Genomic DNA, 55,253 nt, shown 5'->3' with positions numbered 1-55,253 from the left:
GCAACGCATCGCCGAGCGCGAGCGAGCGAACATCCGCGAGCACTACCCCAAGGTGCTGCGGCGGGTCGGCGGCTACAACCTCGACCTGTTCGACTGCCAGAACCCGCGACCCTACGATCCGGAGGGGCAGACCAACTTGGCGCACCTGCTGGTCGGTTCCGAGGGCACCCTCGGCGTGACCCGGCGGATCAAGCTCAGGCTCGCGCCGCTGCCACGGCACAAGGTGCTGGGGGTGGTGAATTTCCCCACCTTCTACCAGTCGATGGACCTGACCCAGCATATCGTCAAGCTCGACCCCACTGCGGTCGAGCTGGTCGATCGCACCATGATCGAGCTGGCGCTGGAGAACCCGGCGTTCAAGCCGGTGATCGAGAAGGCGCTGATCGGCCGGCCGGATGCGCTGCTGCTGGTCGAGTTCGCCGGCGAGGACGCGGATGCGCTGCGCCGGCAGCTGCTGCGGCTGAACGAGCTGATGGCCGACCTCGGTCTGCCGGGCAGTGTGGTCGGCATGGTCGAGGGCGGCGAACAGACGGCGCTGTGGAACGTGCGCAAGGCCGGCCTGAACATCATGATGAGCATGAAGGGCGACGGTAAGCCGGTGTCCTTCATCGAGGATTGCGCGGTACCGCTGGAGCACCTGGCCGAATACACCGCCAAACTCACCGAGGTGTTCCACAAGCACGGCACCGAGGGCACCTGGTACGCCCATGCCAGCGTCGGCACGCTGCACGTGCGGCCGATCCTCGACATGCGTCGCGACGGCGCGGACAAGATGCGCGCCATCGCCGAGGAGGCCTCGGCACTGGTGCGCGCCTACAAGGGCGCGTTTTCCGGCGAGCACGGCGACGGCCTTTGCCGCGGCGAATGGGTGGCCTGGCAGTTCGGCCCGCAGCTCAATGCCGCGTTCAAGGAGATCAAGCAGCTGTTCGACCCGGAGAACCTGCTCAATCCGGGCAAGATCGTCGACACCCCGCGGATGGACGATCATGGTTATTTCCGCTTTCCCAGGAGCTACCGGCCGATTCCGCTCAAGCCGGCGCTGGACTGGTCGGAATGGGATGTGCTGCGCGATCCGCTCACCGGCGAGCAGAGTGCGCCGGGCAGCGGCGGCGACCCCACCGGCGGGCTGATCAAGGCCGTGGAGATGTGCAACAACAACGGCCATTGCCGCAAGTTCGACGCCGGCACCATGTGCCCCAGCTATCGCGTCACGCGCAACGAGCAGCACCTGACCCGCGGCCGCGCCAACACCCTGCGCCTGGCGCTGTCCGGCCAGCTGGGCACGGAAGGGCTGGCCAGCGCCGACGTCAAGGCCGCCCTCGACCTGTGCGTCTCGTGCAAGGGCTGCAAGCGCGAATGCCCGACCGGTGTGGACATGGCGCGGATGAAAATCGAGGCGCGCGCCGCCTGGGCGAAGAACAACCCGCTGCCGCTGCGCGAACGGCTGGTGGCGGAGATGCCGCGCTATGCGCCCTATGCCCGCCATCTGGCTGGCCTGAGCGCCGCCGTCGAGCGCCTGCCGCTGCTGTCACGCTGGTTCAAGCGTGGGCTCGGCCTGGCCGAGCAGCGGGCGCTGCCGCGCTTCGACGGCGACTTCCTGGCGACCACCCGTGCGAGCTCGCCGACGTCGACCCGGGAAGTCCTGTTGTTCGTCGACACCTTCAACAACTACATGGAGCCCGAGAATGCGCGCGCAGCCTGCCGGGTGCTGGAGGCGGCCGGCTATCGCGTGCACTTCAACCAGCCGCCAGAGCAGCGGCCGCTGTGCTGCGGGCGCACCTACCTGGCTTCGGGGCAGGTCGACAAGGCCAAGGCCGAGGCGCGGCGCACCCTCGACCACCTGCTGCCGTTCGTCCTGCGCGGGGTGAGCATCGTCGGGCTGGAACCCTCGTGCCTGCTGACGATGCGCGACGAGTTCCTGCGTTATGGCTACGGCGAAGAGGCTAGGGCGCTGGCCAAGGCATCCCTGCTGTTCGAGGAGTTTCTCGTCCGGGAACACGATGCCGGCCGTCTGCAGCTCGTGCTCAAGGCGCTGGACACGTCGCGGGCGCTGTTGCATGGCCATTGCCACCAGAAGGCGTTCGATGCGCTGCGGCCGGTGGAGCGGGTACTGCGCTGGATACCGGACCTGCAGGTCCAAACCATCGAAACCTCCTGCTGCGGCATGGCCGGCAGTTTCGGCTACGAGCGCGAGCACTACGAGGCGTCGATGCAGATGGCGGAGCTGGCGCTGCTACCGGCGATTCGCCAGGCCGAGGCCGGCGATCTGGTGGTTGCCGACGGCACCAGTTGCCGACACCAGATCCACGCTGGTGCCCAGCGCACGGCGCTGCATGTGGCGCGCGTGCTGGAGCAGGCGCTGGCGTAAGGCCTGCTGGCGGGCCCGTGCGGGCTCGCCAGCAGGGGCGCTGCTCAGTCGTCGAATTCTTCCCAGCCGCCCATTTCCTTCCAGCGGTTGACGATGCCGCAGAACAGCTCGGCGGTCTTCTCGGTGTCGTAGCGGGCCGAGTGCGCCTCGCGGCCGTCGAAGTCGATGCCGGCGGCCTGGCAGGCCTTGGCCAGTACGGTCTGGCCGTAGGCGAGGCCGGCCAGGGTCGCGGTGTCGAAGCTGGAGAAGGGGTGGAAGGGGTTGCGCTTGATCTCGCAGCGGGCGATGGCGGCGTTGAGGAACCCCAGGTCGAAGCTGCTGTTGTGGCCGACCAGGATCGCGCGCTTGCAGCCACTGGACTTCACCGCCTTGCGCACGCTGCGGAAGATCTCGCCGAGCGCGTGCGATTCGGCCACCGCCATGCGCAGCGGGTGGTCGAGCTTGATGCCGGTGAACTCCAGCGCGGCGGCCTCGATGTTGGCGCCGGCGAAGGGCTCGACGCGATAGAACAGGGTGTCCTGCGGGTAGAGCAGGCCCTGTTCGTCCATGCCGATGGTCACCGCGGCGATTTCCAGCAGGGCGTCGGTGGCGCAGTTGAAGCCGCCACACTCGACATCGATCACCACCGGCAGGAAACCGCGGAAGCGCCGCGCCATGGGCGAGCGCGGCTTGCCGGGCAGATGGCCCTCGAGTTCGTCGTCGAAACTGTCGTCGCTCATACGCTTTCCTCCAGGCGCCAGTGCAGGCGTTCACCGGCGCGCAGCGGGACGACCACTTGCTCGCCGAACGGCAGGCTGGCCGGTACGTCCCAGTCCTGGCGGACCAGGGTGATCTGCTCGGTGTTGCGCGGCAGGCCGTAGAAGTCCGCGCCGAAGTGGCTGGCGAAGGCCTCCAGCTTGTCCAGCGCCTGGCGCTGCTCGAAGGCGGCGGCATACAGCTCGATGGCGGCATGCGCGGTATAGCAGCCGGCGCAGCCGCAGGCGGCTTCCTTGGCGTGCCGGGCATGCGGCGCCGAGTCGGTGCCGAGGAAGAATTTCGGGTTGCCGCTGGTGGCCGCGTCGAGCAGCGCCTCCTGGTGCAGGTTGCGCTTGAGCACCGGCAGGCAGAACAGGTGCGGGCGGATGCCGCCGACCAGCATGTGGTTGCGGTTGTACAGCAGGTGGTGCGCGGTGACGGTGGCGCCGACGTTGCTGCCGGCCGCCTCGACGAACTGCACGGCATCGCGGGTGGTGATGTGCTCGAAGACCACCTTCAGCGTCGGGAAACGCGCAGTCACCCGGCTCAACTGCTCGTCGATGAAATACTTCTCGCGATCGAAGATGTCGATCTCGCCCCGGGTCACCTCGCCATGGACCAGCAGCGGCAGGCCTTCCTCGGCCATGGTTTCCAGCACGCCGAAGATGTTGTCGATGGCGGTCACGCCGGAGGCCGAGTTGGTGGTGGCGCCGGCCGGATACAGCTTGGCCGCATGCACGAAGCCGCTGGCCTTGGCCCGCCGGATATCGTCGGGGCTGGTGCTGTCGGTGAGATAGAGCACCATCAGCGGTTCGAAACGACTGCCCGCCGGACGCGCGGCGAGGATGCGCTGGCGATAGGCCGCGGCCTCGTCGGCGTTGCGTACCGGCGGCACCAGGTTGGGCATGATGATCGCGCGCGCGAACTGGCGGGCGGCGTCGGCCACCGTATGGGGCAGGACCGCGCCATCGCGCAGGTGGATGTGCCAGTCGTCGGGGCGCAACAGTGTGAGTCGGTCGGACATGCGGGTTTCCAGGCGGGTGAAACGTGCGCGAATGCTACCGGAAAAGCCCGCTCACGGCATCTTGCCGAAGGACGGGCCGCTGCATTCGCGGCCTGCGGGCCGGATGCCGTACTCAAGTTTTGCCCATGCGCACCGATACGCAACAGGAACACGCATCCTCCCGGAGCTCATCGTGCGCCTGCGTCCTCTCGTAATGCTGTGCCTGCTGGCCTCACCGGCCAATGCCCTGACGTTCCAGACCCGCCTGGAACGGGTGCAGTGGCAGGTCGAGGGCGATCAGTTCGAGTGCCGGCTGGTGCAACCCATCGCCGGTTTCGGCAGCGGTGAGTTCGTGCGGCGCGCCGGCGAGCAGGCGATCTTCCGCCTGCAGTCGCCGCAGCGCTGGCTCGGCGCCGGCTCGGCGACCCTGCTCGCGGCCGCCGCGCCCTGGCAACCGACGCGCAGCGATATCAACCTGGGTGTGGTGTCCGTGGGCGGCGGCGAGATTCCATTCAACAGCACCCACCTGCAGGCCGGCCGGTTGCTCAGCGGCTTGCTCGAAGGCCGCAGCCCGGTGGTTCGCCATCGCACGCTGCACGGTGGCGAGGCCCTGGAGATCCGCCTGCTGCCGGCGCGCTTCGGCAAGGCCTACGAAGATTACCGGGCCTGCACCGCCAAGCTGCTGCCGGTGAATTTCGATCAGGTGCGCCAATCGCAACTCGGTTTCCCCAGCGCCGACGTGGTGCTGGACCCTCGGGCGCGGGCGCGGCTGGATATCGTCCTGCAGTACCTGCGCGCCGACCCCAGCGTCAATCGCATCCTCCTCGACGGCCACTCCGATAACAGCGGCAACCGTCTGCTCAACCGCGACCTGTCCCGCCGTCGCGCCCTGGCGGTGCAGGACTACCTGCTCGCCAACGGTGTGCCGCAGGAACAGATCACCCTGCGCTTCCATGGCGAGCGCTACCCGCTGGTGGCCAACAGCAGCGAGGCCAACCGGGCGAAGAACCGCCGCGTGACCCTGCGCCTGGAGCGCGAAGCGGTATCGGCGACCGCCTCGGCCGCCACGGCAGGCCCATCGTCCTGAGCAGGCTCTCCGCATGTCGACATGGCCGCGCGCCCCTGTAAAACCGCGGCCGCGATCGGTAGAATCACGAGTTTTCCGTACAACCCGTGGAGCTGATGGCATGGCGGACGTTAAGAAGGTGGTTCTGGCCTATTCCGGTGGCCTGGACACCTCGGTGATTCTCAAGTGGCTGCAAGACACCTATAACTGCGAAGTGGTGACCTTCACCGCCGACCTCGGCCAGGGCGAGGAAGTCGAGCCGGCCCGTGCCAAGGCCCAGGCGCTGGGCGTGAAGGAAATCTTCATCGACGACCTGCGCGAAGAGTTCGTCCGCGATTTCGTCTTCCCGATGTTCCGCGCCAACACCGTCTACGAAGGCGAGTACCTGCTGGGTACCTCCATCGCCCGTCCGCTGATCGCCAAGCGCCTGATCGAGATCGCCAACGCCACCGGCGCCGACGCCATCTCCCACGGTGCCACCGGCAAGGGCAACGACCAGGTGCGCTTCGAGCTGGGCGCCTACGCGCTCAAGCCCGGCGTCAAGGTCATCGCCCCCTGGCGCGAGTGGGACCTGCTCTCGCGCGAGAAGCTGATGGACTACGCCGAGAAGCACGGCATCCCGATCGAACGCCACGGCAAGAAGAAGTCGCCGTACTCCATGGACGCCAACCTGCTGCACATCTCCTACGAGGGCGGCGTGCTGGAAGACACCTGGACCGAGCACGAAGAGGACATGTGGCGCTGGACCAAGTCCCCGGAAGCCGCGCCGGACGCCCCGACCTACATCGAGCTGACCTATCGCAAGGGTGACATCGTCGCCATCGACGGCAAGGACATGACCCCGGCCCAGGTGCTGACCGAGCTGAACCGCATCGGTGGCGCGAACGGCATCGGCCGCCTGGACATCGTCGAGAACCGCTACGTCGGCATGAAGTCGCGCGGCTGCTACGAGACCCCCGGCGGCACCATCATGCTCAAGGCCCACCGCGCCATCGAGTCGATCACCCTCGACCGCGAAGTGGCCCACCTGAAAGACGAGCTGATGCCCAAGTACGCCAGCCTGATCTACAACGGCTACTGGTGGAGCCCGGAGCGCAGCATGCTGCAGCAGATGATCGACGCTTCCCAGGTCAACGTGAACGGCGTGGTACGCCTGAAGCTGTACAAGGGCAACGTCATCGTCGTCGGCCGCAAGTCCGACGATTCGCTGTTCGATGCCAACATCGCCACCTTCGAGGACGATGCCGGCGCCTACGACCAGGCCGACGCCGGTGGCTTCATCAAGCTCAACGCGCTGCGCATGCGCATCGCTGCCGGCAAGGGCCGTACCCAGTTCTGATAAGCTGGCGCGCCTGAGCCTGACCGACCCCGGCCATGCGCCGGGGTCTTGCTTTCTGCATGGCCACAAGCACTGCCGAACGAGGAGAACCCGAACATGAGACTGCTGCATACCATGCTGCGTGTCGGCGACATGGACAAATCCATCGCCTTCTATACCGAGGTGCTGGGCATGACCCTGCTGCGCCGCAAGGACTATCCGGAAGGCAAATTCACCCTGGCCTTCGTCGGCTACGGTGACGAGGCGCACAACAGCGTGATCGAGCTGACCCACAACTGGGGCGTGGAAAAGTACGAACTGGGCGACGGCTACGGGCATATCGCCCTGGAAGTCGAGGACGTCTACAAGGCGTGTGAGGACATCCGTGCGCGCGGCGGCAAGATCACCCGCGAGCCGGGGCCGATGAAGCATGGCTCGAGTATCCTCGCCTTCGTCGAGGACCCGGACGGCTACAAGATCGAGCTGCTGTCGCCGCAGCGGGGCGACTGAATGAAAGCCCCTTGCGGGGCTTTTTGTGTGTAGGTTGGGTTGAGGAGCGAAGCGACGAAGCCCAACGGGTTCGTGTCGATCCCTGTTGGGCTTCGCTGCGCTCAGCGCCAACCTACCGCATGCGTTCGCTCACCCGAACATCGGACTATCCGCTTTGGCCCGCCTTACGGGCCTGACCGGCAGATATGAAAAAGCCCCTTGCGGGGCTTTTTTGCTTACAGATCGAAGTCGAAGTCGTTCAATTGTTTCTGCAGGCGGCGCTCCTCGAGCAGGTTGTCGATGATCCGGCGCTTGGTCAGGTTGGTCTTGGCGACCTCGACGGGGGCTTCGCCGCTCTCGTCGTCGTCTTCGGCGATGAAATCGTCTTCGATCTGAATGTCTTCTTTCTCGGCCACTTGTTCACTCCAAGGCTATGGGGCGCTCTTGGCGCACCTTATAGCGGCAAATCCGGGGCCGGTAAAAAAGTTTTTTTCAATCGCCAGGCAAGATTTTTACGTGCGCGATCAATCGTCCGAAGTCTTGTGCTTGTACTCGCACAGGTCCTCGATCCGGCAACTGCCACACTGCGGTTTGCGCGCCTTGCAGACGTAGCGCCCGTGCAGGATCAGCCAGTGATGGGCATCCAGCAGGTATTCCTTGGGCACGAACTTGATCAGCTTGCGTTCCACCTCCAGCACGTTCTTGCCCGGGGCGATGCGGGTGCGGTTGCTGACTCGGAAGATGTGCGTGTCCACCGCCATGGTGAACTGGCGGAACGCGGTGTTGAGCACCACGTTGGCGGTCTTGCGGCCGACGCCGGGCAGGGCCTCGAGCGCCTCGCGGTTGTCGGGGACCTGGCTGCCATGCTTCTCGATCAGGATGCGGCAGGCTTCGATGACGTTCTTCGCCTTGCTGTTGTACAGGCCGATGGTCTTGATGTATTCCGACAACCCCTCGACGCCCAGTGCATGGATCGCCTCCGGTGTGTTGGCGACCGGGAACAGCCTGGCGGTGGCCTTGTTCACGCCGACGTCGGTGGCCTGCGCCGAGAGGATGACGGCGATCAGCAACTCGAAGGGCGTGCTGTAGGCCAGTTCGGTTTTCGGCTCGGGGTTGTCCTCGTGGAAGCGGCGGAAGATTTCCCGGCGTTTCTCGGCGTTCATGCAAACAACTCCAGGCTTCGGGCCACAAGCGCCAAGCCGGGGGCCGGTGTCTGAATCGCTGCCGCTTCTGCTTGCCGCTTGAAGCTTGCCGCTTGCCCCCTCATTCGATCACTCCGGTCACGCGTACCCGGCGGTTGACGGCGGGCGCGGCGGGTTGCGTGGCGCGGGCCCGCTCGGCGAGCCGCTCGTCGATACGGTTCTTCAGGGCGATCAGCAGGCCGAGCACGATGAATGCGCCAGGCGGCAGGATCGCCAGCAGGAAGCCCTTGTAGTCGCTGAACAGGGTGAGCTGCCAGTCACTGGCGACGGGGCCGAACAGCAGGTGCATGTTGGCGAACAGGGCGCCGGTGCCGAACAGCTCGCGCAGGCCGCCGAGCACCACCAGCACCAGGCAGAAACCCAGCCCCATGACCAGGCCGTCGAAGCCGGCCACCAGCGGGTTGTGCTTGGCGGCGAAGCCGTCGGCGCGGCCGAGGATCACGCAGTTGGTGGTGATCAGCGGGATGAAGATGCCGAGGATCTGGTACAGCTCGTAGGTGAAGGCCTGCATCAGCAGCTCGATGCAGGTGGTCAGCGCAGCGATGATCATCACGAAGGCCGGCAGACGCACGGCGGTGTTGACCACGCCACGTACCAGCGACACGCTGATGTTGGAGCAGGTCAGCACCAGCATGGTGGCCAGGCCCAGGCCGAGGGCGTTGACCGTCGAGTTGCTCACCCCGAGCAGTGGGCAGAGCCCGAGCAGCTGCACCAGTGCCGGGTTGTTCTTCCACAGGCCGTTGACGGTCAGTTCGCGGTAGCTGGGCGCACTCATGGCTGGTCCCCCTCCGGTTTGACTTCAGGTTCGCTCGCGCGCAGCGCGTCGCGTGTCGCGGCGTCGCCCGCGCGGGAATGGGTGGTGACTTCGGCGGGTTCGCTTTGGTCGCTCTGGTCGTCGAGCGGCTCCGACGCTTCCGCCGTGCCGGCATCGGTCGTCAGCAGTTCGGCCTTGTGCGCATCGAAGTACTGCAGCGCGCGGTGCACCGCGGCGACCACCGCGCGCGGCGTGATGGTGGCGCCGGCGAACTGGTCGAATGTGCCGCGGTCCTTCTTCACGGCCCAGCCCTCGGCTTGCGGGTTCTCCAGCGACTTGCCGTCGAAGCTGCGAATCCACGGGCTCTTGGTCAGTTCGATCCTGTCGCCTAGGCCCGGTGTCTCGCGGTGCCCGAGGACCCGCACGCCCGCTACCCGGCCATCGGCCCAGATGCCCACCAGCAGGTGGATGGCGCCGCTGTAGCCATCCGGGGCGATGGCCTGGAGGATCACCGCGCTGGGGCGACCGTCCTTGATGGCGATATAGGCCGGTAGCGGGCTCTTGTTGCCCAGCAGGCGATCCTGGAGCAGGACGCTGTGGTCCGGCAGGGCGTTGTCGTAGCTGCCGGCGGGAAGGATCTCGCCCAGTGCGCGCACCTGCGCGGCACGTTCGGCGGCCTGGATGCGCTCGGCGGTACCTTGCTGGAGCAGGGTCACGACGCCAACGGTGACGATGGCGAACAGGCCCAGTACCGCGGCGTTCTTCAGCATCGAGCGGCTGATTTCCGGAAGCATCATGTCATTCGCCCAGCTTGAAGCCGCGCTCGGCCTTGCGATGGCCGTAGGTGCGCGGGCGGGTGTAGTAGTCGATGGTCGGCGCGGCCAGGTTCATCAGCAGCACGCTGAAGGCCACCGCGTCCGGGTAGCCGCCCCAGGCGCGGATGACGTAGACCAGGATGCCGACGCCGGTGCCGAAGATCAGGCGGCCGTGCGGGCTGGTGGCGCTGCTCACCGGATCGGTGACGATGAAGAAGGCGCCGAGCATGGTGGCGCCGCTGAGCAGGTGAAACAGCGGCGAGCCGTTGCTGTCCGAGCCCGAGCCGTTCCAGAACACCAGGCTCATCAGTGCCAGGGCGCCGAGCATGCCGACCGGCGCATGCCAGCTGAACAGGCGCTTGTGCAACAGGAACAGGCCGCCGGCGAGGAACGCCAGGTTCACCACTTCCGAGCCGATGCCGCCGAAATGGCCGAAGGCGGGATTGCGCCAGAGCTCGTCGATGGTGAGGCTGTTGTTCACTTTCAGCACGTCCAGGGCGGTGGCCTGGGTCCAGCCATCCGGCAACGAGGCGATGCCGAGGATGTGCTGCAGGCCGCTGCCCAACCCGACGCTGTGCGGCACGGGCCAGGTGGTCATCTCCACCGGGAAGGAGATCAGCACCACCACGTAGCCGATCATCGCGGGGTTGAAGGGGTTCTGCCCGAGCCCGCCGTAGAGCTGCTTGCCGAAGACGATGGCGCAACCGCTGGCGATCAGCGTCAGCCACCATGGCGAATACGGCGGCAATGCCAAGGCCAGCAGCACGGCGGTGACCAGCGCGCTGCCGTCACGCAGGAAGAAGCCGACCGGGCGCTGGCGCAACCTGAGGATCGCCGCTTCGAAGGCGAGTGCGGTGGCGCAGGTCCAGGCCAGGTTGATCAGGGTGCCGGCGCCATACAGCCAGGTCAGGGCGACCACCCCGGGCAGGGTGGCCGCGAGTACCAGCAGCATGACGCGCTGGGTCCGGTTGGCGCCCTTGGCGTGGGGCGAGGTGATACGGGGCAGGGCCATTGGCTCTCCGGTCTAATGCTTTACCTGAAGCGGGCCCTGGATGGGCCCTCTCCATCAGTGATCCTGGTATTCCGCCAACTGACGCTCGGCCTGGTCCAGACGTGTCCGGGCGGTTTCCAGCGCGGCCGGCTCGGCGTTCTCCTCACGCTCCAGCTTGCGCAGGTCGGCACGGGCGAAGGCGACTTCGGTCTTGAGCTCGCGTTGGCGTTCGTCCACACCGGGTTTGGCGGTGCGCACCAGCTGCGGTGCCGGTCTGGCCGAGGTGTCTTCGGCGGCATGCAAAGCCTGCTCGGCTGCGGCCAGGGCGTCGCGCAAGCGGTCCAGTTCGGCTTCTTCGGCCCCGGCCTTCTCGGCCTTCTTCAACTCGGCGCGCTTCATTGCCAGCTCGATCTTGGCCTTCTTCAGCGCTTCGTCGCCGGCCGGCTTGGCGGGCGCGGTCGGTGCTGCATCCTGGGCGGTGGCCAGGGCCTGCTCGGCCTCGTGCAGTTGCTGGCGCAGACGGGCGAGTTCGGCCTGCTGGTCGTCGTCGGGGGCTTCGAGCTTCTCCAGCTTGCGGATCTGTGCCTTGAGCATGGCGGCCTCGATCTTGGCCTTCTTCAGCGCTTCGTCGCCGGCCGGCTTTGCGGGCGCGGTCGGCGCCGCGCTCTGGGCTGCGGCCAAGGCCTGCTCGGCCTCGTGCAGTTGCTGGCGCAGACGGGCGAGTTCGGCCTGCTGGTCGTCGTCGGGGGTTTCGAGCTTCTCCAGCTTGCGGATCTGTGCCTTGAGCATGGCTGCTTCGATCTTGAGCTTCTTCGCCGCCGCGTCGTCGGCTGCCGGTGCCGCGGCAGGTGCCGGCGTCTCGGCCATTGCGGCATCGAGTGCCCGCTGTGCGGCCTCGGCGGCGCTGCGCAGCTCGGTGACCTGGGCTTGCAGTTCCGCGGTGGCGTGCGTCGCCAGCTGCTTTTCGGCTTTCTTCAGCGCGACCTGGGCCATGCTGGCCTCGATCTTGAGTTTCTTCTGCATGTCCGACAGGCCGCCGGCCTTCGGCGCCTCTACGCTTGCGGGCGAATCGCCGGCATTCGCATCCTGCGCCTGCGCGGCCTTGGCGCGGGCTGCCCGCTCGGCACGGGCCTTGCGTTCGGCCTCCTTCTGCTCTTCGGCCCGGCGCAGGCGCTCCTGCCGCAGTTCGAAGCGTTGTTTGGAATGCTCGGCTTTCCGGTGCTTGTGTTCCTGTTCGCGAATCTCGCCCTTGGCGGCGCGGTAGTACTGCACCAGCGGGATGCTCGACGGGCAGACATAGGCGCAGGCGCCGCACTCGATGCAGTCGAACAGGTGATGGGCCTTGAGCTGCTCGTGTTCCTGGCCGAGGGCGAAGAAGTGCAGCTGCTGCGGCAGCAGGCTCACCGGGCAGGCTTCGGCGCACTCGCCGCAGCGGATGCAGGGCAGCGCCGGAGGTGGCGCGGGGAGCTCGTCGAGCGTGCTGGCCAGCAGGCAGTTGGTGGTCTTGATTACCGGCACGTCCAGTGAGGGCAGGGTAAACCCCATCATCGGCCCGCCCATGATCAGGCGGTTGAGCCTGGCCGGCTCGAGCCCGGCGAGAGCCAGCAGTTCATTCACCGGTGTGCCGATCAGCACCTCGACGTTCATCGGGCGCGCCAGGGCTTCGCCGGTCAGGGTGGTGATGCGCGAGATGAGCGGCTTGCCGAGCAGCACCGCATCATGGATGGCGACGCAGGTGCCGACGTTCTGGCAGAGCATGCCGATGTCCGCCGGCAGGCCACCGCTGGGCACTTCTTCGCCGGTGAGGATCTGGATCAGCTGCTTTTCCCCGCCGGAGGGGTACTTGGTCGGGAATGCCTTGAGCACGAACGGGCGTTCGCCGATGGCCGCGCGTACGGCGGCGATGGCTTCGGGTTTGTTGTCCTCGATGCCGATCAGCACTTCCTGCGGTTGGAGCAGGTGCGCCAGGACCTCGATGCCGGCCACCAGCTCGGCGGCCTTTTCGCGCATCAGCAGGTCGTCGGCGGTGATGTAGGGCTCACATTCGGTGCCGTTGATGATCAGGGTGCGAATCTGCTGCGTCGGCGGTGGCGTCAGCTTGGCCGCGGTGGGAAAGCCTGCGCCGCCGAGCCCACTGATACCGGCCTGGCGGATGATTTCCAGCAGCGCTGGCCGCTCCAGTTGGCGGTAATCGGCCTGTGGCTGCAGTTCGATCCATTGGTCCTGGCCGTCGCTGTCGATGACGATGGCCTCGCCGAGCATGCCCGAGGCATGCGGATAGGGCTGCGCGCCGATGAAGCTGACCACGCCCGAGGTTGGCGCGTGCAGCGGGGCACTGACGAAGCCGTTGGCCACGGCGATCCGCTGGCCCTTGAGCACCCGTTCGCCGAGCGTCACACAGGGTTCGGCCGGCGCACCCAGGTGCTGCGCCAGCGGCAGGATCAGGCGCTTGGGCAAAGGCGCAGGTTGGATCGGGGTGCGATTGGACAGCTCCTTGCGCTCCGGCGGATGAATGCCGCCGTGGATGTCCCAGACTTTCAAGGAGGTCATGCGGCCTGCTCCCGATCGGTGGCGATCAACTGGCCGGGCGCCGGCGGCCGATCCCATTTCCAGCTTTGCAAATTGCTGCCCAGCGCGATCATGTCGATGCAGTCCACCGGGCAGGGTTCGACGCAGAGGTCGCAGCCGGTGCATTCGGAAACGATGACGGTATGCATCTGCCGCGCGGCGCCGACGATGGCATCCACCGGGCAGGCCTGGATGCACTTGGTGCAGCCGATGCATTCGGCTTCGCGGATGTAGGCGACCATCTGCGGTTTTTCGCCACCTGCGGCGTCCAGCGGCTCCGCCTCGACATCGAGCAGGTCGGCCAGCGCCTGGATGGTCGCCTCGCCGCCCGGCGGGCACTTGTTGATCTTGTCGCCGCCGGCAATCGCCTCGGCGTAGGGCTTGCAGCCCGGATAGCCGCACTGGCCGCACTGGGTCTGCGGCAGCAGGGCATTGATCTGTTCGGCGATGGGATCGCCCTCGACGCGAAAGCGTACCGCGGCGAAACCGAGAATGGCGCCGCCCAGCAGGCACAGGGCGAGCAGGGCGAGCACCGCGATGATGACCGCGCTCATAGCTTGATCAGCCCGGTGAAGCCCATGAACGCCAGCGACATCAGGCCCGCCGTGACCATGCCGATCGCCGCGCCCTGGAACGATTTCGGTACGTCGGCGATGGCGATGCGCTCGCGCATGGCGGCGAACAGCACCAGTACCAGCGAGAAGCCCAGGCCGGCGGCGAAACCGTTGACCGTGGCGGTGAGGAAGGTGAATTCGGCCTTGTTGGCGTTGAGCAGGGCGACGCCGAGCACGATGCAGTTGGTGGTGATCAGCGGCAGGAAGATGCCCAGTACGCGATAGAGCAACGGGCTGGTCTTGTTCACCACCATCTCGGTGAACTGGACCGTGACGGCGATCACCAGGATGAAGCTGATGGTGCGCAGGAATTCGAGATCCAACGGCTTGAGCACATACTGCTGCACCAGATAACTGCACATGGCGGCCAGGGTCAGTACGAAGGTGGTGGCCAGGGACAGGCCGATGGCGGTCTCGATCTTTTTCGAGACGCCCATGAACGGGCACAGGCCGAGGAACTGCACCAGTACGAAATTGTTGACCAGGATGGCGCTAACCATGATCAGGGCGAGTTCGGTCATAAGGTTCCGTCGCGCGCTGCGAGAGCCGTGGAGCTAAAGGGTCGCTATTATCGGGAAGCGGCCGCGGCCATACAAGCTGCGACAGCCCGTCGCGGCGAGCGGATGGTGCGAGCGGCCGGTTGTCCGCGGTCTCAGCACATGCCTGGCCATTGTGGTCTGATGCATGGAAGCCGGTGACACCGTTCGGAGGTGCCCATGAACATGCGTTCTGCCTTGATCCTGCTCTGCCTGAGCCTGGGGGCCACCTTGCCGGTGCATGCGGATCGGCGCGACGGGGTCTGGGTTTTCCAGTCCGAGAGCCCCCGCTACTACAGCCCCGGCTATCGCTATGACAGCCGGCCATACCAGTACGATCCGCGCAGTCCCTATCCGCCATACCCGCATTATCAACGCAACCTGCCGCCGCGTTATCAGGGGCAACTGCCGCCGCAGTACTACGACCGTCACCGGGGCTTCGAGCGACGCCAGTACTGGCGCCAGGAGCATCGTTATCAGCGCCCGCCCTCGATCCGGGATGGGCGCGATCAGCGGCTGCGGCCGCATTACGACCGGGGTGGACGCTACTACCGGCGTTGATACGTAGGTTGGGTCGGGGCGCGCAGCCTGAGGCGCGTAGCGACGAAGCCCAACAGAACCGTGCCGATCCCGTTGGGCTTCGCTGTGTTCAGCGCCAACCTATCCGTTCAGCCCCAGGTCGATCAACGGGTGCGTACCCTCCCAGGTCGGCTCGAAATGTGCCGCGACCACCGCCGGGGGAACGCTCTGGACGTCGCGCCAATGCCAGTGTGGCAGGCCATCCCGGTCGAGCAGGTAGGCACGCACGCCTTCAGCGAACTCGGGGTGACGGCAACAGTTCAGGCTCATTGCGTATTCCATCCGCAGCGCTTGGGGCAGCGAGAGCCGGCGGCCGCGCTGCAGCTGCTGCCAGAGCAGATGGGCGCTCAGCGCCGAACCCCCTGCAAGGCGAGTGGCGGCCTGGGCGAACAGCGCGTCGGCGTCGCCGGCCAGTGCGGTCACCGCATGCCAGGCATGGGGCAGTTCGGCGACGTCGAGCAGGCTGTCGATGCGACTGCGGCGGGGCAGCAACTGCGCAGGCGGCAATTGCTCGACGGCCTGGTTGGCCAATGCCCGGAGCAGGCTGTTGAGCTGGCTGGCGGCTTGCTCCTGCCAGTTGATCTGCGCCAGGCCCTCGATCAGGGCGGGTTGCTGCTGCGTGGCGAGGCAGCGATCGGCGAGTCCGAGATCCAGCGCGTCGCGGGCGTTGGCCTGGATGCCGGTGAGGCCGATGAACAAGCCCAGCTTGCCCGGCAGGCGCGGCAGGAACCAGCTGGCGCCGACGTCCGGGTAGAGGCCGATGGCAACCTCTGGCATGGCCAGGCGGCTGTCCGGTGTGACGATGCGAATCGCCGCGCCTTGCAGCAGGCCCATGCCACCGCCCATGACGTAGCCGTGCCCCCAGCAGAGCAGCGGCTTGGGATAGGCATGCAGCAGATGGACGAGACGGTACTCGTCGGCGAAGAAGCGCTCGGCCAGGGACGGTACCGTGCCCGGCGTCTTGCGGCAGGCTTCGGCCAGGCGGCGAACGTCGCCGCCGGCGCAGAACGCCTTGGGGCCATGGCCGCGCAGCAGGACGCAAACGATGGCCGGATCGCTGGCCCAGCGCCGGAGTTGATCGAGCAGCGCCTCGATCATCGGCAGGCTCAGGGCGTTGAGGGTACGCGCCGCGTCCAGGCTGGCGATGGCGATGCGGCTACCCTGCAGGGCGGAGTGCTCTTCGAAGCTGACGTTCATGGACATCCTCGACGCTGGGGGCTGACGACGGGCATGGCGGCGGTCGACGCCGCGACGCACGGCAGGGCGGTCATCGGTTGCGCCAGCGCGGGTCGCGTTTTTCCAGGAAGGCGTTGACGCCCTCGAGCGTGTCCTCGGCCTCGAACAGTCCGACGAAGGCCTCGCGTTCAGCCGCGGCGAAGGTATTCGGCAGCCGGCGGCGGGCCCCGTCGATCAGCGGCTTGATGGCGCGTATCGCGACCGGGCTCTGCTGGGCGACGCGTGCGGCGAGCAGCAGGGCGTGCCCCCGCGCCTCACCCGATTCGACCACCTGTTCGACCAGGCCGATGCGTAGAGCGGTGTCCGCGGTGATGCGTTCGCCGCAGAGGATCATGCGCTTGGCCCAGCCTTCGCCGACCAGCCAGGCCAGGGCCTGGGTGCCACCGGCGCAGGGCAGCAGGCCGACCGCAGCCTCCGGCAATCCCAGCTGCGCCTGCTGCTCGGCGATCCGCAGGTCGCAGGCCAGCGCACACTCCAGGCCGCCGCCGAGGGCGAAGCCGTTTATCGCGGCAATGGAGACGCCGCGGAAATCGCGCAAGGCTTCGAAGGCTTCGCCGAAGCGCCGGGCCATTTCCTGGGCGCGGTTGCGATCGCCGTCGGCGAACAGCTTGAGATCGGCACCGGCACTGAAGAATTTCTCGCCCTGGCCGCAGATGACCAGGGCATAGATTTCATCATCGCGGTTCAGGTGTTCGATGACCTGCTTGAGGCCGATCAGGGATTCGCGATCCCAGGTATTGGCGGGGGGATGGTTGATGGTGATCAGCGCGGTGTGACCGTGCTTCTCCACGGTCAGCTTGTGGGTCAGGTCGAAGACGCCGGCTTGATAGGGCTCTACAGCAGTGCTCATGGACGCAATCCTCGTGAGTAGGGGCTCCGTTGCTGGCGGTTCTGCCGCTGCTTCTGTTCAGAGTCCTTCTGCTGCCCAGGGTTGCAGCCGTCACGAGCCGGAAAGCCCCGCCGGGATCGCCGCGTGGGCGATCCCGTGCTTGTGTCACTGTAGCCTAGTCGGCTGGCCGCCCGTGCGACGCTCTTCCTGCCACTCGGCCAAGGAGGGGGCTGCCTGGTCGCCCGCCAGGCGGTGGACGATTTCGAAGTAGTCCTGCTTGAAGCGATCCTTCAGCACCTCTTCGCGTGGCTTCACGCGTACCGCATAGACGGTCTGCACGTTCTGGTGGTCGAAGCCGCGCCATTGCTGCTGGTCCTTGAGCAGGCGGTAGTTGTGATTCTCCAGGGCGGCGATCACCTGCTCGCTGCTGATGCTCTTGGCGCGGGTGACGGCATCGGCCCACTGGTAGACGATGCTGTAGGCCGAGGCGGCGGAGCTGGAGGGATGGGTCTGGTAGCGCTCGCCGAAGTTCTTCACGAAGGCCTTGCCGGGTTCGGAGCCTTCGAGGTCGGGCACGCGCCAGGTCCAGGGCTCGGTGCCGAGCACGCCACGCATGATGTCGGGGCCCGCCAGTTCGACCATCGACAGCGTCAGGTTGGGAATGGCGATCTGCATCTTCTTGTTCAGACCGAGTTCGTCGGCGATACGCATCGCGCGCACCATGTCCTCGCCGAAGAGCACCAGGACCAGCACATCGGCCCCGCTGTCGGCGGCTTTTTCCAAGGCGGCCCGATAATCGGAGAGACGAGCACCGGGGAAGGCGGTCTTGATACCGGGGTGCCTGTTCTGGTCGACGGTTCCGGTGGCCTGGCGCAGCGAGCTCTCGCTGGTGTGCCCCCAGGTGTAGTCGGAGGTGATGTAGAAGTAGTTCTTGCCCGGCATGTTCTCGTTCAGGTACTGCCCCAGCACCCGCGCGCTCATCCAGGCGTTGTTGCACTCGCGGAACATGTAGCGGTGGCCGTCCTTGCCGGTGGTGTCGTTGGAGTAGGTGAGCGTGCCGAAGTACAGCAGACCGCGCTCCTTGGCGCGCTTGCTGGCCGCGATGGCGACGGCACTGGACACGCCACCGAAGAGCATGGCCGCGCCTTCGTCGGCCATCTTGTCGACGTTGGCGATGGACTTGTCGGGGCGCGAGGCGCTGTTGCGGCTGATCAGCTGCAATGGACGGCCCAGGACGCCCCCCGCCGCATTGATCTCGTCGATGGCCATGAGGGCGCCGCGCATCTGCGCCAGGCCTTCTTCCTTGTAGCTGCCGGTACGGGGGTAGTTGAGTCCGAGCGTGATGGGGTCGGCAGCCTGAGCCGTAAGGCAGAACCCCAGCCCTAGCGCCAAAAGGGTAATCCGCTTCATTGCATGTTCCTTGTTTTATCGCTTTTGTTATTGGTTTATTGGCAGTGGGCCTTTTTACCCCCGAGAGGCAGGGCCGTCACTCTTTATGTGAGGTTCGCGGAGTGCGGTTGCATCAGTACGTGAGCCAAGTGCGATTATGACTAAAGGAGGGGGCCAGCATTTGCGCTGAAGCAATGCCTGCGCGGCTGCGAGCGTTGACAACCATGGGCGACTTTCTTAGGGTTCGGCGGCTTGGCCAACCGGAAAATCCCATGACTCAAGATGATCGCATCAAGCTCGAGGCGGGCTGGAAGGCCGCGCTGCGGGACGAGTTCGACAAGCCCTACATGCAGCAGCTCGGGGCATTCCTGCGCAGCGAGAAGGCGGCCGGCAAGGCGATCTATCCGCCGGGGCCGATGATCTTCAATGCGCTCAATTCGACGCCGCTCGACCAGGTCAAGGTGGTCATTCTCGGCCAGGACCCCTATCACGGTCCCGGCCAGGCCCATGGCCTCTGCTTTTCCGTGCAGCCGGGCGTGGCGCCGCCACCGTCGCTGCAGAACATCTTCAAGGAGCTCAAGCGCGACCTGAACCTGGACATCCCGCGGCATGGCTATCTGCAGCACTGGGCGGAGCAGGGGGTATTGATGCTCAACACCTCGCTGACCGTGGAGCGGGGGATCGCCGGTTCGCATGCCAATGCCGGATGGCAGCGCTTCACCGACCGGATCATCGAGGTGGTCAGCGAGCGGTGCCCGCACCTGGTGTTCATGCTCTGGGGCGCGCATGCGCAATCGAAGGCGAAACTGATCGACGCCACCCGGCACCTGATGCTGAAGTCGGTGCACCCGTCGCCGCTGTCGGCGCATCGTGGCTTTTTCGGCAATGGCCATTTCAGCCGTGCCAATCAATTCCTCATGCAGCAGGGGCTCGCACCGATCGACTGGCAGTTGCCGGCAGAGGTGTGAGCCGGCGTCGGCGGGCGCGCCAGCGCGCCCGGGCGGTGCTTACTGGAGCATGCTCATGGCGGCATCCATGGCTGCCGAAAGGTCTTCGTCTTCCTGCATCAGCGAGCTCGGGTCCAGGCCCAGTTTGGCGAATGCCGGAATCTGGCGCCAGTCCATCTGGGTGTAGGGATGGTTGCTGCCGAGGTGGCTCTGCAGTGTGGCGACCTGGACGATGTCGACGTAGTCGGCCGCGGCGGAGTTGCGCTGGAAATCGGTGTATTGCCCCGCCACCGCGGCGATCGCGTCGGGGAAATCCCAGGTGCGCAGGATTTTCTCGCCGACCAGTGGATGGATCTTGTCGATGACATGGTTGAGGCTGATGGAGTCGGCGAGCAGCGCGCCGTGCTCTTCGGCATAGGTCAGCACCGGCAGGATGCCGATCTGGTGGACCAGGCCGGCAAGCGTCGCCTGGTCCGGCATCAGCCGGGTGTAATGGCGGCAGAGCACATGGCTGATGGCCGCGACCTCGGTGCTCTTGTTCCAGACCTCGCGCATCTTGCGGTCGACGACGTCGGTGGTGGCCTGGAACATCTGCTCCATGGCCAGGCCGGTGGCGAGGTTGCAGGTGTAGTTGATGCCCAGGCGACTGATCGCCGTTTGCAGGTCGTCGATCTCGCGGCTGGTGCGCAGCAGTGGGCTGTTGACCACCTTGATGATGCGCGCGGTGAGGGCGGCGTCGTTGCCGATCACCTTGCTCAGCGCGGGGATGCTGATGTCCGGGTCTTCGGCGGCTTCGCGGACCCGCAGGGCTACCTCGGGCAGGGTGGGCAGGACCAGTTCATCGTTCTCGATGGCCAGGGTCAGTTCGCGCTGGACTTTTTCGGCAAGGGTGCTCATGTCATTCCTTTCATGTGTCGGTCGGCATCGCCCGGGCGTTCGGCAGGCTCGCCTATCGCTGGATTTCCCGGTCCGGATCGAGGGTGTAGGGCAGTTCGAGCAGGCTCAGCGGCAGCCCGTCGGGGGAGCCGAGGAAAATCCGGCCGTCGGCAACGGCATCTTCCTGCAGCACGGCCAGCAGCTCCATGCCGTCGGCGCTGGGGGCCGCCAGCACCACCTCGCCGACGCTCGAGCCGTGCACCGGCGAGAAGAGTTCCACGCCGGGCGCGGGCAGGGCATCCTGGCCATTGTCGCCGGCCAGGTGATACAGGCGCCGTTTGAGCTTGCCCAGATACTGCATGCGCGCGACGATTTCCTGCCCGGTGTAGCAACCCTTCTTGAAGCTCACGCCGCCGAGCGCCTGCAGGTTGATCATCTGCGGGATGAACAGCTCGTGGGTGCTGCCGAACACCTGGCCGATGCCGGCGCGAACCTGGTCGAGCAGCCAGCGTTGCAAGGGGGCTTCTTGCAGTTGCGCGCCCAGGCGCAGGCGGGCTTCTTCGGCCTCGGCGGCGGGAACCCAGAGTTCGGCGCGGCCATCGGGCAGGCGAATCGCAAGCAGGCCGTTTGCGCGTACCACCCGGTCTGCGGCCTGTGGCAGATCCAGCCCCAGGCTGACCAGCGCGCCATCGCCACCGGCGAGGCCGAAGCGGCACCAGGTGGCGCTTTCATCGGTCAGGCGCGATTTGGAAAACACCGCATACTTGCCGAGATCGGCCTGTTGCGGCTGCAGCAGTTCGCTGGCCATGGCCAGCAGGTAGCCGTCGTTGTCGGAGAGGATGCGGAAGCTCGACTGCATGCGGCCCTTGGGCGTACAGCGCGAGCCGAGGCTGGCATGGTCGGCGTCGAGATAATTGAGGTTGCAGGTCAGCTGGCCTTGCAGGAACTTGCTGGCATCCGGGCCGCGCACGGCAAGGACGCCTTCATGAGACAGGACGCAAAAATAAGCAGTGTCGGTCATGATGAGTCGTCGTCAGAATCCGGAGGCTCATCATAGCAGGCCGTGCAAACGGGTTGCGTGGCGGCTGGTTCGCTGTTCGGCGAAAAAAACCGACTAGTGGGCGCAGCGACAGCCGTTATAATGCCGGCCTTCCCCAAAGGAGCCGATGTATGGCCGAGCAATCCGAACTCAATCGCCTGTTCTGGCAGAGCCGTCGCGGCATGCTCGAACTGGATGTGCTGCTGGTGCCCTTCGTCAAGGAGGTCTATCCCGGTCTGGACGCAGAGGATCAGCGCCGCTACCGCAAATTGTTGAGTTGCGAGGATCAGGACATGTTCGGCTGGTTCATGCAGCGTGGCGAGCCCGAGGATGAGGACCTGCGCCGCATGGTTCGCATGATCCTCGATCGTGTCCAGCCCAAGTAGGCAACCCTTCGAGTGCCACTGGCGACCGTCCGGTCTGCTGCTGGTGCTCTACCTTGCCGTCCAGGGCCTGGCCCTGATGGTCGTTCTGCTGTCGCCCGCGCCGTTCTGGCTGCGGTTGGTCTGCCTGTCGTTATGTCTCGCCCATGCGCTGTGCGTGCTGGCGAGCGGTGCTCTGTTGCTTGGTCCGGGGGCCTGGCGTGGGCTGCGACACGACGAGCGCGGCTGGCAGCTGTGGAGCGCAAAACGGGGTTGGCAAGCGGTCCAGTTGCTGCCCGATAGCCTGGCCTTGCCTGGCGTGGTGATCCTGCGTTTCCGCCCCGTGGGACAGCGTTTGGCGCGCAGTGTCTGCATTGCGCGCGATGCGCTGCCGCACGATCAGCACCGCCGGCTGAGGGTGCGTTTGAAGTTCAGTCGCAATAGGTGGGCGGCAGCAGAATAGTGTCGACGGCCTCCGGCAGCAGCTCCGGGTAGTCGAGGGTGTAGTGCAGGCCGCGGCTCTCCTTGCGTTGCATGGCCGAGCGGATCATCAGGTCGGCCACCAGGGCAAGGTTGCGTAGCTCCAGCAAGTCGCGGCTGACCCTGTAGTTGCTGTAGAACTCGTCGATCTCGCTGAGCAGCAGGCGTACGCGGTGCTGGGCGCGCATCAGGCGCTTGCTGGTGCGGACGATACCGACGTAGTCCCACATGAAGCGCCGCAGCTCATCCCAGTTGTGCGCGATGATCACGTCCTCGTCGGAATCGGTGACCTGGCTGGCATCCCAGGCGGGCAGTGCCGCCGTTGCGGCGACATGCGGCAGTTCGCGCAGGATGTCCTGGGCGGCGGCGCGGCCGTAGACGAAGCATTCCAGCAGGGAGTTGCTGGCCATGCGGTTGGCGCCGTGCAGGCCGGTGAAGCTGGTTTCGCCGATGGCGTAGAGGCCGGGGATGTCGGTTCGCCCGGCCTGGTCGACGAGCACGCCGCCGCAGGTATAGTGCGCCGCCGGCACCACCGGGATCGGCTGGCGGGTGATGTCGATGCCGTACTCCAGGCAGCGCTCGTACACCGTGGGGAAATGGCTCTTGATGAAGTCGGCGGGTTTGTGGCTGATGTCCAGGTAGACGCAATCTATGCCCAGGCGCTTCATCTCGTGGTCGATGGCGCGGGCCACGATGTCGCGTGGCGCCAGCTCTTCGCGGGGATCGAAGCGCGGCATGAAGCGTTCGCCGTTGGGCAGCTTGAGCAGCGCGCCTTCGCCGCGCAAGGCCTCGGTGACGAGGAAGCTCTTGGCTTGTGGGTGGTACAGGCAGGTCGGATGGAACTGGTTGAATTCGAGGTTGCCTACCCGGCAGCCGGCGCGCCAGGCCATCGCGATACCGTCGCCGCAGGCGCTGTCGGGATTGCTGGTGTACAGGTAGACCTTGGCCGCGCCGCCGGTCGCCAGGACCACGAAGCGGGCCTGGAAGGTTTCCACTTCGCCCGTGCCGCGATTGAGCACGTAGGCGCCAAGGCAACGCCTGCCGGGCAGGCCAAGCTTGTGTTCGGTGATCAGGTCGACCGCGACGCGCTGCTGCAGCAGTTCGATGTTGCTCTTGTTGCGCGCCTGGGCGAGCAGGGTGTTGAAAATGGCTGCACCGGTGGCGTCGGCGGCGTGAATGATACGCCGATGGCTATGACCGCCTTCGCGGGTGAGGTGGAATTCGAAGCCGCCATCCTCGCGATCGGGGGTGTCGTCACGGGTGAACGGGACGCCCTGTTCGATCAGCCACTGGATCGCTTCGTTGCTGTGTTCGACGGTGAAGCGTACCGCGTCCTCGCGGCACAGCCCGCCGCCGGCCACCAGGGTGTCGGCGACGTGGGATTCCACGGTATCGGTATTGTCCAGTACCGCCGCGACGCCGCCCTGGGCCCAGTAGGTCGAGCCGTTGGCCAGGTCGCCCTTGCTGAGTACGGCGATGCGCAGGTCCGCAGGCAGGTTGAGGGCGAGGGTCAGCCCGGCGGCACCGCTGCCGATGACCAAAACGTCGTGTCGTTGAACTTGGCTCATGTCGAATTCCGCAGAGAAACCGTGCCCGAGAAGTCGGACCTAGGGTCTGTTGACGTTTCATCGCGAGCCGCGTTGCCGCGTCAAATGGCGCCAGGCAAGGCGCGGGACGCAGGTAATGGTGGTTCCCTTGCCAAGTCCCGCAACGCCGCATGGCGCCATTTGCCGCGCAACCCTTCGGGCCGGGCCTGTTTTTGCGCGATGCGGCGTTACTCGTCGCTTATTTGGAATGACCAAACTTCGCTTCTCGTGCCTTGCCTCGCGCAAAAACAGGCGCCGGCGCGGCCGCGAATGAAACGTCAACAGACCCTAGTATATAGGTGGGATATCGCATCAAAATAGACAAGCGGAAGCCTGTGGCCGGGTAAGGGGAACTTTTCTTGCTAGTGGCCACTCAATAGACAGTTATGAAGGCAAGCCAGCTGGCCATTCTGGATGGGCGGTGCGGGTTTGCTATGGATACCAGGACGGCGTCGCTAGCGGGTCTGGCGCGGCGCTGTGTTGCAATCGCCGTCAGGTATTGCAGGAAAGCTTGCTAGGAGGGGGGGAGAACTTTTGCGTAAAGCCCGGGTCTATTCTGGCAGGTCGGTTCGCTGGTGTGAGCGACGCCCCTTCGGTTTCAAGGAGGAGCGTGCATGTTGACTCAGGAGCAGGACCAGCAGCTGGTTGAGCGAGTGCAGCGCGGGGACAAGCGGGCGTTTGATCTGCTGGTAATGAAATACCAGCACAAGATCCTTGGGCTGATCGTGCGATTCGTGCACGACTCCCATGAGGCTCAGGATGTCGCCCAGGAAGCGTTCATCAAAGCCTATCGCGCGCTAGCCAACTTTCGTGGCGACAGTGCGTTCTATACCTGGCTGTACCGTATCGCCATCAACACGGCGAAGAATCATCTGGTGGCGCGTGGCAGGCGTCCGCCGGATAGTGATGTGAGTTCCGAAGATGCCGAGTTCTATGAAGGCGATCACGCCCTCAAGGATATCGAGTCGCCGGAGCGAGCGCTGCTCAGGGATGAGATAGAAGATACCGTTCATCGAACCATTCAGCTTTTGCCCGAAGATTTGCGTACCGCTCTAACACTGCGTGAATTCGACGGTCTTAGTTATGAAGACATTGCCAGTGTCATGCAGTGTCCGGTGGGCACGGTGCGCTCTCGGATCTTCCGGGCGCGTGAAGCCATAGATAAAGCGTTGCAACCCCTGTTGCATGAATCCTGAGACAGCGGCGACAGCCAAGAGAGGAACCGCCATGAGTCGTGAAGCCCTGCATGAATCGCTGTCCGCGGTGATGGATAACGAAGCGGACGAGTTGGAATTACGTCGTGTGCTCGCAGGCGACAATCCTGAGCTGCGTGCCACCTGGTCGCGCTATCAGCTCGCCCGTGCCGCCATGCATAAGGAGTTGATCGAGCCGCGCCTGGACATTGCTGCCGCAGTATCGGCCGCGCTGGCCGACGAGGCTGCGCCCGCACAACCGCAGCGTTCGGGCTGGAAAGGGCTGGGCCGCTTGGCGGTGGCCGCATCGGTGACCGTCGCTGTACTGGCGGGTGTGCGTCTGTACAATCAGAGCGATGTTGCCGGGCCGCAGTTGGCTCAGCAGGCTGCCCAGCCGAGTATCTCGGTGCCGCAGGCCAACCAGGGGCCGACTGTGTTGGCCGGTTATAGCGAAGGGCAGGCGGAGGTGCCGGCGCAAACTGCAGCCGATAACGCGCCGATCGAACGTTGGCATGAGGAACGCCTGCCGGCCTACGTCCGTCAGCATGCGCAGCAGGCTGCCTTTGGCACTGGATCGGATAGCGCGCTGCCTTACGCTCGCGCCGCCAGCATGGAAGAACGTTAGGGAGAAACATGCGCGTCTTACCGCTGTATGTGGTGCTGGGGGGCTGGCTATCGATGCCGGCCCTTGCTGCTGATGCCGGGGCCTGGATGGATCGCCTCGCGGCAGCGGAGCAGAAACAGAGTTACGCAGGGACGTTCGTCTACGAACGCAATGGCAGCTTTTCCAGTCATGCCGTCTGGCAGCGGGTGGACGGTGGGCGTGTTGAAGAACGCCTGCTGCAGCTCGATGGTCCTCCTGCCGAGGTGGTGCGCGTCGATGGGCAGATGCAGTGTGCCACCGACGAGCTCGCGGCGCAGTTCCGCGAAGCCCAGGCATGGCGTGGTCAGCGTCTCGATCCGAAAGCATTGTCCGAATGGTATGAATTCCGGATGATCGGCGATTCTCGTGTCGCTGGCCGTTCCGCGGTGGCACTGGCCGTGACCCCACGGGATCAGCACCGTTATGGCTTCGAGTTGCACCTGGACCGGGATACCGCCTTGCCACTCAAATCGTTGATGCTCAACGAGAAGGGGCAGTTGCTCGAGCGCTTCCAGTTCACCCGCTTCACGGCCGGCCCGATCGATGCGCAGCTGCTGAAACCCAGCGGGGCCTGCAAGGATATCGCGGCGGTCGCTCGCGAAGCGGCGCCCGAGTCGGCATGGCGCTCGGACTGGTTGCCGCCTGGCTTCGTATTGCTGGATGCCAATGTGCGCCCCAGCCCTGCTTCCTCGGAAACGGTTTCCTGGCTGTCCTATGGGGATGGCCTGGCCAAGTTCTCGGTGTTCCTCGAGCCGCTGCGCGGCGCACTGGTCGAGGATGCGCGCAGCCAGATGGGACCTACCGTGGCCGTATCCAAGCGCATCAGCACCGCTGACGGGGATGTCATGGTCACGGTGGTGGGCGAGATTCCCCTTGGGACCGCCGAACGGGTGGCCCTGTCCATGAGGGCCGGCGCGGAACAGGCGCAAAGATGATCGAAGAGCCGGGGCGGGTCGTTGCGCTGGAAGCGGGCGCGGTATGGGTCGAAACCCGGCGCAAGAGCACCTGTTCCGGTTGCTCCGCGAAGAGCGGCTGTGGCCAGGGGCTGATGGATACCTTGGGCGTCCGTGAGCGACGCGGCCTGATTCGAGCGGTTTGCGATCTCAACCTGCAGGTCGGCGATTCCGTCATCGTCGGAATTCGCGAGGACGTATTGCTGCGCAGTGCCGTCCTTGTCTATCTTCTTCCCCTGCTCATGCTGATGGCGGCTGCATTGCTTGCCGCTCAGTTCTCGGCGCGCGAGCCGGTCGTCATTCTGGCGGGGCTTGCGGGATTCTTCGTTTCCTGGTTGATCGTGCGCATGCGGAGCCGGCGTACGGCGGATGATCCGAATCTGCAGCCGGTCGTTTTGCGCGCCATGCTCGCGGGGCCTGTCGGTCCCTGAGTTTCTTGTTTCATCAGTGGGGAGACTTGTGTTCATGTTCAATCGAAATGGCTGCTTTGCCTTTGTGGCGGGCTTGGCATTGCTCGGGCAAGCCCTGGTCGCGCAGGCAGCTTTGCCTGATTTCACGCCGCTGGTTGAAAGCGCCTCGCCGGCAGTGGTCAATATCAGCACCAAGCAGAAGGTGCCGGCGCGCGGTGCCTCCGCGCAGATTCCCGAGCTCGAGGGGTTGCCGCCGATCTTTCGCGACTTTTTCGAGCACAGCATTCCGCAGATTCCCGGTGCCCCGGGGCGTGGGCAACAGCGCGAGGCGCAATCTCTCGGCTCCGGCTTCATCATCTCCGATGACGGCTACGTGCTGACCAACAATCATGTGGTTGCCGGTGCCGACGAAATCCTCGTGCGCCTTCCCGACCGCAGCGAGCTGAGCGCGGAGCTGGTGGGGGCCGACCCGCGCACCGATATCGCCGTGCTGAAGGTCGAAGGGAAGGGGCTGCCAACCGTGAAGGTGGGCAAGTCCGATGATCTGAAGGTGGGGGAATGGGTGCTGGCGATCGGTTCGCCATTCGGCTTCGACCATACCGTCACGGCGGGCATCGTCAGCGCCACCGGCCGCAGCCTGCCCAACGAAAGCTACGTGCCCTTCATCCAGACGGACGTGGCGATCAATCCGGGTAACTCGGGCGGTCCCCTGTTCAATCTCCAGGGCGAAGTCGTGGGTATCAATTCGCAGATCTTCACCCGCTCCGGCGGCTTCATGGGGCTGTCCTTCGCGATTCCGATCGATGTGGCGATGGATGTCGCCAACCAGCTGCGTACCGACGGCAAGGTCAATCGGGGCTGGCTCGGCGTGGTGATCCAGGAAGTGAACAAGGATCTGGCCGAGTCGTTCGGCCTCGAGCGTCCTGCCGGAGCGCTGGTGGCCCAGGTGATGGATGGTGGTCCGGCAGCCAAGAGCGGGTTGCGTGTCGGCGATGTGATCCTCAGCCTCAATGGCAAGCCGATCATCATGTCCGCCGACCTGCCGCATCTGGTGGGCGCGCTGAAGCCGGGCAGCAAGGCCAGGATGGAAGTGGTGCGCGACGGTGATCGCAAGACGCTCGATGTCAATATCGGTGCCATGCCGGAAGAAGGCGACGCCGTGGCGGCGTCCGGTTCCGGTGGCCAGGAACGCAGCGACAACCGCCTGGGCGTCAAGGTCACCGAGTTGACCGAGGAACAGAAGAAGAACCTCGACCTGCCGGGTGGCGTGGTCATCACCGAAATCCTCAATGGTCCTGCCGCGATGATCGGCCTGCGCCCGGGGGATGTCATCACCCATCTGAACAACCAGGCGATCAACTCGGCCGCTACGTTCGCCCGCGTGGCGGAGCAATTGCCGAAGAATCGCTCGGTGTCGATGCGTGTATTGCGCCAGGGGCGCGCCAGCTTCATCACCTTCAAGCTGGCCGAGTGATCCGGAAGGCATAGGAAGAAGGGCGGTTCATACCGCCCTTCTTGTTTTCGGGATATATCCGTTCTTGTGCCGGCGTCGCGCTCGCATTGCGCGGGCGGCTTGCGCGTGGCGCTTCAAGGGCTGATCAGTTACACTCCCCGGCTATTTTCGGCGGGCATCGACCCGCGACTTTTCCGAGTGTTGAGCTGTGAGTGACCTGAGTCATATCCGCAATTTTTCCATCATCGCCCATATCGATCACGGCAAGTCGACCCTGGCGGACCGCTTCATCCAGATGTGCGGCGGCCTGTCCGAGCGCGAAATGGAGGCGCAGGTGCTGGACTCGATGGATCTGGAACGCGAGCGCGGCATTACCATCAAGGCCCACAGCGTCACCCTGCATTACAAGGCGCAGGACGGGAAGACCTACCAGCTGAACTTCATCGACACGCCCGGCCACGTCGACTTCACCTATGAAGTCAGCCGCTCGCTGGCCGCCTGCGAAGGCGCCTTGCTGGTGGTCGACGCCGGCCAGGGGGTCGAGGCGCAGTCGGTCGCCAATTGCTATACCGCCATCGAGCAGGGCCTCGAGGTCATGCCGGTGCTGAACAAGATGGACCTGCCGCAGGCGGAGCCGGAGCGGGTCAAGGACGAGATCGAGCACATCATCGGCATCGATGCCACCGACGCGGTCGCCTGCAGCGCCAAGAGCGGCATGGGCGTGGTCGATGTGCTGGAGCGCCTGGTCGAGGTCATTCCGCCGCCGCAGGGCGAGATCGATGCGCCGCTGCAGGCGCTGATCATCGACTCCTGGTTCGATAACTACCTGGGTGTGGTGTCCCTGGTGCGTGTACGCCATGGCCGTATCAAGAAGGGCGACAAGGTGCTGGTGAAGTCCACCGGCAAGGTCCATCAGGTGGACAGCGTCGGTGTCTTCACGCCCAAGCACACCGCGACCGCCGACCTCAAGGCGGGTGAGGTGGGCTTCATCATCGCCGGTATCAAGGACATTCATGGCGCGCCGGTGGGCGACACCCTGACACTGTCCAGCACGCCTGACGTGGAGATGCTGCCGGGCTTCCAGCGCATCAAGCCGCAGGTGTACGCCGGGCTGTTCCCGGTCAGCTCCGACGACTTCGAGGACTTCCGCGAAGCCCTGCAGAAGCTCACACTCAACGATGCGGCGCTGCAGTACGAGCCGGAAAGCTCCGAAGCCCTGGGCTTCGGCTTCCGCATCGGCTTCCTCGGCATGCTGCACATGGAGATCATCCAGGAGCGCCTGGAGCGCGAATACAACCTGGACCTGATCACCACGGCGCCCACCGTGGTCTACGAACTGCTGCTGAAGAACGGCGAAACCCTCTACGTCGACAACCCGTCGCGTCTGCCCGACCTGTCCTCCATCGACGACATGCGCGAGCCCATCGTGCAGGCCAACATCCTGGTGCCGCAGGATCACCTGGGCAACGTCATCACCCTGTGCATCGAGAAGCGCGGCGTGCAGCGCGACATGCAGTTCCTCGGCTCCCAAGTGCAGGTGCGCTACGACCTGCCGATGAGCGAGGTGGTACTGGACTTCTTCGACCGGCTGAAATCGGTGAGCCGCGGCTACGCCTCGCTGGACTACAGCTTCGAGCGCTTCCAGTCGGCCAACCTGGTCAAGCTGGACGTGCTGATCAACGGCGAGAAGGTCGATGCCCTGGCATTGATCGTGCATCGCGACAACGCCCACTACAAGGGGCGCCAGCTGACCGAGAAGATGAAAGAGCTGATTCCGCGGCAGATGTTCGACGTGGCGATCCAGGCGGCCATCGGCGGGCAGATCGTTGCCCGCACCACCGTCAAGGCGCTGCGCAAGAATGTTCTGGCGAAATGCTACGGCGGCGACGTCAGCCGCAAACGCAAGCTGCTGGAGAAGCAGAAGGCCGGCAAGAAGCGCATGAAGCAGGTCGGCAGCGTGGAAATCCCGCAAGAGGCGTTCCTCGCGGTGTTGAAGGTAGATAGCTGATATGTCGATCAATTTCCCGTTGTTGCTGGTCATCGCCGTTGCCGTCTGCGGCCTGTTGGCGCTGAGCGACCTGTTGTTCTTCGCCCCTCGTCGGCGTGCGGCCATCGCCAACTACGAAGGGCGCGCCGGGGAAATCGACCCCTCGACGCTGGAAGCGCTGAGCAAGGAGCCGCTGCTGATCGAGTACGGCAAGTCGTTCTTCCCGGTGCTGGCGATCGTGCTGGTGCTGCGCTCGTTCCTGGTCGAGCCGTTCCAGATTCCCTCCGGTTCGATGCTCCCCACCCTCGAGGTGGGCGATTTCATCCTGGTGAACAAGTTCGCCTACGGCATCCGCCTGCCGGTGGTGGACAGCAAGGTGATCGAGGTCAGCGATCCGAAGCGTGGCGATGTCATGGTGTTCCGCTATCCCAACGAGCCGAGCATCAACTACATCAAGCGGGTCGTCGGCCTGCCGGGCGACACCGTTCGCTACAGCAGCGACCGCCGCCTGTACGTCAACGACCGGTTGGTGGCCGAAACCCTGATCGGCGAGGAGCCGGGCAGCCTGGGCAGCGCGGTGCTCTATCAGGAGAAGCTGGGCGAGGTGGAGCACCAGATCCGCAAGGAGATGGGGCGCTATCGGATCGAGCCGAGCCGGCAGTGGACCGTGCCGGCCGGTCACTACTTCATGATGGGCGACAACCGCGACAACTCCAACGATAGCCGTTACTGGCAGAGCGAGACGATTCCGGCCGAACTCGCCGGGATGGTGCCGGACCGCAATATCGTCGGCAAGGCCTTCGCCGTGTGGATGAGCTGGCCCGATCCGAAGCTGGGCAACCTGCCGAATTTCTCCCGGGTGGGGCTGATTCACTGAAAGCTGTGAATTGCCGCCCCTGTTCGTTCGAGCGGGCTCGCTATATTGGGCCTGCCCCGATCGGTGGGTATCGTAACGACATAGAGGTCGACATGAGCTTTGCGCGTTCGCAAAAAGGGCTGTCCATGCTGAGCTGGGTCATGGTGCTGGCCATCGTGGCGTTTTTCGCCAGCACCGGATTCAAGATGTTCCCGCATTACTTCGATTACATGTCCATGGACAAGATCATCAAGTCCGTGGAAACCGACGAAGCGCTGGAGATCCGCAGTGTCGGAGAGTTCTATAGTCATGTCAGCAAGGGGATGCAGGTCAACGGCATCCAGGACATCGATCTGAAGAAAGCGCTGAAGGTCGAAATCCAGAACAATGAATTCAGGGCACACCTGAAATACGAAAAACGCGAGCCGCTGATCCGCAATCTCGATCTGGTGGCGAACTTCGACAAAGAATATCGCCTAAGGATGCCGTGAGCACTTCGTTAGCCCGACTCGAGCGCAGGCTCGGTTATCAATTCAAGGACCCGGAGCTGATGCTCCTGGCCCTGACCCATCGCAGCTATGCCGGACGCAACAACGAGCGTCTGGAGTTCCTCGGCGACGCGATTCTCAACTTCATCGCCGGCGAGGCGCTGTTCAACCACTTTCCCCAGGCCCGCGAGGGCCAGCTGTCGCGTCTGCGCGCGCGCCTGGTGAAGGGCGAGACGCTGGCGGTGCTGGCGCGTGGGTTCGAGCTCGGCGAACACCTGCGGCTGGGCTCCGGGGAGCTCAAGAGTGGTGGCTTTCGGCGCGAATCCATCCTCGCCGATACCCTCGAAGCGCTGATCGGTGCGATCTATCTCGATGCCGGCATGGAAACCGCCCGCGACCGCGTGCTCGCCTGGCTGGACAACGAACTGCAGGGGTTGACCCTGGTCGACACCAACAAGGATCCCAAGACCCGCCTGCAGGAGTTCCTGCAATCGCGCGCCTGCGAGCTGCCGCGCTACGGGGTGGTGGATATCCAGGGCGAGCCGCATTGCCGAACCTTCTTCGTCGAATGCGAGGTGGCGCTGCTCAACGAGAAAACCCACGGGCAGGGCGCCAGTCGCCGCATTGCCGAACAGGTCGCCGCGGCGGCCGCATTGATCGCCCTCGGCGTGGAGAACGGACATGACTGACGAGCACGCACAGCAGCAAGACGTCAGCCGCTGCGGCTACGTCGCCATCGTCGGTCGGCCGAATGTCGGCAAGTCGACCCTGCTCAACCACCTCCTCGGGCAGAAGCTGGCGATCACCTCGCGCAAGCCGCAGACCACCCGCCACAACATGCTCGGCATCAAGACCGAAGGCAATGTGCAGGCGGTCTACGTCGACACCCCGGGGCTGCACAAGAACGGCGAGACGGCGCTCAACCGCTACATGAACCGCACCGCCGCCTCGGCGCTGAAGGACGTCGACGTGGTGATCTTCGTCGTCGACCGCACTCGCTGGACCGACGAGGACCAGGCCGTGCTCGAGCGCGTACAGTACGTGACCGGGCCGCTGATCGTTGCGGTGAACAAGACCGACCGCATCGAGGACAAGGCCGAGCTGCTGCCGCACCTGCGCTGGCTCGCCGAGCAACTGCCGAACGCCGAGATCGTGCCGATTTCCGCGCAGCACGGGCAGAACCTCGAGGCGCTGGAAAAGCTGGTGGCCGAGCGCCTGCCGGAAGGCGAGCACTTCTTTCCGGAAGACCAGATCACCGACCGCAGCAGCCGTTTCCTTGCCGCCGAGCTGGTGCGCGAGAAGATCATGCGCCAGCTCGGCGCCGAGGTGCCGTACCAGATCACCGTCGAGATCGAGGACTTCAAGCAGGAAGGCCATGTGCTGCACATCCATGCGCTGATCCTGGTCGAGCGCGACGGGCAGAAGAAGATCATCATCGGCGACAAGGGCGAGCGCATCAAACGCATCGGCCAGGAGGCACGCAAGGACATGGAAGTGCTGTTCGACTCCAAGGTCATGCTCAACCTCTGGGTCAAGGTCAAGGGTGGCTGGTCCGACGACGAGCGGGCACTGCACTCGCTGGGCTACCAGTAAAACCCGATCCGCAATCATCCGTGCGCATTGCGCACCCATGGCCCGCCATGCACCAGCCTGCCTTCGTTCTGCACAGCCGGCCCTACAAGGAAAGCAGCGCGCTGGTCGACCTGTTCACCCCACAGGGTCGGCTGCGCGCGGTCATGCGTGCGGCACGCGGCAGAGCCGGCAGCCTGATCCGCCCCTTCATATCTCTGGAAGTGGAGTTGCGCGGCAAGTCCGAACTGAAGACCATCGCCCGCCTCGAAAACACCGGGCCCGCGCACTGGCTCGACGGCCAGGCGCTGTTCAGTGGCATGTACCTCAACGAATTGCTGATTCGCCTGCTGCCCGCCGAGGACGCGCATCCCGCCTTGTTCGAGCATTACGTCGCGACCTTGCCGGCATTGGCTGCGCACCGTCCGCTGGAGCCGCTGCTGCGTGCTTTCGAATGGCGACTGCTGAGCGAACTGGGCTATGGTTTTGCCCTCGATACCGATATCGCCGGTCAGCCGGTCGACCCCGTGCGGCTGTACCGGCTGTTGCCGGATGCCGGGCTCGAGCCGGTCGAGATGTTCCAGCCCGGCCTGTTCAATGGCGCGGAACTCCTGGCGATGGCCGATGCCGACTGGCAGGTGGCGGGTGCCTTGGCCGCGGCCAAGCGGCTGATGCGCCAGGCCCTGGCACCCCACCTGGGCGGCCGACCGCTGGTCAGCCGCGAACTGTTCATGACCATGAAGGAGGTCCCGCGTGACTGAAGCCAATCGAATCCTGCTCGGTGTCAACGTCGACCACGTCGCCACCCTGCGCCAGGCCCGTGGCACGCGCTACCCGGACCCGGTCAAGGCTGCGCTGGATGCCGAGGAGGCCGGTGCCGACGGCATCACCGTGCACCTGCGCGAAGACCGCCGGCACATCCAGGAACGCGACGTGCTGATGATGAAGGACGCCCTGCAGACGCGAATGAACTTCGAGATGGGCGTCACCGAGGCGATGCTCGCCTTCGCCGAGCAGCTGCGGCCCGAGCATGTCTGTCTGGTACCGGAAACTCGCCAGGAACTGACCACCGAAGGCGGCCTCGACGTGGCCGGCCAGGAGGCGCGCATCCGCGCCGCGGTGGAGCGGCTGGCCGCCTGCGGCGCCGAGGTCTCGCTGTTCATCGACGCCGATCCGCGGCAGATCGAGGCGGCGGCCCGCATCGGCGCGCCGGCCATCGAACTGCATACCGGGCGCTACGCCGATGCCCATGGTGTCGCCGAGCGGGCCTGCGAGCTGGCGCGCATCCGCGACGGCGTCGAGGCCGGCCTCAGCCACGGGCTGATCGTCAATGCCGGGCACGGCCTGCACTACCACAACGCCGAGGCCATTGCCGCGATCCGTGGCGTCAATGAGCTGAACATCGGCCACGCCATCGTCGCCCATGCGCTGTTCGTCGGCTTCAAGCAGGCGGTCAAGGAAATGAAGCAGCTGATCCTCGCCGCCGCGGCACGGGGCTGAGGGCGTCCGTAGGGTGGAAAACCGCAACGCGTTTTCCACCTTGGGCCGTGTCTGGTGGAAAAGAGCTTCGCTCGTTTTCCACCCTACGGCTGTTGCCGAAGTTTTTCAGCGACGAAAGAGATTGACCCGGCTGCGTCCCGACTCGATGCGGATGTCGCCGGGTAGGCGACCGAACCAGTTCAGCAGCCAGGGAAAGTAGTGCCAGGCGAGGCCGAGCAGAAGCAGGGCCGCTCCGGCGACGATCATCCAGCGAGCCATGCGCTTCTCCTTCCGACCGTTACAGGTTGCCGCCGGGCCGGCCACGGCGGTATTCGGCGAAGGCTGCGATCACATGCTCGGCGAGCACCTCGACCGGCTCGCTGCGGCGGCTGCCGCGCAACAGCTTGATCCGGTATTCGCCCAGTTCCGGCAAGCCGAACTGGCCGTCAAGGCGCTGCAAGGGAGGCCGGAGCAGGCTCTGCGGGTAGGGTGCGATCGCCAGGTCGGCGATCATCGCGGCTTCCTGCCCGGCGGCCTGTTCGCTGGAATAGGCGATGCGATAGTCACGCCCGATACGATCGAGAGCATCCAGGGCCTGCCGCCGCCAGGCGCAATCGGGGCTGGCCAACGCCAGCGGCAGGGGAGAGCGCAGCGCGGCGACGCCACCGGCACGGCCGGCCCAGACCAGCGGCTCGCTATGGATGGGCTCGCCCCGCGAGTCGTCCTGGCCCAGGTTGCCGACGCTGACCAGCGCGAGGTCCAGCTCGCCGGCGTCGATGCGCTCGATCATCTCGACGCTGCGCCCGACCGAGACGTCCACTTCCACCGCCGGATGGCTGCAGGCGAACAGCGCCAGCAGGCCGGGCAGGATGCGCGTGCCGATATCGCCCGGAGTGCCGAAGCGCACGCGGCCGTGCAATGCCGGGTGCAGGAAGTGCGCGACCGCCTCGCCGTTTAGCCTGAGCAGGCGCCGTGCGTAGCCCAACAGGGTCTCGCCGGCCGGCGTGAGGTGTACCTGGCGTGCCTCGCGCACGAACAACGGGCGCCCGAGGGTTTCTTCCAGGCGCTTGATCTGCATGCTGACCGCCGACGTGGTGCGGTGGATCTGCCCCGCGGCACGGGTGAAGCTGCCGCTTTCGGCGATGGCGACGAAGGTGCGCAACACATCGCTTTCCAGTAGCGGCAGCGAGGCTGTGGGCAGGTGTTCGGCGGACTGGGACATGGCTTGGCTTCAATATTCCTGAACGCAGGCTTTCATATTAGTCGTTTGTTTGAACGATCCAGGACCGCTCATCCTGTGCGTGACGGATGGCAGCCACAGCCGGTGGCTTGCCGCCATGTCGAACGAAGCGGAGGTGAGTATGCCTGTTGCGTATCGCAAGACCGAGGCAGGACGAGCGCTGGAGCCGCGGATGCCTGACGTCTACCTGCCCGCCATGTGGCCGCTGGACCTGCAGCATGGCCTGCTGGACTGGTATCGCGCCTGGCGCCTGCGGCGCCTGTATCGACAGTTGCTGCAACTGGACGATCGTCAATTGGCGGCACGTGACCTGAGCCGGGCGCGGCTCAGCGCAAGAGCCGAGCGGCCGCTGCGGGTGGTGGCGGCGCAACAGCGCCAGGCGCGGCTGCAGCGTTGCGCGGATGCGCGCCGCTGAGCCCTCGGCGTGTCAGGGCTTGCGCGCCAGCAGCACGGCGCGCATCGGCGCCGGCAGTCCCTCGACGGTCTTGCCGTGGTCCTGCGGATCGAGGAAATCCGGCAGCGACTGGTAGCGCATCCATTCGGTGCTGCGCTGTTCCTCGACGCGGGTGAGGCTGACGTCGACGCAGTGCACGTCGACGAAGCCGGCGCGGCGCAGCCAGCGCTCCAGCGCCGGTACCGAGGGCAGGAACCAGACGTTGCGCATCTGCGCGTAGCGATCCTCGGGTACCAGCGCGGTGTTCTCGTCGCCTTCGACCACCAGGGTTTCCAGCACCAGCTCGCCGCCGCGCAGCAGGCAGTCCTTGAGGTCGAGCAGGTGGTCGATGGGCGAGCGGCGGTGGTAGAGCACGCCCATGGAAAACACCGTGTCGAAGCCTTCGAGCTTCGGCGGCAGCTCTTCCAGGGCGAACGGCAGGTGCCAGGCCGGCAGTTCCGGCAGGTAGCGCTTCATCGCGTGGAACTGGCAGAAGAACAGCCAGTTGGGGTCGACGCCGACCACGCTGTCGGCACCGGCGCCGAGCATGCGCCACATGTAGTAGCCGTTGCCGCAGCCGACATCGAGGATGCGCTTGCCGGCAAGGTCCAGGTGCGGCGCGACGCGCTGCCATTTCCAGTCCGAGCGCCACTCGCTGTCCACCTGCACGCCGAACACCTCGAACGGCCCCTTGCGCCACGGCGACAGACCCATCAATGCCTCGCGGGTGGCCTCACACGTGGCTTCGTCGCACGGGGCGTCGAGACGGAAGCCTTCGCGCAGCTCGATCTGCGTCGGCATCAGCGTGGGCAGCGCGTCGACGGCGCGGCGCCAGCGCGGCAGGTCGCCGTGGCCGATTTCCAGCTTGGCATCCAGTTGTCGTTGTACGTCGTTGGCCCAGGCGGCCAGGGGGGTGCCGGCCAGGCGCCAGGCGAGGGGAGTCAGGTCGAGATTCATGGCAGGGCGATCAGCGAGGCGAAATTCAGGCACTGGAACCAGGGCACGACCTGGGAGAAGCCGGCGTCCAGCAGGCGCTGGCGGTGGGTTTCCAGGCTATCGGGCTTCATCACGTTCTCGATGGCGCTGCGCTTCTGGGCGATTTCCAGCTCGCTGTAGCCATTGGCGCGCTTGAAGGCGACGTGCAGGTCGGTGAGCAGCCGCTGTTCCCGCTCATCCTCGAAGCGCAGCTTTTCCGAGAGGATCAGCGCGCCGCCCGGCACCAGGGCTTGGCGAATGCGGCCGAGCAGCGCCGGGCGGCGTTCGGGGGTGATGAACTGCAGGGTGAAATTCAGCGCCACCAGCGAGGCGGGCTGAAACGCCAGTTCGAGAATGTCGCCTTCGATCACCTCGACCGGCAGCAGCTCCTGGAACATCGAGTCCTGCGCGTGCAGGTACTCACGGCAGCGTTCGACCATCGCGGCGGAGTTGTCCACGGCGATCACCTGGCAGTTGTCCTGGCTGACATGACGGCGCAGCGCCTGGGTCACCGCGCCCAGCGAGCAACCGAGGTCGTACAGGCGGGTGTTGGGCTGGGCGAACTGCGCGGCGATCACGCCGAGGTTCTCGACGATGGCCGGGTAGCCCGGCACCGAGCGCTTGATCATGTCGGGGAACACCCGCACCACGTCCTCGTTGAACACGAAGTCCTGGACGTGGACGAGGGGCTGGGCGAACAGACGGTCGGGATCGTGACTCACGGGACGGGCGGCATCGATGAAAAACGGGGCGGCATTGTAGCCGAAAGCGTGCCCTCCACCGAGGCTCAATGTACCTCGATCCGACAGTCGAACAGGTCGGCCGGCTCGGCATCGGGTTCCCAGGGGCGCTGGTAGGTCAGGTAGAGTCGGCCGCTGCCGGGCGCGTGGGCCTCGAAGCGCCAGGTGGACAGGCCATCGCCGCCGATCACGTCGCCCTTCGGATTGCTGAACACCTCGGGGCCGAGGCTGCGCAGCTGGCCGGTGGCGGCCTCGCGTAGGGTCCAGCGATAACCGGTGGTGGGATTGCTCGGCAGACTGACGATCAGTTGCTGGCCGGTCTGCAGCGCCTGTGGACAGCGGCGATCGTCGCCGAGCACCACGCTCGACGGCGCCTGCTCCTTGCCGGCACAGGCGCCGAGCAGCAGGAAGGTGACGGGCAGCAGCAGGCGGGGGATGACGAAAGACATGATCGGCACCGGTCGGGATGGAGTGGGAAAGCATAGCCGCCCTTGAGGTGCAGGCCCAAGGGCGTGCAGTGATGCCGGCTATAGGCCTGCCGAAAAGCCCAAAAGCATCGCCCCGAGGTCGGGCCTCCCACAGGAGCAGTGATCTTCGTCGAACCCAGTGGGAGGCGCGCCCTGCGGCGATGCAGGCCGCGGGGCCTGCCATAGGCCCGAAGCTTGAAGCTTGAAGCTTGAAGCTTGAAAAGCATCGCCCCGAGGTCGGGCCTCCCACAGGAGCAGTGATTTTCGTCGAACCCAGTGGGAGGCGCGCCCTGCGGCGATGCAGGCCGCGAGGCCTGCCGTCACCCCTTCAGAACAGCACCTTGGCCACGTCGGCGAAACGCTTGGCGAAATGCACCGTCAGCCCTTCCTTCAGGTAGTCCGGCAATTCCTCGAAGTCGCCGCGGTTGGCTTCCGGCAGGATCAGCTCGAAGATCTTCTGCCGCCGCGCGGCGATCACCTTCTCGCGCACGCCGCCGATCGGCAGCACGTGGCCGGTGAGGGTCAGCTCGCCGGTCATCGCCACGCCCTTCTTCGGCGGCTGGTTGCGCGCCAGCGAGAGCAGCGCGCTGGCCATGGTGATGCCGGCGCTGGGGCCATCCTTGGGCGTCGCGCCTTCCGGGACGTGCAGGTGCACGAAGGCCTCGTCGAAGAATTCCGGGTCGCCCTTGAAGTCCTTCAGGTGCGAGCTGACGTAGCTGTAGGCGATCTCTGCCGATTCCTTCATCACCTCGCCGAGCTGGCCGGTGAGCTTGAAGCCACGGTTGAGGGTATGGATGCGCGTGGCCTCGATCGGCAGGGTGGCGCCGCCCATGCTGGTCCAGGCCAGCCCGGTGATCACGCCGACGCCGGAGAGTACCTGCTCGCTGCGGAACACCGGCTTACCCAGGTAGCCTTCCAGGTCCTTCGGGGTGATCTTCAGGCTGAGCGCCGGGTCTTCCAGCAGCTTGACCACCGCCTTGCGCACCAGCTTGCCGAGCTGTTTTTCCAGCTGCCGCACGCCGGCTTCGCGGGCGTAGCCTTCGGTCACCGCCTTCAGCGCGCCGTCGCTGATGCTCAGGCGCTCCCTGGGCACGCCGGTCTTGTCCAGCAGCTTGGGCCAGAGGTGGCGCCTGGCGATCGCCAGTTTCTCCTCGGCGATGTAACCGGACAGGCGGATCACCTCCATGCGGTCGAGCAGCGGGCCGGGGATCGAGTCCAGGGTGTTGGCGGTGCAGACGAACAGTACCTTGGACAGGTCCAGGCGCAGGTCCAGGTAGTGGTCGAGGAATTCGACGTTCTGCTCCGGATCGAGTGTCTCCAGCAGCGCCGAGGCCGGATCGCCCTGGTAGCTGGCGCCGAGCTTGTCGATCTCGTCGAGCATGATCACCGGGTTCATCACCTCGACGTCCTTGAGCGCCTGCACCAGCTTGCCGGGCAGCGCGCCGATGTAGGTGCGTCGGTGGCCCTTGATCTCCGCCTCGTCGCGCATGCCGCCCACGCTGAAGCGGTAGAACGGCCGGCCCAGCGACTCGGCGATGGATTTGCCGATGCTGGTCTTGCCCACGCCCGGCGGGCCGACCAGCAGCACGATGGAGCCGGCGATCTCGCCCTTGAAGGCACCGACCGCGAGGAATTCGAGGATGCGGTTCTTGATGTCGTCCAGGCCGGCGTGATGCTTGTCGAGTACCTTGCGCGCGCGCTTGAGGTCGAGCTTGTCCTTGCCGTACACGCCCCAGGGCAGGGCGGTGGCCCAGTCCAGGTAGTTGCGGGTGACGGCGTATTCCGGCGAGCCGGTCTCGAGGATCGACAGCTTGTTCAGTTCCTCGTCGATGCGCTTGTGCGCCGCCGGCGGCACCACCTTGCCTTCCAGGCGGGCGCGGAATTCGTCGGCGTCGGCGCTCTTGTCGTCCTTGGTGATGCCCAGTTCGCGCTGGATGATCTTCAACTGCTCCTTGAGGAAGAACTCGCGCTGGCGCTCGCCGATCTTGCGGTTGACCTCGCCGGTCAGCTCCTTCTGCAACTTGGCGACTTCCACTTCCTTGCGCAGCAGCGGCAGCACCTTTTCCATGCGCTTGAGCACCGGCACGGTATCGAGCACCTCCTGCAGCTCCACGCCCGGCGCGGTGGTCAGCGCGGCGGCGAAGTCGGTCAGCGGCGACGGGTCGTTGGGGCTGAAGCGGTTGAGGTAGTTCTTCAGCTCCTCGCTGTACAGCGGATTGAGCGGCAGCAGTTCCTTGATCGCATTGATCAGCGCCATGCCGTAGGCCTTCACCTCGTCGCGCGGATCGTCGTCGCTCTTGGGATAGTCCACCTCCACCAGATACGGCGGCTTGCGCCGCAGCCAGCCACGGATGCGCACCCGCGCCAGGCCCTGGGCGACGAACTGCAGCTTGCCGCCTTCCTGCGAGGCATGGTGCACGCGGACCATGGTGCCGTGCTCCGGCAGGCTGGCCGGGTCGAAGGTGGCCATGTCCAGCACCGGCGAGTCGACGAAGAACAGCGCCACGCGCTGGTGCGGCGTCTTGGCCACGCGCTCGAGGGTCTCGGCCCAGGGATCCTCGTTGACGATCACCGGCAGCACCTGCGCCGGGAAGAACGGCCGGTTGTGGATGGGGATGATGTAGAGCTTGTCCGGCTGCTGCTGGTCCGGCAGCACGAGCCCGTTGGCGGAAATGATTTCCTGCTCGAGATTGTCCTGGTTGACGTCGTCGTTCATGCGGCACCCGTTACGAATACGTGCAACTTAGATGGGTGGTGCGATGGATGATTTCAATCCCGCGGCGATGCGGGAGCCGGGGGTGGGCATGGGGGGCCGGCTTCGGTAGAGTGCCGTCATGCTCAATGCCCGTCTGCTCCGCCTGGATGACCAGGCCCACCAGCATGCCCACGATTATCACCAGTTGGTGATGTCGCTGGCTGGGCGCGCGGAGTTCGAAGTGGCGGGCTCCGGCGGCGAGGTCTGCCGGATGCGCGCCTGCCTGGTGCCGGGTGATGCCGACCATGGCTTCGCCGGCATGGGCGACAACCGCATGCTGATCATCGACCTGGACGAGCAGGATGCCTGCCTCGACGATCCGCAGCTGCTCGCCCGGCTGTTCGAGGCGCCGCGCTATCCGGCGCTGGATGCCGACTTCCAGAACCTGCTGGCCTATGCCGGTGCCGAACTCGCCCGCTACGGCAGCGATCCGCTGCTCGCCCGCGCGCTGGGCGGCGTGTTGCTGCGGGCACTGCACCTGCGGCTGTTCGGCGAATCGCAGCCACGCCCGGCCGGCCCGCTGGATCTGCAGCGGCTCGACAATCACATCCAGCACAACCTGGCACGGCGCATCACCGTTGCCGAGCTGGCCCAGGTCGCCTGCCTGAGCCCAGGACACTTCCATGCGCAATTCAAGGACAGTGTCGGCCTGACGCCCCATCAGTACATGCTCAAGACCCGCCTCGATCGCGCCGCCCGCCTGCTGCGCGAGACGCCGCTGCCGCTGGTACGCATCGCCGAGGAGTGCGGTTTTTCCAGCCAGAGCGCGCTGACCACCGCGACCCGCCGCTATCTGGGCCTGACGCCCAAGCGCTTGCGCGATACCGAGGGCTGAGCCCGGCCCGTTCTGGTGCGGGACCGGCGCAGGGCGCCCGAAGGCCGCCCCATCCTGGTGCGAGGCGCATTTCGTCCTCGAGTTTCGCAGCCTTTTGCAAAAACTCCGGAGTCTTTTGCAAGAACGGCGCGCTGCATAGCCCCTACATTCCGGCATCCGCTCAGCAACGATCCGCCCGGTGACGTCCCGCGCCCGGATCGATGGGCTAGACCTATTACAAACACACCCACACTGGAGGAGCGGCGCGATGTTCAAGGCCGGTCACGTGCTGGATGGCGCCTTCGCCAACCAGACAGCAGCAGAATTCTTTCCCGCCATCAGCGCCAACTACAGCGTTGACGAGGCGGCCTATCTCACCGAACTGCTGCAGCTGGCCGATCCAGGCGAGGCGGGTATCGCCGCGATTCGCGAGCGTGCCCGCAGCCTGATCGAGACCGTGCGCGGCCGCGAGAACGCCGTCGATACCCTCGATGCGCTGCTGCGTCAGTACAGCCTGGACACCCAGGAAGGGCTGATGCTGATGTGCCTGGCCGAGGCGCTGCTGCGGGTGCCGGATTCGGCCACCGCCGATGCGCTGATCCGCGACAAGCTCAACGCCGCCGAATGGGAGCGCCATCTCGGCCAGAGCGACAACGTGCTGGTCAATTTCGCCGCCTGGGGGCTGGTGATGACTGGCAAGGTGGTCGATCCGGAAACTGCCGATGGCCGCCCGAAGAACGTCATCGGCCGGCTGCTCAAGCGCTCCGGCGAGCCGGTGATCCGCGCCGCGATGAACCAGGCGATGAAGCTGATGGGCAAGCAGTTCGTGCTCGGCCGCAGCATCGCCGAGGCGCTGAAGAACGGCCGGCCCGAGCGCGAGAAGGGCTACACCTATTCCTTCGACATGCTCGGCGAGGCCGCACTGACCGCCGAGGATGCCGCCAAGTACATGGCCGACTATCGCCAGGCGGTGGAAACCGTGGGTGCCGAGCCGCAGGTCGGTCCCGGCCCGCGTCCGTCGGTGTCGATCAAGCTGTCGGCGCTGCATCCGCGTTATGAAGTCGCCCAGCGCGAACGCGTGCTCAGCGAGCTGTTCGCCAACGTCCGCGAACTGGCCATCCTGGCGCGCCAGCGCGACGTCGGCATCACCATCGACGCCGAGGAAGCCGATCGCCTGGAGCTGTCGCTGGAGCTGTACGAAAAGCTCATGCGTGACCCGGCGATCGCCGGCTGGGGCGAGTTCGGCCTGGTCATCCAGGCCTATTCCAAGCGCTGCCTGCCCGTGCTGGTGTGGCTGACGCTGCTCGGCCGCGAACTCGGTGCGCGCATCCCGCTGCGCCTGGTCAAGGGCGCCTACTGGGACAGCGAGATCAAGCAGTGCCAGGTGCAGGGGCTCGACGGCTACCCGGTGTTCACCCGCAAGGAGGGCACCGACACTTCCTACCTGGCCTGCGCCCGCTACCTGCTTTCCGAGCACACCCGCGGGGTGATCTACCCGCAGTTCGCCAGCCACAACGCGCACACCGTCAGCTGCATCCTGGCGATGGCCGAAGAGGCCGCCGAGCCGCGCGAATTCGAGTTCCAGCGCCTGCACGGCATGGGCGATGCGCTGTACGACACGGTGATCGAGACCTACCGCAAGAACGTGCGCATCTACGCCCCGGTCGGCGCCCACAAGGACCTGCTGCCCTACCTGGTGCGGCGCCTGCTGGAGAACGGCGCCAATTCGTCGTTCGTCCACCAGTTGGTCGACCCGCGCGTGCCGGTGGAGTCGCTGATCGACCATCCGGTCAGCCAGCTGCGCACCTTCGCCGCGCTGGGCAACCCGCGCATTCCGCTGCCGCCGGCGCTGTACGGCACCCGCAAGAACTCCCAAGGGATCAACATGAATATCCAGCAACAATGGAACGAACTGGCTAGCGCCTACCAACCCTTCCTCGACCGCCAGTGGCAGGCCGCACCGGTGATCGGCGGCCAGCGCCTGAGCGGCACCGCCAGCGATGTGCGTTGCCCCTATGAGCTGAACAAGGTCGTCGGCCGTGCGCAGTTCGCCACGGCCGAGCAGGCGCGTCAGGCCATCGATGCGCTGGCCGCCGCCTGGCCGCGCTGGAACGGAACGCCGGTGGAGCAGCGCGCGGCGATTCTCGAGCGCCTGGCCGAACTGCTCGAGCAGAACCGCGCCGAGCTGATGGCGCTGTGCACGGTGGAAGCCGGCAAGTCGCTGCAGGACGGCATCGACGAAGTGCGCGAGGCCGTGGACTTCTGCCGCTACTACGCGCAGCAGGCACGGCTGAAGCTCGGCCGCGAAGAGCTCAAGGGCCCGACCGGCGAGCGCAACGAGCTGTTCCATGAAGGCCGCGGCGTGTTCGTCTGTGTCAGCCCGTGGAACTTCCCGCTGGCCATCTACCTGGGCCAGATCAGCGCGGCGCTGGTCGCTGGTAACACCGTGCTGGCCAAGCCGGCCGAGCAGACCAGCCTGATCGCCGCGCGCGCGCTGGAGCTGATGTTCGAGGCCGGCCTGCCGAAGGAGGCGATCGCCTTCCTGCCCGGCGACGGTGCCACCCTGGGCGGTGTGTTCTGTCGCGACCCGCGAGTGGTCGGCGTGTGCTTCACCGGCTCGACCGACACCGCGCGCATCATCAACCGCCAGTTGGCGGAGAAGGAAGGCCCGATCGCCACGCTGATCGCCGAGACCGGCGGGCAGAACGCGATGATCGTCGATTCCACCGCGCTGCCCGAGCAGGTGATCAAGGATGCCGTCGGTTCCGCCTTCACCAGCGCCGGCCAGCGCTGTTCGGCGCTGCGCGTGCTCTACGTGCAGCGCGACATCGCCGACCGCGTGATCGATCTGCTCAAGGGCGCCATGGCCGAATTGAAGGTCGGGCCGACGCACCTGCGCGAGAACGATATCGGCCCGGTGATCGACCAGGAGGCGCGCGACGCGCTGCTGGCGCACATCGACCAGCTCAAGGGCGAGGGCCGCCTGATCGCCGAGGCCACGCTGCCGGAAGGGCTCGATGGCCATTTCGTCGCGCCGGTGGCCTTCGAGATCGGTGGCATCGAGGAACTCAGGAAGGAGCACTTCGGCCCGGTGCTGCACGTGGTGCGCTACGACGCGGAAGACCTGGAAAAGGTCGTCGCGGCGATCAACGCCACCGGCTACGGCCTGACCCTCGGCGTGCACAGCCGCAACGAGGAAACCGCCGAGCGTATCGAGCGGCTTGCGCGGGTCGGCAACCTCTACGTCAACCGCAACCAGATCGGCGCGGTGGTCGGCGTGCAGCCGTTCGGTGGCTGCGGGCTGTCCGGCACCGGACCGAAGGCCGGCGGGCCCAGCTACCTGCTGCGCTTCACCAACGAGCGCAGCACCTCGACCAATACCACGGCGGTGGGCGGCAACGCCTCGCTGCTGTCGCTCGGCGACGATTGAACCGTAGGGTGGAAAACTCGCGAAGCGATTTTCCACGCGCATGCAGCCACGCGCATAGCAGCGGGTTGGTGGATGGCTTCGGCCATCCACCCTACGGCTGTTTCGCTGCTGGACCAGAACAACAACCGGAACAGTTGGCGGACGCTCTTCCGCCACTGACGGGCCTGGCTTGGGCCTGTCGCAGGTGATGGCCTTTTTCGCCATCGCCCTCTGCCAAGGCGTCGCGCGGGCCACTCGCGTTGCGCCGAACAACAACTAACGAGGGATACACAATGAGCGTCAGTACACCCACGCTGATCACCTTTCTGATCTACATCGCGGCGATGATCCTGATCGGCTTCATCGCCTACCGCGCCACCAAGAACTTCTCCGACTACATCCTCGGCGGGCGCAGCCTCGGCAGCTTCGTCACCGCGCTGTCGGCGGGCGCCTCGGACATGAGCGGCTGGCTGCTGATGGGCCTGCCCGGGGCGGTGTTCGTCGCCGGCCTGTCGGAAAGCTGGATCGCCATCGGCCTGATCGTCGGCGCCTGGCTCAACTGGCTGTTCGTCGCCGGGCGGCTGCGGGTGCACACCGAGCACAACCACAACGCGCTGACCCTGCCGGACTACTTCTCGCACCGCTTCGAGGACCACAGCCGGCTGCTGCGGATCTTCTCGGCGCTGGTGATCCTGGTGTTCTTCACCATCTACTGCGCCTCGGGCGTGGTGGCCGGCGCGCGGCTGTTCGAGTCCACCTTCGGCGTGCCCTACGCATATGCACTGTGGATCGGCGCGGCGGCGACCATCCTCTACGTGTTCATCGGCGGCTTCCTGGCGGTGAGCTGGACCGACACCGTGCAGGCCACGCTGATGATCTTCGCGCTCTTGGTCACGCCGATGTTCGTCATCCTCGCGCTGGGCGACATGGACACGGCGATGGCCACCATCGCGGCGCAGAACCCGGCCAACTTCGACATGTTCCGCGGGCTGTCCTTCGTCGCGATCATCTCGCTGCTGGCCTGGGGCCTGGGCTACTTCGGCCAGCCGCACATCCTGGTGCGCTTCATGGCCGCCGACTCGATCAAGACCATTCCCAATGCGCGGCGCATCGGCATGACCTGGATGATCCTGACCCTGGCCGGCGCGGTGGCGGTGGGTTTCCTCGGCATCGCCTACTTCGCCGACCACCCGGAACTGGCCGGCGCGGTGAGCCAGAACGGCGAGCGGGTATTCATGGAACTGGTGAAGATCCTGTTCAACCCGTGGGTCGCCGGGATCATCCTCTCCGGGGTGCTGGCGGCGGTGATGAGCACTTTGAGTGCGCAGCTCTTGGTGAGCTCCAGCGCGCTGACCCAGGACTTCTACAAGGCGATGCTGCGCAAGAACGCCTCGCAGACCGAACTGGTCTGGGTCGGCCGGGCGATGGTGCTGCTGATCGCGCTGATCGCCATCGGCATCGCCTCCAACCCGGAAAGCAAGGTGCTGGGCCTGGTGTCCTACGCCTGGGCCGGCTTCGGTGCGGCGTTCGGACCGGTGGTGCTGATCTCGCTGCTGTGGAAGCGCATGACGCGCAACGGCGCGCTGGCGGGCATGCTGGTCGGAGCGATCACCGTGGTGGTGTGGAAGGAACTCATCGGCCTGGGGCTGTACGAGATCATCCCGGGCTTCATCCTCGCCAGCCTGGCCATCGTGGTGGTGAGCAAGCTGGGCGCCGAGCCGGCAGCGAGCATCGTCAAGCGCTTCGAGGAGGCCGACGCCGATTACCACGCCGGCTGAGCCTAGCCAGCGGCTCTCGCCACTGGCGTGAGCCGCATTGCCCGAGTAGGGAACGAGTCGTCTCGTCGGAAGTCAAATCAGTTGTCGAGTTGCGTCTTGCGCAGCTGGCTTATCGAGGCTTCGCCTTGCGGAAAATCAGGAGTATTCCGATGAGAGTCTTAACCGTGACGTTGATTGCCAGCGTACTGGCCCTGAGTGGTTGCAGCTTCAGTGCGCCGGGGATTCATGCCCGGGTCGGTGATGCCGATGCGGTGCGTGTCGATCTAGGTGGCTACGGCCACGGTGGCCACTTCTGTCCGCCCGGACATCGTATGAAAGGGAGCTGCTGATGATTGCCCGCGTTGCTGCGCTGGTGTTCGCAGCTCTTCTGGTAACCGGCTGCAGCCTGCGCCTGCCGGGTATCGGCATCGACATTGGTGATGTCGGCGGCCCTCCGCACTGCCCGCCGGGGCAGGCGAAGAAGGGCAACTGCTGACACGCCCCGCTCGGGTAAGGCCGGCAATGCCGGCCACACCTCTCAGGAGGGCATCCTCATGTCCCGAACTCCTATAATCCTTGCCGTCCTGGCCCTGCTTGGCGGCTGCACAGTCTATGGCCATGGCGATTATGGCTATCGCCATTCGCACTATTACAGCGGGTATCGAGACCGTCATTACGAGGTCTATCCGATTCGCTACTACCGCTATGAGCGCCACGACTACCGCCACTATGCACCGCCACCGCGCTACGACGGCGGCAAGCATGTGCCGCAGCATCGAGGTAAGGGCGCGTATCCGCCCAGGTACCACGGCGCCGGTCCCGCCCACAAGTACAAGGGGCAACAGCAGACGCCTCAGAAGATTTCCCGCAGAACGTATCACCAGGCGAAATCAAATGAAGGCCCACGCCATTGGCGGCGCGACTGACTGATGGATTAGCCAGCCTCCGGATGGATGACAGCGCGAACGGCGAGAAATGAAAAAGCCCTGTAGGAACAGGGCTTTTTCATTTGGGATATGGAGCGGGCGAAGGGAAACGGCCCTTTTGCTTTGTGTGTCGTTTCGGCTCAAAGCGTGTTGTTACGCGGTTTCGGGGCTGAACCGTCTGCTCGTTTCGGCGCAATTCGCACATTGTTTTCGATGCTTTATCGACACCGCGTTTAGCAACGCGCTAAAGTGGTTCTTGCCAATTTTTGCCAAACGGGGCTAGCCGCATGAGCACCATGAACATCTCCCTTCCCGATACGCTGAAGAGCTTCGTGGACGAACAAGTCAATCAGCGTGGCTACGGCACCAGTAGTGAATACGTCCGCGAATTGATCCGCAAGGACCAGGACCGCCAGCACCTTCGTGGTCTGCTATTGGCGGGAGCAGCCTCGGCTTCGACTGCTCCCGTTGATGCAGACTACTTCGAATCCCTACGTGATTGGGTTCGGAATGCTCGCGGATGAAGCAAAAGCCCGTCATCCCAAGAGCGCTAGCGCGCGAGGACGTCGATAGAGCGATTTCATACTACTTGGAGCGTGAGGCCGATAAGGCTGCGTTGGGGCTGATTGATGCGCTGGAGCGCGCCTATAAACAGCTCAGTCGACACCCAGAATCAGGCTCCAACCGCTACGCACATGAGCTGGATATTCCGGGGCTACGATCCTGGCAGCTCAAGCGGTATCCCTACGTGGTGTTCTACGTGGAATGTCCGAGCCACATTGAGATTTGGCGTGTTTTGCATGGAATGATCGATATCCCCTCATGGCTGCGGGATCTAGCTGAGGGTGTTTAGATCAGGAGGACCTGACAGCAGACGAGCGCAAGGTGCTCAAGCAAATCATCGAGCGGTGGAGTAATCACCATGAGCAAATTCTTCGAAGACCTTCTGGAAAGCGTCCAGCAGATGGACGAGATTCACCGTGGCGAACGTCAGGCCTCGCGGGAATTCGTCGTCGACTCGCTGCAGGTGAAGGATATCCGCAAGGCGACCGGGCTGACCCAGGCCAAGTTCGCAGCCATGATCGATGTTCAACTGGGTACGTTGCGTAATTGGGAACAAGGCCGACGCGAACCGACCGGACCGGCAAAGGCGCTGCTGCGCGCTATTCATAACGATCCGAAGCACGTCATCCAGGCGCTTTCGTCCATCTGATCACAGCCCGTACGGCTGGACCTTTTCGACACTTCTTCGACACCACCAAAAACCAGAAACGAAAAAGCCCTGTAAAAACAGGGCTTTAACGTTAGGTGTCTGGAGCGGGCGAAGGGAACAGCACCCGGTCGCTAACTCGTTTATTACGAACGTTTTTTCCGATCCAAGCGTCACGGAATGGACTCGATTGTGGACTCAAGTCTTCGGCCTGGTCAACGCAGGCCGTTGCGGGTGATCCAAAGCGAGCCAAGCACATCCATCAACAGCCAGAGCATCGGATTTCATACCGAAGTCTATCTGTCCACTGGCACATCACGCCACAGGCCGCTACGGACAGGTGAGCTGCGTCCTCAAAGGATTGACTCATCATCGACAGGCGCGGTCCCGCCCGCCTTTCGCCCGCTCGATGAACCGCTTCATGGGCTCCGAGGGTTCGCCCCGGCGGCGCAGCAGGTAGGTAGAGAGCACCGGTGGGCTGCCGGCCAAGGGACGAATGGAGATGTCCGGGCGCTGTAGCGTCTGCACCTGCGAGGCGATGGCGAAGCCGATGCCGTAGCCGGCACCGACCAGGGTCAGCATCACGCCCAGGCTGGTCACTTCATCGACCAGCTTGAGCGGCGTGCCTGCGTCCTGCAGCAGCGCTTGAATCTGATGGCGGCAGCCCGATCCCGATTCGGGATGGCACAGAACCAGCGGGAACTTCAGGGCTTCGGTCAGCGGCACCTGCACGTGTGCCAGCAAGGGGTGGCGTGCGGGCACGATCACCGACAGCGGATCGGTCCACACCGGCTCGGCGACGAGGCCATCATGTACCGCGTTTGACAACGCAAAGCCGATGTCCAGCAGATCGTCGTGCAACGTCTTGAGCTGCTGCGCGAACGGCAGCTCGAAGACGCGAATCTCCATCTCGGGCTCCTCCTCGCGGCTGCGTGCCAGCAAGGTGGCGATGCGGGGCTGCGCCAGGCCGTCGCAGATCGCGATGCGCAGATGGCCCTGGTAGCCCTGTGCCGCCGCCTTGGCACTCTTGACTGCCTGCTCCACGGTGGCCATCACGCGTCGGCATTCGCCTAGGAACACCTGGCCGGCCCAGGTCAGCCGCGTCAGGCGGGTGCTGCGGTCGAACAACTGCACGCCAAGCTGGCTTTCCAGGTCGCGCATTGCTCGCGATACGGGAGATTGCTCGATCCCGAGACGCTCGGCCGCGCGGGCGAGATGCAGCTCTTCCGCGACTGCAACGAAATAGCGTAGCAATCTAGGCTCCAAGGCAGCCTCCCATCGGCCCTTTCCACCAGGTCTTGGTACGGGCCAGCCACCAAGCGATGGGGATGTCAATCAGGATCAGGGTGACGACGCCTGCTAAACGTGCGGTCAACCGGAGGGCTTGCAGATCACTATCCGTCAGCACGCAAACACCCTTGTGTCAATGCGCATGCTTCGTGTCCGAGCACCCGAGTGTGTAAAGGATGCTCTTCGGTGAACTGCCCAAGCGAATGGTCCAGACTTTCATGCCGCAGGCCCCTCGACTACTCAATACATATGCTGGCCGCCGTTCATCGCCACGTTGCTGCCGGTCATAAAGGCGGCGGCTTCGCTGGCGATGAAGGCGACAAGTGCCGCAATCTCGTCCGGCTGGCCCAGACGGCCAACCGGAATCGCATCGATGATCTTCTGGCGCATGTCCTCCCGCACCGCCATCACCATCTCGGTGGCCAGATAACCCGGCGACACGGTGTTGACCGTCACACCCTTGCGCGCGACCTCCTGCGCCAGCGCCTTCGTGAACCCGTGCACGCCGGCTTTGGCCGCCGAATAATTGGTCTGCCCGAACTGGCCCTTGCTGCCGTTGATCGACGAGATGTTGACGATGCGACCCCAGCCGCGCTCGACCATCGGATCGATGAATGGCTTGGTGACGTTGAACATGGAGTCCAGGTTGGTGCGCAGTACGGCATCCCAACCGGCCTTGTCGAGCTTGCGCAGCGTTGCATCGCGGGTGATGCCGGCGTTGTTCACCAGGATGTCGATCCGATGACCGTCGGCGTGGATGCGCCGCGCCATTTCCTGCGTTGATTCGTAGTTCGATACATCCACCCCGTAGGCAGCAAATTTGTAGCCCTGTGTCGCTTGCGCTTGCTGCCACTGGCCAATCGTGGTGTTGCCGGGGGTATGCGTGACGATCACGCGGTGGCCGGCATCGTACAGGGCACGGGCGATCGCAGCGCCCAACCCCCGGTTGCCTCCCGTCACCAGCGCCGTCCGTTGCGTCGTATTCATTGCCGTCCCCTCATTTCTTGGTCTTGCCCTGGGGTACGGCGCTTGGGGCGGTCCAGGGCTGGGTCCAGCGCTGGCAAAGCTGCGTGAAAGAGGCTGCGTCGCCACTCGCGCCGAATGCCTCGGAGACAGACTCCTGCCAAGTCGTGAGCGCCTGGCGCAGTCCATTGGCAAAGGCCGTCTGGCTCTTGGCTGCTACTTGCCCGACCGCTTGGGCATCGCCCATGCGGCCTTGGCACAGACGCCAGAACACTTCGGACGGCAAGGTCGCGAGCGCTTGCCAGTCGGCCGCCTGTTGGAGGCCCTGGATGCGCGAGGTGGTCTCCAGCACGCTGCCAGCGCTGAGCTGTTGCATGACTTCGAGCCAGTGATGGCTGCTCTCCTGCAGCAAGCGCGTGATCTGCAGTTGCAGCTCGGCATTGGCTTTGTAGAGATGGATTGGCAGTTCGTTGCTCATTGCAGTGCCCTTCGGTCATGGTGGGCCCCCTTCGGGGCGGGTGTGGGCCATCTTTAGTGATGTCCCTTTGAAATGGTCTGGCCTTATCTCAGCTTCAGCGCGTCGTATCAGCGCATTGCCACATAGGTTCCCGGTGCATCACCAAGCGGTCCCTGCGTGCCGCCCATTGCAGGCGGCGCCACACGCTCGGTCGAACGCCGCGCCAGCCACTGCTGCCAGGCTGGCCACCAGGAGCCCTCGTTCAGCGGGGTTTCGGTACGCCACGTTTGCGGATCGACGTAGCGAGCGCCAACGCTGCGGGTCGCAATCTGGTAGCTGCGCCGGGGGTGCCCTGGCTCACTGACCACACCGGCGTTGTGCCCGCCGCTGGTCAGTACGAAGGTCAGTTCCGCATCACTGAGCAGATGCATCTTGTACACGGATGGCCAGGGGGCGACGTGGTCGCGCACCGTGCCGACGATGAGCATCGGCACTTCGATGTCGGCGATCGCCACTGGCCGTCCGCCGACCTGGTAGCGTCCCTCGGCCAGATCGTTGTTCAGATACAAACGCCGCAGGTACTCGCTGTGCATGCGATACGGCATGCGCGTCACGTCGGCATTCCAGGCCATCAGATCATTGAACTCCTGCCGTTCGCCCAGCAGGTACTCGCGCACGCGGCGCGACCAGATCAGGTCGCGCGAGTTGAGCATCTGGAAAGAGGCGGCCATCTGCTTGCCGTCGAGATAGCCCTTGTCCCACATCCCGGCTTCCAGCCAGGCAAGTTGACTGTCGTCGATGAAAAGCGCGATTTCGCCCGACTCGCGGAAGTCGGTCTCCGACGCCAGCAGCGTCAAACTGCGCAGCCGTTCGTCGCCATCGCGCGCCATCGCGGCTGCGGCGATCGTCAGCAAGGTGCCGCCCAGGCAATAGCCAACCGCCTGCACCTTGCGCTCGGGCACGATGGCCGTGACCGCGTCCAGTGCATCCATGACCCCCAGCCATCGGTAATCCTCGAGGCCGAGGTCGCGATCGGCCGCGGTCGGGTTCTTCCAGGAAAGGATGAACACCGTATGCCCCTGGTCGACCAGGTACTTCACCATGGAGTTGTGCGGTGACAGGTCGAGGATGTAGTACTTCATGATCCAGGAGGGCACGATCAGCACCGGCTCGGCATACACATCGGGGGTCGTGGGTGTGTACTGGATCAGCTCGATCAGGTGGTTGCGAAACACCACCTTTCCTGGTGTGACCGCCACGTCCTGGCCGACTTTGAAGCCTTCGACCCCGGCCGGTTCATCGTCAAGCGCAAGACGCTGTGTATCGTCGAGGAAGTTCATCGCGCCGCGCCACAGGTTGGCGCCGCCGCTGGTTCTGATGGCTTCCAGCACTTCCGGGTTGGTCCAGATGAAATTCGATGGCGACCACATGTCCAGCCACTGCCGCCCAGCGAAAGTGACCATGTTCTCGTGATGGCGCGACACGCCGCGCACGCCGGTGGTGGCGTTGTGCCACCACTGCTGCTGCAGCAAAAAGCCCTGGTGGATCACGTTGAACGGCCATTGCTGCCAGGCCGGCGCCTCGAAGCGCCGATCCTGCTCCAACGGCTCGATGCACGTGGGGCAGCCGTGGGCACTTGCAGCGTGCGCGACGTAGCGCGCCAAGCGTCGCTGCTTGTGCAATCCCTTTTCGATCAGGCTGCGCTGCTTGCCCGGTGAAAGGCTCAGGTGCAGCGCCCAGTCGTACCAAGCCAGCAAACCCGCCGCCGGTGACAACCCGCCAGTGCCGCGTGCCCGGCACGCGTTCGCAAGCGTATCAAGGACATCGGGGCGACAGACGACTTCGGACGGTGCCGGCGCGGGCTTGTCAGGTATGGCAAGGGTGTTCATCTCTGGCCTTCCGATGTTGTAAGTAACTTATTACTATCATAATGCCTACGGGAAAAGATGCAAAGCCTTGAAGAACGCCCGGGGGATTTCCGCCTTCGCTCGAACGAAACCGCTTCTCTTGCTCTGAATGGGGTGGCCGACCTGCCGACCGATTACTCATGATGTGCCAGAGGAGTGTGTTCGCTACCTGGGTCTCGTCAGCTCACTTGGCCACGATCCATGGATGGGGCAGGAACCATCCTTTCCCATGCGATGAACCGTATTCCCGATCTTGCGACGCGGATGTATTGCATGTTAGGATAGTAATAAGTCACTTACTTTATGGAGTCTGATCGGTGAGCGAACGTCCTCAACATCTGTCCGCTGAAGAGCGGCGTGCTGCCACAGTGCAAGCGGTGGTGGACTTGGCCGCGGAGCAAAACCCGGCCGAAATCACGACCACGGCCATCGCCGATCGAATGGGTTTGACGCAGGGCGCGCTGTTTCGCCACTTCCCCACCAAGGACGCGATCCTGGAGGCAACGATGACCTGGGTCGGTGAGCGTCTGCTGGTGCGCGTGGACAAGGCGGCCGAGGGCGCCGCGTCTCCTGCCGCGGCACTCGAAGCCATGTTCATGACGCACATCGACTTCGTGGCCAAGCATCCCGGCGTGCCGCGCATGCTGTTCGGAGAACTGCAACGCTCTGGCGAGACGCTCGCCAAGCGGATGGTGCAGACCTTGCTCCGTCAATACGAACAGCGCCTGCGCCGCCTGATGGAGGCAGGCAAGGCCCAAGGCGACCTGGATGCGGATCTGGACGTAGATGCCGCCGCCGTGTTGTTCATCGGCACGATCCAGGGACTGGTCATGCAGTCGCTGTTGGCCGGCAAGGTCAGTCGCATCCGTCGTGATGCGCCAGCCGTGTTTGCCATCTATCTCCGTGGCATCACGCACACCCGATGAAACGCCTTCCATCCTGCCGCCACGCAGTTGCCCGGTCGGCCGAGAGGCACACCACGGTCATGCGATCGCGTTGCGCCTCCAGCGCGAATCCGCGTCATTCAACACTCAGCCCGACCGCCCGGCGGAACGCACACGCACACCGCGACGACGGCGAAGGCTTGGGAGTTTCCG

56 protein-coding genes and 1 pseudogene (1 of these 57 running past the window's edge) are annotated in these 55,253 nt (G+C 65.1%); 31 read left to right on the top strand and 26 right to left on the bottom strand.

Annotated features, from left to right (window positions below; all coding sequences use genetic code 11):
• Window positions 1-2,368, top strand: the 3' portion of a protein-coding gene (locus CXK94_RS16520) for an FAD-binding and (Fe-S)-binding domain-containing protein (RefSeq protein WP_102895149.1). 632 nt of this gene lie to the left of the window's left edge; only the last 2,368 of its 3,000 coding nucleotides appear in the window; the start codon falls outside the window, past its left edge; the stop codon is at window positions 2,366-2,368.
• Window positions 2,369-2,412: 44 nt separating this feature from the next.
• On the opposite strand, the gene rnt is transcribed toward CXK94_RS16520, so the two are convergent.
• Entirely contained in the window at window positions 2,413-3,087 is a 675-nt protein-coding gene (gene rnt / locus CXK94_RS16515) for a ribonuclease T (RefSeq protein WP_037038661.1), read from the bottom strand.
• Window positions 3,084-4,127 carry a dihydroorotase gene (pyrC, locus tag CXK94_RS16510; protein WP_102895148.1) on the bottom strand — a complete coding sequence of 348 codons (1,044 nt, stop codon included), beginning with the start codon at window positions 4,125-4,127 and terminating at the stop codon, window positions 3,084-3,086. The genes rnt and pyrC overlap by 4 nt, the downstream gene beginning before the upstream one ends.
• Before the next feature lie 172 nt (window positions 4,128-4,299).
• Between pyrC and CXK94_RS16505 the strand changes: the two genes are divergently transcribed.
• From CXK94_RS16505 to gloA, 3 genes are all read left to right on the top strand, one after another.
• Window positions 4,300-5,193, top strand: a complete 894-nt coding sequence (locus tag CXK94_RS16505) for a flagellar protein MotY (protein ID WP_102895147.1) — start codon at window positions 4,300-4,302, stop codon at window positions 5,191-5,193.
• Window positions 5,194-5,293: 100 nt separating this feature from the next.
• Complete coding sequence (locus CXK94_RS16500) at window positions 5,294-6,511, top strand: argininosuccinate synthase (RefSeq protein ID WP_102895146.1); 1,218 nt, start codon at window positions 5,294-5,296, stop codon at window positions 6,509-6,511.
• Window positions 6,512-6,607: 96 nt separating this feature from the next.
• The gene (gloA, locus tag CXK94_RS16495; RefSeq protein ID WP_102895145.1) at window positions 6,608-7,000 is read left to right on the top strand and encodes a lactoylglutathione lyase; all 393 of its coding nucleotides are present in this window, start codon (window positions 6,608-6,610) and stop codon (window positions 6,998-7,000) included.
• Between the two features lie 215 nt (window positions 7,001-7,215).
• Here gloA and CXK94_RS16490 read toward each other — a convergent pair whose 3' ends face one another.
• The 8 genes from CXK94_RS16490 to rsxA all read right to left on the bottom strand — a co-directional run bounded on the left by CXK94_RS16490 (window position 7,216) and on the right by rsxA (window position 14,444).
• Complete coding sequence (locus CXK94_RS16490) at window positions 7,216-7,395, bottom strand: PA3496 family putative envelope integrity protein (RefSeq protein WP_102895144.1); 180 nt, start codon at window positions 7,393-7,395, stop codon at window positions 7,216-7,218.
• Window positions 7,396-7,503: 108 nt separating this feature from the next.
• Entirely contained in the window at window positions 7,504-8,142 is a 639-nt protein-coding gene (nth, locus tag CXK94_RS16485) for an endonuclease III (RefSeq protein WP_102895143.1), read from the bottom strand.
• A gap of 100 nt (window positions 8,143-8,242) precedes the next feature.
• Window positions 8,243-8,956: an electron transport complex subunit E gene (locus CXK94_RS16480; protein WP_102895142.1), complete on the bottom strand. Its 714-nt coding sequence runs from the start codon at window positions 8,954-8,956 to the stop codon at window positions 8,243-8,245.
• Window positions 8,953-9,732, bottom strand: a complete 780-nt coding sequence (rsxG, locus tag CXK94_RS16475) for an electron transport complex subunit RsxG (protein WP_102895141.1) — start codon at window positions 9,730-9,732, stop codon at window positions 8,953-8,955. Before rsxG ends, CXK94_RS16480 begins: the two co-directional genes overlap by 4 nt.
• Window position 9,733: 1 nt before the next feature.
• A complete protein-coding gene (locus tag CXK94_RS16470) occupies window positions 9,734-10,762 on the bottom strand; it encodes an RnfABCDGE type electron transport complex subunit D (RefSeq protein WP_102895140.1) in 1,029 nt (342 codons plus the stop codon).
• Window positions 10,763-10,816: 54 nt separating this feature from the next.
• Entirely contained in the window at window positions 10,817-13,291 is a 2,475-nt protein-coding gene (gene rsxC / locus CXK94_RS16465) for an electron transport complex subunit RsxC (RefSeq protein ID WP_102895139.1), read from the bottom strand.
• Window positions 13,288-13,863 carry an electron transport complex subunit RsxB gene (gene rsxB / locus CXK94_RS16460; protein ID WP_102895138.1) on the bottom strand — a complete coding sequence of 192 codons (576 nt, stop codon included), beginning with the start codon at window positions 13,861-13,863 and terminating at the stop codon, window positions 13,288-13,290. The genes rsxC and rsxB overlap by 4 nt, the downstream gene beginning before the upstream one ends.
• Window positions 13,860-14,444, bottom strand: coding sequence for an electron transport complex subunit RsxA (rsxA, locus tag CXK94_RS16455; RefSeq protein ID WP_003282096.1), 585 nt, complete (start codon window positions 14,442-14,444; stop codon window positions 13,860-13,862). Before rsxA ends, rsxB begins: the two co-directional genes overlap by 4 nt.
• Before the next feature lie 195 nt (window positions 14,445-14,639).
• Here rsxA and CXK94_RS16450 point away from each other — a divergent pair, with 195 nt between their 5' ends.
• A complete protein-coding gene (locus tag CXK94_RS16450; protein ID WP_102895137.1) occupies window positions 14,640-15,020 on the top strand; it encodes a hypothetical protein in 381 nt (126 codons plus the stop codon).
• A 99-nt stretch (window positions 15,021-15,119) separates the two neighbouring features.
• On the opposite strand, the gene CXK94_RS16445 is transcribed toward CXK94_RS16450, so the two are convergent.
• From CXK94_RS16445 to CXK94_RS16435, 3 genes are all read right to left on the bottom strand, one after another.
• The gene (locus CXK94_RS16445; protein ID WP_102895136.1) at window positions 15,120-16,235 is read right to left on the bottom strand and encodes an enoyl-CoA hydratase/isomerase family protein; all 1,116 of its coding nucleotides are present in this window, start codon (window positions 16,233-16,235) and stop codon (window positions 15,120-15,122) included.
• A gap of 70 nt (window positions 16,236-16,305) precedes the next feature.
• Window positions 16,306-17,124 carry an enoyl-CoA hydratase gene (locus CXK94_RS16440; protein ID WP_037038687.1) on the bottom strand — a complete coding sequence of 273 codons (819 nt, stop codon included), beginning with the start codon at window positions 17,122-17,124 and terminating at the stop codon, window positions 16,306-16,308.
• Window positions 17,125-17,268: 144 nt separating this feature from the next.
• Window positions 17,269-18,513 (bottom strand): substrate-binding protein, encoded by a 1,245-nt coding sequence (locus CXK94_RS16435; protein WP_102895135.1) that lies wholly within the window; start codon window positions 18,511-18,513, stop codon window positions 17,269-17,271.
• A gap of 251 nt (window positions 18,514-18,764) precedes the next feature.
• Here CXK94_RS16435 and ung point away from each other — a divergent pair, with 251 nt between their 5' ends.
• Window positions 18,765-19,460 carry a uracil-DNA glycosylase gene (ung, locus tag CXK94_RS16430; RefSeq protein ID WP_102895134.1) on the top strand — a complete coding sequence of 232 codons (696 nt, stop codon included), beginning with the start codon at window positions 18,765-18,767 and terminating at the stop codon, window positions 19,458-19,460.
• A 39-nt stretch (window positions 19,461-19,499) separates the two neighbouring features.
• Here the strand turns inward: ung and CXK94_RS16425 are convergent, their stop codons facing one another.
• On the bottom strand, window positions 19,500-20,336 hold the full coding sequence (locus CXK94_RS16425) for an HDOD domain-containing protein (RefSeq protein WP_102895133.1): 837 nt from the start codon (window positions 20,334-20,336) through the stop codon (window positions 19,500-19,502).
• Window positions 20,337-20,388: 52 nt separating this feature from the next.
• Entirely contained in the window at window positions 20,389-21,336 is a 948-nt protein-coding gene (locus tag CXK94_RS16420; RefSeq protein WP_102895132.1) for a YgfZ/GcvT domain-containing protein, read from the bottom strand.
• Between the two features lie 149 nt (window positions 21,337-21,485).
• On the opposite strand from CXK94_RS16420, the gene CXK94_RS16415 reads away from it, so the two are divergent.
• The gene (locus tag CXK94_RS16415) at window positions 21,486-21,740 is read left to right on the top strand and encodes a succinate dehydrogenase assembly factor 2 (RefSeq protein WP_102895131.1); all 255 of its coding nucleotides are present in this window, start codon (window positions 21,486-21,488) and stop codon (window positions 21,738-21,740) included.
• Window positions 21,724-22,179, top strand: a complete 456-nt coding sequence (locus tag CXK94_RS16410; protein ID WP_102895130.1) for a protein YgfX — start codon at window positions 21,724-21,726, stop codon at window positions 22,177-22,179. The genes CXK94_RS16415 and CXK94_RS16410 overlap by 17 nt, the downstream gene beginning before the upstream one ends.
• Here CXK94_RS16410 and nadB read toward each other — a convergent pair.
• A complete protein-coding gene (gene nadB / locus CXK94_RS16405; protein ID WP_102895129.1) occupies window positions 22,148-23,764 on the bottom strand; it encodes an L-aspartate oxidase in 1,617 nt (538 codons plus the stop codon). The genes CXK94_RS16410 and nadB overlap by 32 nt on opposite strands.
• Window positions 23,765-24,396: 632 nt before the next feature.
• Here nadB and rpoE point away from each other — a divergent pair.
• The 12 genes from rpoE to pdxJ all read left to right on the top strand — a co-directional run bounded on the left by rpoE (window position 24,397) and on the right by pdxJ (window position 34,834).
• On the top strand, window positions 24,397-24,978 hold the full coding sequence (rpoE, locus tag CXK94_RS16400; RefSeq protein ID WP_102895128.1) for an RNA polymerase sigma factor RpoE: 582 nt from the start codon (window positions 24,397-24,399) through the stop codon (window positions 24,976-24,978).
• 31 nt (window positions 24,979-25,009) lie between these two features.
• The gene (locus tag CXK94_RS16395) at window positions 25,010-25,600 is read left to right on the top strand and encodes an RseA family anti-sigma factor (RefSeq protein WP_102895127.1); all 591 of its coding nucleotides are present in this window, start codon (window positions 25,010-25,012) and stop codon (window positions 25,598-25,600) included.
• A gap of 8 nt (window positions 25,601-25,608) precedes the next feature.
• Window positions 25,609-26,553 (top strand): MucB/RseB C-terminal domain-containing protein, encoded by a 945-nt coding sequence (locus tag CXK94_RS16390; protein WP_102895126.1) that lies wholly within the window; start codon window positions 25,609-25,611, stop codon window positions 26,551-26,553.
• Window positions 26,550-27,002 carry a SoxR reducing system RseC family protein gene (locus tag CXK94_RS16385; protein ID WP_102895125.1) on the top strand — a complete coding sequence of 151 codons (453 nt, stop codon included), beginning with the start codon at window positions 26,550-26,552 and terminating at the stop codon, window positions 27,000-27,002. Before CXK94_RS16390 ends, CXK94_RS16385 begins: the two co-directional genes overlap by 4 nt.
• 34 nt (window positions 27,003-27,036) lie before the next feature.
• A complete protein-coding gene (locus CXK94_RS16380) occupies window positions 27,037-28,455 on the top strand; it encodes a DegQ family serine endoprotease (protein WP_102895124.1) in 1,419 nt (472 codons plus the stop codon).
• Between the two features lie 187 nt (window positions 28,456-28,642).
• Window positions 28,643-30,442, top strand: coding sequence for a translation elongation factor 4 (gene lepA / locus CXK94_RS16375; RefSeq protein ID WP_102895123.1), 1,800 nt, complete (start codon window positions 28,643-28,645; stop codon window positions 30,440-30,442).
• A gap of 1 nt (window position 30,443) precedes the next feature.
• Window positions 30,444-31,298, top strand: a complete 855-nt coding sequence (gene lepB, locus CXK94_RS16370) for a signal peptidase I (protein WP_037038712.1) — start codon at window positions 30,444-30,446, stop codon at window positions 31,296-31,298.
• A 92-nt stretch (window positions 31,299-31,390) separates the two neighbouring features.
• A complete protein-coding gene (locus CXK94_RS16365) occupies window positions 31,391-31,768 on the top strand; it encodes a DUF4845 domain-containing protein (RefSeq protein WP_037038714.1) in 378 nt (125 codons plus the stop codon).
• Window positions 31,765-32,454 (top strand): ribonuclease III, encoded by a 690-nt coding sequence (gene rnc, locus CXK94_RS16360; protein ID WP_102895122.1) that lies wholly within the window; start codon window positions 31,765-31,767, stop codon window positions 32,452-32,454. Before CXK94_RS16365 ends, rnc begins: the two co-directional genes overlap by 4 nt.
• Window positions 32,447-33,358, top strand: coding sequence for a GTPase Era (gene era, locus CXK94_RS16355; RefSeq protein ID WP_102895121.1), 912 nt, complete (start codon window positions 32,447-32,449; stop codon window positions 33,356-33,358). Before rnc ends, era begins: the two co-directional genes overlap by 8 nt.
• A 47-nt stretch (window positions 33,359-33,405) precedes the next feature.
• Window positions 33,406-34,095, top strand: coding sequence for a DNA repair protein RecO (gene recO, locus CXK94_RS16350; protein WP_037038718.1), 690 nt, complete (start codon window positions 33,406-33,408; stop codon window positions 34,093-34,095).
• Window positions 34,088-34,834: a pyridoxine 5'-phosphate synthase gene (pdxJ, locus tag CXK94_RS16345; RefSeq protein ID WP_037038720.1), complete on the top strand. Its 747-nt coding sequence runs from the start codon at window positions 34,088-34,090 to the stop codon at window positions 34,832-34,834. The genes recO and pdxJ overlap by 8 nt, the downstream gene beginning before the upstream one ends.
• Window positions 34,835-34,957: 123 nt before the next feature.
• On the opposite strand, the pseudogene CXK94_RS16340 reads toward pdxJ, so the two are convergent.
• Both CXK94_RS16340 and CXK94_RS16335 read right to left on the bottom strand, forming a co-directional pair.
• Window positions 34,958-35,092: pseudogene (locus tag CXK94_RS16340) on the bottom strand (DUF2905 family protein); the annotation flags it as partial.
• 19 nt (window positions 35,093-35,111) lie between these two features.
• The gene (locus tag CXK94_RS16335) at window positions 35,112-36,035 is read right to left on the bottom strand and encodes a LysR family transcriptional regulator (protein ID WP_102895119.1); all 924 of its coding nucleotides are present in this window, start codon (window positions 36,033-36,035) and stop codon (window positions 35,112-35,114) included.
• Window positions 36,036-36,225: 190 nt separating this feature from the next.
• On the opposite strand from CXK94_RS16335, the gene CXK94_RS16330 reads away from it, so the two are divergent.
• Window positions 36,226-36,468, top strand: a complete 243-nt coding sequence (locus tag CXK94_RS16330) for a hypothetical protein (protein WP_180984440.1) — start codon at window positions 36,226-36,228, stop codon at window positions 36,466-36,468.
• A gap of 12 nt (window positions 36,469-36,480) precedes the next feature.
• Here CXK94_RS16330 and cmoB read toward each other — a convergent pair whose 3' ends face one another.
• The 4 genes from cmoB to lon all read right to left on the bottom strand — a co-directional run bounded on the left by cmoB (window position 36,481) and on the right by lon (window position 41,384).
• Entirely contained in the window at window positions 36,481-37,443 is a 963-nt protein-coding gene (cmoB, locus tag CXK94_RS16325; RefSeq protein WP_102895118.1) for a tRNA 5-methoxyuridine(34)/uridine 5-oxyacetic acid(34) synthase CmoB, read from the bottom strand.
• A complete protein-coding gene (gene cmoA, locus CXK94_RS16320; RefSeq protein WP_102895199.1) occupies window positions 37,440-38,183 on the bottom strand; it encodes a carboxy-S-adenosyl-L-methionine synthase CmoA in 744 nt (247 codons plus the stop codon). The genes cmoB and cmoA overlap by 4 nt, the downstream gene beginning before the upstream one ends.
• Window positions 38,184-38,248: 65 nt before the next feature.
• Window positions 38,249-38,650: a protease inhibitor I42 family protein gene (locus CXK94_RS16315; protein WP_102895117.1), complete on the bottom strand. Its 402-nt coding sequence runs from the start codon at window positions 38,648-38,650 to the stop codon at window positions 38,249-38,251.
• A 346-nt stretch (window positions 38,651-38,996) separates the two neighbouring features.
• Window positions 38,997-41,384 (bottom strand): endopeptidase La, encoded by a 2,388-nt coding sequence (lon, locus tag CXK94_RS16310; RefSeq protein ID WP_102895116.1) that lies wholly within the window; start codon window positions 41,382-41,384, stop codon window positions 38,997-38,999.
• 118 nt (window positions 41,385-41,502) lie between these two features.
• On the opposite strand from lon, the gene CXK94_RS16305 reads away from it, so the two are divergent.
• From CXK94_RS16305 to CXK94_RS16275, 9 genes are all read left to right on the top strand, one after another.
• Entirely contained in the window at window positions 41,503-42,258 is a 756-nt protein-coding gene (locus CXK94_RS16305) for an AraC family transcriptional regulator (RefSeq protein ID WP_102895115.1), read from the top strand.
• A gap of 247 nt (window positions 42,259-42,505) precedes the next feature.
• Window positions 42,506-45,667 carry a bifunctional proline dehydrogenase/L-glutamate gamma-semialdehyde dehydrogenase PutA gene (gene putA, locus CXK94_RS16300; RefSeq protein WP_102895114.1) on the top strand — a complete coding sequence of 1,054 codons (3,162 nt, stop codon included), beginning with the start codon at window positions 42,506-42,508 and terminating at the stop codon, window positions 45,665-45,667.
• 272 nt (window positions 45,668-45,939) lie between these two features.
• Complete coding sequence (putP, locus tag CXK94_RS16295) at window positions 45,940-47,424, top strand: sodium/proline symporter PutP (protein WP_102895113.1); 1,485 nt, start codon at window positions 45,940-45,942, stop codon at window positions 47,422-47,424.
• 149 nt (window positions 47,425-47,573) lie between these two features.
• Complete coding sequence (locus CXK94_RS16290) at window positions 47,574-47,753, top strand: hypothetical protein (RefSeq protein WP_102895112.1); 180 nt, start codon at window positions 47,574-47,576, stop codon at window positions 47,751-47,753.
• Entirely contained in the window at window positions 47,753-47,899 is a 147-nt protein-coding gene (locus CXK94_RS22455; RefSeq protein ID WP_164838490.1) for a hypothetical protein, read from the top strand. Before CXK94_RS16290 ends, CXK94_RS22455 begins: the two co-directional genes overlap by 1 nt.
• A 58-nt stretch (window positions 47,900-47,957) precedes the next feature.
• Window positions 47,958-48,329: a hypothetical protein gene (locus tag CXK94_RS22290; RefSeq protein WP_146032313.1), complete on the top strand. Its 372-nt coding sequence runs from the start codon at window positions 47,958-47,960 to the stop codon at window positions 48,327-48,329.
• A 287-nt stretch (window positions 48,330-48,616) separates the two neighbouring features.
• Entirely contained in the window at window positions 48,617-48,853 is a 237-nt protein-coding gene (locus CXK94_RS16285; RefSeq protein WP_102895111.1) for a type II toxin-antitoxin system ParD family antitoxin, read from the top strand.
• Window positions 48,850-49,182 (top strand): type II toxin-antitoxin system RelE/ParE family toxin, encoded by a 333-nt coding sequence (locus CXK94_RS16280; RefSeq protein ID WP_102895110.1) that lies wholly within the window; start codon window positions 48,850-48,852, stop codon window positions 49,180-49,182. Before CXK94_RS16285 ends, CXK94_RS16280 begins: the two co-directional genes overlap by 4 nt.
• A 69-nt stretch (window positions 49,183-49,251) precedes the next feature.
• Window positions 49,252-49,542 (top strand): helix-turn-helix domain-containing protein, encoded by a 291-nt coding sequence (locus CXK94_RS16275; protein ID WP_102895109.1) that lies wholly within the window; start codon window positions 49,252-49,254, stop codon window positions 49,540-49,542.
• 366 nt (window positions 49,543-49,908) lie between these two features.
• On the opposite strand, the gene CXK94_RS16270 is transcribed toward CXK94_RS16275, so the two are convergent.
• The 4 genes from CXK94_RS16270 to CXK94_RS16250 all read right to left on the bottom strand — a co-directional run bounded on the left by CXK94_RS16270 (window position 49,909) and on the right by CXK94_RS16250 (window position 54,138).
• On the bottom strand, window positions 49,909-50,805 hold the full coding sequence (locus tag CXK94_RS16270) for a LysR family transcriptional regulator (protein WP_102895108.1): 897 nt from the start codon (window positions 50,803-50,805) through the stop codon (window positions 49,909-49,911).
• A 264-nt stretch (window positions 50,806-51,069) separates the two neighbouring features.
• On the bottom strand, window positions 51,070-51,816 hold the full coding sequence (gene phbB, locus CXK94_RS16260) for an acetoacetyl-CoA reductase (protein WP_102895107.1): 747 nt from the start codon (window positions 51,814-51,816) through the stop codon (window positions 51,070-51,072).
• A gap of 10 nt (window positions 51,817-51,826) precedes the next feature.
• On the bottom strand, window positions 51,827-52,270 hold the full coding sequence (locus tag CXK94_RS16255; protein ID WP_013721835.1) for a phasin family protein: 444 nt from the start codon (window positions 52,268-52,270) through the stop codon (window positions 51,827-51,829).
• Between the two features lie 107 nt (window positions 52,271-52,377).
• Entirely contained in the window at window positions 52,378-54,138 is a 1,761-nt protein-coding gene (locus CXK94_RS16250; protein WP_102895106.1) for a PHA/PHB synthase family protein, read from the bottom strand.
• Between the two features lie 335 nt (window positions 54,139-54,473).
• Here CXK94_RS16250 and CXK94_RS16245 point away from each other — a divergent pair, with 335 nt between their 5' ends.
• Complete coding sequence (locus CXK94_RS16245) at window positions 54,474-55,082, top strand: TetR/AcrR family transcriptional regulator (RefSeq protein ID WP_004255154.1); 609 nt, start codon at window positions 54,474-54,476, stop codon at window positions 55,080-55,082.
• The last annotated feature ends 171 nt before the right edge of the window (window positions 55,083-55,253 follow it).

This window comes from Stutzerimonas stutzeri, from assembly GCF_002890915.1.
Taxonomy (GTDB): Bacteria; Pseudomonadota; Gammaproteobacteria; order Pseudomonadales; family Pseudomonadaceae; genus Stutzerimonas; species Stutzerimonas stutzeri_AF.
The sequence above is the reverse complement of the archived record's forward strand: the minus strand, read 5'-3'. Positions and strand labels throughout refer to the sequence as shown.

What these genes read in the sequence shown, in the direction of transcription:
- rnt (WP_037038661.1), bottom strand. Translation starts at nt 3,087, where the DNA reads ATGAGCGACGACAGTTTCGACGACGAACTCGAGGGCCATCTGCCCGGC.
- pyrC (WP_102895148.1), bottom strand. Translation starts at nt 4,127, where the DNA reads ATGTCCGACCGACTCACACTGTTGCGCCCCGACGACTGGCACATCCAC.
- CXK94_RS16500 (WP_102895146.1), top strand. Translation starts at nt 5,294, where the DNA reads ATGGCGGACGTTAAGAAGGTGGTTCTGGCCTATTCCGGTGGCCTGGAC.
- gloA (WP_102895145.1), top strand. Translation starts at nt 6,608, where the DNA reads ATGAGACTGCTGCATACCATGCTGCGTGTCGGCGACATGGACAAATCC.
- nth (WP_102895143.1), bottom strand. Translation starts at nt 8,142, where the DNA reads ATGAACGCCGAGAAACGCCGGGAAATCTTCCGCCGCTTCCACGAGGAC.
- CXK94_RS16480 (WP_102895142.1), bottom strand. Translation starts at nt 8,956, where the DNA reads ATGAGTGCGCCCAGCTACCGCGAACTGACCGTCAACGGCCTGTGGAAG.
- rsxG (WP_102895141.1), bottom strand. Translation starts at nt 9,732, where the DNA reads ATGATGCTTCCGGAAATCAGCCGCTCGATGCTGAAGAACGCCGCGGTA.
- CXK94_RS16470 (WP_102895140.1), bottom strand. Translation starts at nt 10,762, where the DNA reads ATGGCCCTGCCCCGTATCACCTCGCCCCACGCCAAGGGCGCCAACCGG.
- rsxC (WP_102895139.1), bottom strand. Translation starts at nt 13,291, where the DNA reads ATGACCTCCTTGAAAGTCTGGGACATCCACGGCGGCATTCATCCGCCG.
- rsxB (WP_102895138.1), bottom strand. Translation starts at nt 13,863, where the DNA reads ATGAGCGCGGTCATCATCGCGGTGCTCGCCCTGCTCGCCCTGTGCCTG.
- rsxA (WP_003282096.1), bottom strand. Translation starts at nt 14,444, where the DNA reads ATGACCGAACTCGCCCTGATCATGGTTAGCGCCATCCTGGTCAACAAT.
- CXK94_RS16450 (WP_102895137.1), top strand. Translation starts at nt 14,640, where the DNA reads ATGAACATGCGTTCTGCCTTGATCCTGCTCTGCCTGAGCCTGGGGGCC.
- CXK94_RS16445 (WP_102895136.1), bottom strand. Translation starts at nt 16,235, where the DNA reads ATGAACGTCAGCTTCGAAGAGCACTCCGCCCTGCAGGGTAGCCGCATC.
- CXK94_RS16440 (WP_037038687.1), bottom strand. Translation starts at nt 17,124, where the DNA reads ATGAGCACTGCTGTAGAGCCCTATCAAGCCGGCGTCTTCGACCTGACC.
- CXK94_RS16435 (WP_102895135.1), bottom strand. Translation starts at nt 18,513, where the DNA reads ATGAAGCGGATTACCCTTTTGGCGCTAGGGCTGGGGTTCTGCCTTACG.
- ung (WP_102895134.1), top strand. Translation starts at nt 18,765, where the DNA reads ATGACTCAAGATGATCGCATCAAGCTCGAGGCGGGCTGGAAGGCCGCG.
- CXK94_RS16425 (WP_102895133.1), bottom strand. Translation starts at nt 20,336, where the DNA reads ATGAGCACCCTTGCCGAAAAAGTCCAGCGCGAACTGACCCTGGCCATC.
- CXK94_RS16420 (WP_102895132.1), bottom strand. Translation starts at nt 21,336, where the DNA reads ATGACCGACACTGCTTATTTTTGCGTCCTGTCTCATGAAGGCGTCCTT.
- CXK94_RS16415 (WP_102895131.1), top strand. Translation starts at nt 21,486, where the DNA reads ATGGCCGAGCAATCCGAACTCAATCGCCTGTTCTGGCAGAGCCGTCGC.
- nadB (WP_102895129.1), bottom strand. Translation starts at nt 23,764, where the DNA reads ATGAGCCAAGTTCAACGACACGACGTTTTGGTCATCGGCAGCGGTGCC.
- rpoE (WP_102895128.1), top strand. Translation starts at nt 24,397, where the DNA reads ATGTTGACTCAGGAGCAGGACCAGCAGCTGGTTGAGCGAGTGCAGCGC.
- CXK94_RS16395 (WP_102895127.1), top strand. Translation starts at nt 25,010, where the DNA reads ATGAGTCGTGAAGCCCTGCATGAATCGCTGTCCGCGGTGATGGATAAC.
- CXK94_RS16390 (WP_102895126.1), top strand. Translation starts at nt 25,609, where the DNA reads ATGCGCGTCTTACCGCTGTATGTGGTGCTGGGGGGCTGGCTATCGATG.
- CXK94_RS16385 (WP_102895125.1), top strand. Translation starts at nt 26,550, where the DNA reads ATGATCGAAGAGCCGGGGCGGGTCGTTGCGCTGGAAGCGGGCGCGGTA.
- CXK94_RS16380 (WP_102895124.1), top strand. Translation starts at nt 27,037, where the DNA reads ATGTTCAATCGAAATGGCTGCTTTGCCTTTGTGGCGGGCTTGGCATTG.
- lepB (WP_037038712.1), top strand. Translation starts at nt 30,444, where the DNA reads ATGTCGATCAATTTCCCGTTGTTGCTGGTCATCGCCGTTGCCGTCTGC.
- CXK94_RS16365 (WP_037038714.1), top strand. Translation starts at nt 31,391, where the DNA reads ATGAGCTTTGCGCGTTCGCAAAAAGGGCTGTCCATGCTGAGCTGGGTC.
- era (WP_102895121.1), top strand. Translation starts at nt 32,447, where the DNA reads ATGACTGACGAGCACGCACAGCAGCAAGACGTCAGCCGCTGCGGCTAC.
- recO (WP_037038718.1), top strand. Translation starts at nt 33,406, where the DNA reads ATGCACCAGCCTGCCTTCGTTCTGCACAGCCGGCCCTACAAGGAAAGC.
- CXK94_RS16335 (WP_102895119.1), bottom strand. Translation starts at nt 36,035, where the DNA reads ATGTCCCAGTCCGCCGAACACCTGCCCACAGCCTCGCTGCCGCTACTG.
- CXK94_RS16330 (WP_180984440.1), top strand. Translation starts at nt 36,226, where the DNA reads ATGCCTGACGTCTACCTGCCCGCCATGTGGCCGCTGGACCTGCAGCAT.
- cmoB (WP_102895118.1), bottom strand. Translation starts at nt 37,443, where the DNA reads ATGAATCTCGACCTGACTCCCCTCGCCTGGCGCCTGGCCGGCACCCCC.
- CXK94_RS16315 (WP_102895117.1), bottom strand. Translation starts at nt 38,650, where the DNA reads ATGTCTTTCGTCATCCCCCGCCTGCTGCTGCCCGTCACCTTCCTGCTG.
- lon (WP_102895116.1), bottom strand. Translation starts at nt 41,384, where the DNA reads ATGAACGACGACGTCAACCAGGACAATCTCGAGCAGGAAATCATTTCC.
- CXK94_RS16305 (WP_102895115.1), top strand. Translation starts at nt 41,503, where the DNA reads ATGCTCAATGCCCGTCTGCTCCGCCTGGATGACCAGGCCCACCAGCAT.
- putA (WP_102895114.1), top strand. Translation starts at nt 42,506, where the DNA reads ATGTTCAAGGCCGGTCACGTGCTGGATGGCGCCTTCGCCAACCAGACA.
- putP (WP_102895113.1), top strand. Translation starts at nt 45,940, where the DNA reads ATGAGCGTCAGTACACCCACGCTGATCACCTTTCTGATCTACATCGCG.
- CXK94_RS16290 (WP_102895112.1), top strand. Translation starts at nt 47,574, where the DNA reads ATGAGAGTCTTAACCGTGACGTTGATTGCCAGCGTACTGGCCCTGAGT.
- CXK94_RS22455 (WP_164838490.1), top strand. Translation starts at nt 47,753, where the DNA reads ATGATTGCCCGCGTTGCTGCGCTGGTGTTCGCAGCTCTTCTGGTAACC.
- CXK94_RS22290 (WP_146032313.1), top strand. Translation starts at nt 47,958, where the DNA reads ATGTCCCGAACTCCTATAATCCTTGCCGTCCTGGCCCTGCTTGGCGGC.
- CXK94_RS16285 (WP_102895111.1), top strand. Translation starts at nt 48,617, where the DNA reads ATGAGCACCATGAACATCTCCCTTCCCGATACGCTGAAGAGCTTCGTG.
- CXK94_RS16280 (WP_102895110.1), top strand. Translation starts at nt 48,850, where the DNA reads ATGAAGCAAAAGCCCGTCATCCCAAGAGCGCTAGCGCGCGAGGACGTC.
- CXK94_RS16275 (WP_102895109.1), top strand. Translation starts at nt 49,252, where the DNA reads ATGAGCAAATTCTTCGAAGACCTTCTGGAAAGCGTCCAGCAGATGGAC.
- phbB (WP_102895107.1), bottom strand. Translation starts at nt 51,816, where the DNA reads ATGAATACGACGCAACGGACGGCGCTGGTGACGGGAGGCAACCGGGGG.
- CXK94_RS16255 (WP_013721835.1), bottom strand. Translation starts at nt 52,270, where the DNA reads ATGAGCAACGAACTGCCAATCCATCTCTACAAAGCCAATGCCGAGCTG.
- CXK94_RS16250 (WP_102895106.1), bottom strand. Translation starts at nt 54,138, where the DNA reads ATGAACACCCTTGCCATACCTGACAAGCCCGCGCCGGCACCGTCCGAA.